General features: G+C 61.4%; 42 protein-coding genes. 12 read left to right on the forward strand and 30 right to left on the reverse strand.

The genetic code is table 11. The features are described from left to right. On the reverse strand, positions 1 to 233 hold a 233-nt coding region (locus EOB80_RS34810), incomplete at its 3' end, for a hypothetical protein (protein WP_206516825.1). A gap of 141 nt (positions 234 to 374) precedes the next feature. On the opposite strand from EOB80_RS34810, the gene EOB80_RS19555 reads away from it, so the two are divergent. Beyond that, positions 375 to 1862, forward strand: coding sequence for an ATPase domain-containing protein (locus tag EOB80_RS19555; RefSeq protein WP_127329067.1), 1488 nt, complete (start codon positions 375 to 377; stop codon positions 1860 to 1862). Next, the gene (locus EOB80_RS19560) at positions 1859 to 2899 is read left to right on the forward strand and encodes a sensor histidine kinase (protein ID WP_127329069.1); all 1041 of its coding nucleotides are present in this window, start codon (positions 1859 to 1861) and stop codon (positions 2897 to 2899) included. Before EOB80_RS19555 ends, EOB80_RS19560 begins: the two co-directional genes overlap by 4 nt. An 86-nt stretch (positions 2900 to 2985) precedes the next feature. Here EOB80_RS19560 and EOB80_RS19565 read toward each other — a convergent pair whose 3' ends face one another. Further along, complete coding sequence (locus EOB80_RS19565; RefSeq protein WP_245466392.1) at positions 2986 to 4377, reverse strand: phospholipase D-like domain-containing protein; 1392 nt, start codon at positions 4375 to 4377, stop codon at positions 2986 to 2988. 1139 nt (positions 4378 to 5516) lie between these two features. Between EOB80_RS19565 and EOB80_RS19575 the strand changes: the two genes are divergently transcribed. The 4 genes from EOB80_RS19575 (at position 5517) to EOB80_RS19590 (ending at position 10928) form a co-directional block, all read left to right on the forward strand. Further along, complete coding sequence (locus tag EOB80_RS19575) at positions 5517 to 8066, forward strand: caspase family protein (RefSeq protein WP_127329073.1); 2550 nt, start codon at positions 5517 to 5519, stop codon at positions 8064 to 8066. 17 nt (positions 8067 to 8083) lie between these two features. Next, complete coding sequence (locus EOB80_RS19580) at positions 8084 to 8383, forward strand: hypothetical protein (RefSeq protein ID WP_245273064.1); 300 nt, start codon at positions 8084 to 8086, stop codon at positions 8381 to 8383. 186 nt (positions 8384 to 8569) lie between these two features. Beyond that, positions 8570 to 9676 (forward strand): OmpA family protein, encoded by a 1107-nt coding sequence (locus tag EOB80_RS19585; protein ID WP_127329075.1) that lies wholly within the window; start codon positions 8570 to 8572, stop codon positions 9674 to 9676. 7 nt (positions 9677 to 9683) lie between these two features. Continuing rightward, entirely contained in the window at positions 9684 to 10928 is a 1245-nt protein-coding gene (locus EOB80_RS19590) for a caspase domain-containing protein (protein WP_127329077.1), read from the forward strand. Here the strand turns inward: EOB80_RS19590 and EOB80_RS19595 are convergent. Continuing rightward, positions 10910 to 11542, reverse strand: coding sequence for a hypothetical protein (locus EOB80_RS19595; RefSeq protein WP_245466393.1), 633 nt, complete (start codon positions 11540 to 11542; stop codon positions 10910 to 10912). The genes EOB80_RS19590 and EOB80_RS19595 overlap by 19 nt on opposite strands. Positions 11543 to 11703: 161 nt before the next feature. On the opposite strand from EOB80_RS19595, the gene EOB80_RS19600 reads away from it, so the two are divergent. Further along, a complete protein-coding gene (locus EOB80_RS19600) occupies positions 11704 to 12240 on the forward strand; it encodes an OmpA family protein (protein ID WP_127321072.1) in 537 nt (178 codons plus the stop codon). A gap of 37 nt (positions 12241 to 12277) precedes the next feature. Here EOB80_RS19600 and EOB80_RS19605 read toward each other — a convergent pair whose 3' ends face one another. From EOB80_RS19605 to tagH (EOB80_RS19640), 8 genes are all read right to left on the reverse strand, one after another. Further along, positions 12278 to 13891 carry a caspase family protein gene (locus tag EOB80_RS19605; RefSeq protein ID WP_127329079.1) on the reverse strand — a complete coding sequence of 538 codons (1614 nt, stop codon included), beginning with the start codon at positions 13889 to 13891 and terminating at the stop codon, positions 12278 to 12280. Positions 13892 to 14104: 213 nt separating this feature from the next. Further along, positions 14105 to 16462 carry a M23 family metallopeptidase gene (locus tag EOB80_RS19610; RefSeq protein WP_127329081.1) on the reverse strand — a complete coding sequence of 786 codons (2358 nt, stop codon included), beginning with the start codon at positions 16460 to 16462 and terminating at the stop codon, positions 14105 to 14107. Next, a complete protein-coding gene (locus EOB80_RS19615) occupies positions 16459 to 16869 on the reverse strand; it encodes a DUF1036 domain-containing protein (protein ID WP_164762667.1) in 411 nt (136 codons plus the stop codon). Before EOB80_RS19615 ends, EOB80_RS19610 begins: the two co-directional genes overlap by 4 nt. Before the next feature lie 106 nt (positions 16870 to 16975). Further along, entirely contained in the window at positions 16976 to 19444 is a 2469-nt protein-coding gene (locus EOB80_RS19620; RefSeq protein ID WP_127329083.1) for a serine/threonine-protein kinase, read from the reverse strand. After that, entirely contained in the window at positions 19444 to 20223 is a 780-nt protein-coding gene (locus tag EOB80_RS19625; protein WP_127329085.1) for a protein phosphatase 2C domain-containing protein, read from the reverse strand. Before EOB80_RS19625 ends, EOB80_RS19620 begins: the two co-directional genes overlap by 1 nt. Positions 20224 to 20388: 165 nt before the next feature. Then, positions 20389 to 23946, reverse strand: coding sequence for a type VI secretion system membrane subunit TssM (gene tssM / locus EOB80_RS19630; protein WP_127329087.1), 3558 nt, complete (start codon positions 23944 to 23946; stop codon positions 20389 to 20391). A 22-nt stretch (positions 23947 to 23968) separates the two neighbouring features. Continuing rightward, a complete protein-coding gene (gene tssL, locus EOB80_RS19635; protein ID WP_127329089.1) occupies positions 23969 to 25468 on the reverse strand; it encodes a type VI secretion system protein TssL, long form in 1500 nt (499 codons plus the stop codon). Positions 25469 to 25771: 303 nt separating this feature from the next. Then, positions 25772 to 26818, reverse strand: a complete 1047-nt coding sequence (tagH, locus tag EOB80_RS19640; protein WP_027035533.1) for a type VI secretion system-associated FHA domain protein TagH — start codon at positions 26816 to 26818, stop codon at positions 25772 to 25774. A 240-nt stretch (positions 26819 to 27058) separates the two neighbouring features. On the opposite strand from tagH (EOB80_RS19640), the gene tssI reads away from it, so the two are divergent. Genes tssI through EOB80_RS19655 form a run of 3 tightly spaced genes read left to right on the forward strand, consistent with a single transcriptional unit; the run spans position 27059 to position 30163 of the window. Continuing rightward, positions 27059 to 29386: a type VI secretion system tip protein TssI/VgrG gene (tssI, locus tag EOB80_RS19645; protein WP_127329091.1), complete on the forward strand. Its 2328-nt coding sequence runs from the start codon at positions 27059 to 27061 to the stop codon at positions 29384 to 29386. Positions 29387 to 29396: 10 nt separating this feature from the next. Further along, a complete protein-coding gene (locus EOB80_RS19650) occupies positions 29397 to 29819 on the forward strand; it encodes a DUF6484 domain-containing protein (protein WP_127318109.1) in 423 nt (140 codons plus the stop codon). Continuing rightward, positions 29816 to 30163 carry a hypothetical protein gene (locus EOB80_RS19655; protein WP_127318107.1) on the forward strand — a complete coding sequence of 116 codons (348 nt, stop codon included), beginning with the start codon at positions 29816 to 29818 and terminating at the stop codon, positions 30161 to 30163. Before EOB80_RS19650 ends, EOB80_RS19655 begins: the two co-directional genes overlap by 4 nt. Positions 30164 to 30171: 8 nt before the next feature. Here EOB80_RS19655 and EOB80_RS19660 read toward each other — a convergent pair whose 3' ends face one another. The 17 genes from EOB80_RS19660 to tssA are packed head-to-tail and all read right to left on the reverse strand — an operon-like array spanning position 30172 to position 50237. Beyond that, complete coding sequence (locus tag EOB80_RS19660; protein WP_127329093.1) at positions 30172 to 31095, reverse strand: hypothetical protein; 924 nt, start codon at positions 31093 to 31095, stop codon at positions 30172 to 30174. Then, positions 31095 to 32042, reverse strand: a complete 948-nt coding sequence (locus EOB80_RS19665) for a DUF4150 domain-containing protein (protein ID WP_027035528.1) — start codon at positions 32040 to 32042, stop codon at positions 31095 to 31097. Before EOB80_RS19665 ends, EOB80_RS19660 begins: the two co-directional genes overlap by 1 nt. Continuing rightward, on the reverse strand, positions 32042 to 33064 hold the full coding sequence (locus EOB80_RS19670; RefSeq protein WP_127329095.1) for a 3-oxoacyl-ACP synthase: 1023 nt from the start codon (positions 33062 to 33064) through the stop codon (positions 32042 to 32044). Before EOB80_RS19670 ends, EOB80_RS19665 begins: the two co-directional genes overlap by 1 nt. Then, entirely contained in the window at positions 33061 to 34164 is a 1104-nt protein-coding gene (locus tag EOB80_RS19675) for a DUF2169 domain-containing protein (protein ID WP_127329097.1), read from the reverse strand. Before EOB80_RS19675 ends, EOB80_RS19670 begins: the two co-directional genes overlap by 4 nt. After that, positions 34164 to 34691, reverse strand: a complete 528-nt coding sequence (gene tagF, locus EOB80_RS19680; protein WP_127318099.1) for a type VI secretion system-associated protein TagF — start codon at positions 34689 to 34691, stop codon at positions 34164 to 34166. The genes EOB80_RS19675 and tagF overlap by 1 nt, the downstream gene beginning before the upstream one ends. After that, entirely contained in the window at positions 34688 to 38224 is a 3537-nt protein-coding gene (tssM, locus tag EOB80_RS19685; RefSeq protein ID WP_127329099.1) for a type VI secretion system membrane subunit TssM, read from the reverse strand. Before tssM (EOB80_RS19685) ends, tagF begins: the two co-directional genes overlap by 4 nt. A 1-nt stretch (position 38225) precedes the next feature. Then, a complete protein-coding gene (gene icmH / locus EOB80_RS19690; RefSeq protein ID WP_127318095.1) occupies positions 38226 to 39548 on the reverse strand; it encodes a type IVB secretion system protein IcmH/DotU in 1323 nt (440 codons plus the stop codon). Between the two features lie 4 nt (positions 39549 to 39552). Further along, positions 39553 to 40887, reverse strand: a complete 1335-nt coding sequence (gene tssK, locus EOB80_RS19695; protein ID WP_127329101.1) for a type VI secretion system baseplate subunit TssK — start codon at positions 40885 to 40887, stop codon at positions 39553 to 39555. Between the two features lie 39 nt (positions 40888 to 40926). Next, a complete protein-coding gene (gene tssJ / locus EOB80_RS19700) occupies positions 40927 to 41379 on the reverse strand; it encodes a type VI secretion system lipoprotein TssJ (RefSeq protein WP_023809147.1) in 453 nt (150 codons plus the stop codon). Between the two features lie 3 nt (positions 41380 to 41382). Next, positions 41383 to 42855 carry a type VI secretion system-associated FHA domain protein TagH gene (gene tagH, locus EOB80_RS19705; protein ID WP_127329103.1) on the reverse strand — a complete coding sequence of 491 codons (1473 nt, stop codon included), beginning with the start codon at positions 42853 to 42855 and terminating at the stop codon, positions 41383 to 41385. Next, positions 42852 to 43919, reverse strand: a complete 1068-nt coding sequence (gene tssG / locus EOB80_RS19710; protein WP_127329105.1) for a type VI secretion system baseplate subunit TssG — start codon at positions 43917 to 43919, stop codon at positions 42852 to 42854. The genes tagH (EOB80_RS19705) and tssG overlap by 4 nt, the downstream gene beginning before the upstream one ends. Further along, the gene (gene tssF / locus EOB80_RS19715; RefSeq protein WP_127329107.1) at positions 43883 to 45757 is read right to left on the reverse strand and encodes a type VI secretion system baseplate subunit TssF; all 1875 of its coding nucleotides are present in this window, start codon (positions 45755 to 45757) and stop codon (positions 43883 to 43885) included. Before tssF ends, tssG begins: the two co-directional genes overlap by 37 nt. A 1-nt stretch (position 45758) precedes the next feature. Continuing rightward, complete coding sequence (gene tssE / locus EOB80_RS19720; RefSeq protein ID WP_127329109.1) at positions 45759 to 46514, reverse strand: type VI secretion system baseplate subunit TssE; 756 nt, start codon at positions 46512 to 46514, stop codon at positions 45759 to 45761. Then, positions 46501 to 46962: a type VI secretion system tube protein TssD gene (gene tssD / locus EOB80_RS19725; RefSeq protein WP_027035516.1), complete on the reverse strand. Its 462-nt coding sequence runs from the start codon at positions 46960 to 46962 to the stop codon at positions 46501 to 46503. Before tssD ends, tssE begins: the two co-directional genes overlap by 14 nt. Positions 46963 to 47009: 47 nt before the next feature. Next, on the reverse strand, positions 47010 to 48515 hold the full coding sequence (tssC, locus tag EOB80_RS19730) for a type VI secretion system contractile sheath large subunit (RefSeq protein ID WP_027035515.1): 1506 nt from the start codon (positions 48513 to 48515) through the stop codon (positions 47010 to 47012). A gap of 3 nt (positions 48516 to 48518) precedes the next feature. Further along, on the reverse strand, positions 48519 to 49058 hold the full coding sequence (tssB, locus tag EOB80_RS19735) for a type VI secretion system contractile sheath small subunit (RefSeq protein ID WP_027035514.1): 540 nt from the start codon (positions 49056 to 49058) through the stop codon (positions 48519 to 48521). 6 nt (positions 49059 to 49064) lie between these two features. Then, complete coding sequence (gene tssA / locus EOB80_RS19740; protein ID WP_127329111.1) at positions 49065 to 50237, reverse strand: type VI secretion system protein TssA; 1173 nt, start codon at positions 50235 to 50237, stop codon at positions 49065 to 49067. 308 nt (positions 50238 to 50545) lie between these two features. Between tssA and tssH the strand changes: the two genes are divergently transcribed. Further along, positions 50546 to 53326 (forward strand): type VI secretion system ATPase TssH, encoded by a 2781-nt coding sequence (gene tssH, locus EOB80_RS19745; RefSeq protein WP_127329113.1) that lies wholly within the window; start codon positions 50546 to 50548, stop codon positions 53324 to 53326. 653 nt (positions 53327 to 53979) lie between these two features. Continuing rightward, entirely contained in the window at positions 53980 to 55326 is a 1347-nt protein-coding gene (locus EOB80_RS19750) for an FAD-binding oxidoreductase (RefSeq protein WP_127329115.1), read from the forward strand. Between the two features lie 57 nt (positions 55327 to 55383). On the opposite strand, the gene EOB80_RS19755 is transcribed toward EOB80_RS19750, so the two are convergent. Together EOB80_RS19755 and EOB80_RS19760 are read right to left on the reverse strand one after the other, a co-directional pair. Continuing rightward, the gene (locus tag EOB80_RS19755; RefSeq protein WP_127329117.1) at positions 55384 to 56652 is read right to left on the reverse strand and encodes a D-tagatose-bisphosphate aldolase, class II, non-catalytic subunit; all 1269 of its coding nucleotides are present in this window, start codon (positions 56650 to 56652) and stop codon (positions 55384 to 55386) included. Continuing rightward, the gene (locus EOB80_RS19760; protein ID WP_127329119.1) at positions 56652 to 57638 is read right to left on the reverse strand and encodes a sugar kinase; all 987 of its coding nucleotides are present in this window, start codon (positions 57636 to 57638) and stop codon (positions 56652 to 56654) included. The genes EOB80_RS19755 and EOB80_RS19760 overlap by 1 nt, the downstream gene beginning before the upstream one ends. Positions 57639 to 57671: the final 33 nt, after the last annotated feature.

A 57671-nucleotide genomic window follows, 5' to 3' on the forward strand; every position in this document is an offset into this window, starting at 1 on the left:
TGGGTTTTGCGCGTGCGGTTGCCGACCGGGTGATCTTCATGGACGCTGGGCAGATTGTCGAGGAGGCAGCCAGATACTGAAGCATTAAACTTCCAGAAAAAAGCTGCGTGGATGCGCTGGACGAACGGCCCGTGCCTTTCCTCAACCAGCAGCGCGCGGGTGCCGCCGATCCTTGCGGATCGTGTCTGCCAGCGCGACGCTGACGTCGGACGCTTTGCTAGCCTCAATGCCAATCACCAAGCTGCTCAACAATATCGATGCGGTAGGCGCCGGATTTTGCGTACCCACAGTGTTGCCGATGCCTTGCAAGTCAGCCGGGGAACCATTGAAAATCCTGGCCGTTACGGTGGTCCTGGTCCGCGCGAGAGGGCACTTTGGAAACAGATGATGCATCACCGATCACTTCTGGCGTCGAGGGTCTCGATTACATCCTGAGAGGTGGTTATGCCAAATACCGGTCACACCTGATCGAGGGCAGGCCTGGATCCGGCAAGACGACGCTCGGGCTGCAGTTTCTGATCAACGGCGCACAGAACGGAGACAGGTGCCTTTACATCACACTTTCCGAGAGCAAGCGTGAACTTCTGTCGGTCGCCAATCGTCATGGGATGTCACTAGACGGCGTAGACATTCTGGAACTGGTACCCCCGGAGCTCAGCCTCGATCCGTCTCAACGCCAGACACTGGTGCACTCCTCCGACCTTGAACTGGGTGAAACGGTCCAATCCGCACTGGATGAAATAGGCCGTCTTAAGCCGGATCGTGTCGTTTTCGACTCCCTGTCGGAGATACGCCTCCTATCCCAGGGCTCCTTGCGCTACCGGCGGCAGGTGCTGGCGTTGAAGAGCTTCTTCCTTCTTAACGACGCAACGGTTCTGCTCCTTGACGACCTGACCGCCGAATTTGACGATTTGAACCTGCATTCTATCAGCCATGGGGTCATTCGCATGGAGCAGCTGTCACCCGTGTATGGGGGGGAACGCCGCCGCTTGCGGGTCATCAAGATGAGAGGTGTGGAAATTCGTGGCGGATACCATGACTTTGTCATCCGGCCAGGTGGGGTATCGGTCTTCCCCCGGCTCGTGGCCGGCGAACACGACGAAGGGAAGCAGGGCCCGCCAGCCCTAAGTGGCACTTCCCTCGACAATCTATTGGGCGGCGGGCTGTCACGAGGCACCAGCACCTTGTTGATCGGGCCATCAGGTGTAGGCAAGTCTACGATTGCTTCAACATTCTGCCACGCCGCGCTTTTGCGCGGCGAGACGGTGCTGGTGCTTCTTTTCGATGAAACGAAGCGTATCTTCCTGGCGCGCGCAGCCGGGCTTGGATTGGACCTGGAACCGTTCATCAAGAGTGACATGCTTCTCCTGGAGAAAGTCGAGCCTGCTGAACTGTCACCCGGAGAGCTGTCGTCTCGGATCCAAGCCGCCGTGGACCATTCGAATGCGCGGCTTGTGGTGATCGACAGCCTGACCGGCTACTTGAATGCGATGTCCGAGGAACAGCATCTGGTGTTGCAAATGCACGAGATCCTTACCTACCTCAATCAAAAAGGCGTCGTCACAATCCTTCTGCTCGCCAACCACGGATTGCTCGGGCAAATGGTGGCGCCGGTAGACATGACATACCTCTGCGATTCGGTCATGTTGTTGCGCTTCTTTGAGAATGACGGGAGGTTGAGGCGCGCGATCTCAGTAGTGAAAAAGCGCGTCGGCGCCCATGAAGACACCATTCGCGAATTCAAGATCAGCCCCGCCGGACTCGCCGTGGGGGAACCTCTTGAACAGTTCCGAGGCATCCTGACGGGGGTGCCCTCCTATCAGGGCAAGCAGGGCGATCTTCTCAAAGATAAATCATCATGATGGCAACGGATCCCGGAGTGCTCATCCTCTCACCGACCGGCCGTGATGCAAAAATCGCGGCATCAATCCTCGCGTCGAAGGGCATTGTAACGCATATCTGCAGCACTCTTGCTGAGACGTTGCCGCTGCTGGATATGGCACAGTGCCTAGTCGTTGCAGAAGAAGCATTGCTCACTTCGGATCGCAATCCATTCGCCGCCTGGCTTGAAAGCCAGCCGGCCTGGTCTGATTTTCCGATCGTTCTGCTCACGATGCGTGGCGCTGAGTTCGACGAGCGGCTGAGATTTCTCGACCGCTATCTCATCGTTCTGGAGCGGCCGTTTCTGGCATCAAGTCTAGCCAACTCCGTGCGTTCCGCGCTGCGCGCCCGCACGCGGCAGCTCGAAGTCAAATCCTTGCTCGAGCACAAAGAGGAAGTGGCGCATCGTCAGAAGCTGTTGATCCGGGAGCTTCATCACCGCGTCAAGAATACTCTCGCTAATGTGAGAGCGATGATGGGGGCAACAGCCCGCTCAAGCAGCAATGTGGATGATTTCGTGCGCAATTTCTCGGCCAGGCTGGTATCTCTGGCTGACACCCATTCGATGCTGACAGATGATTATTGGCAGACCGCATTTCTGCACAAATTGCTGGAAACCGAGCTTCGGCATTACGACACGACGGACAGGTCACGCATTCTCTTGGAAGGGCCTGATGTCGCGCTTGTCGCGGATCTCGCAATACCCGTGGGCATGGCTTTCCATGAGCTGGCGTCGAATTCGTCGAAATTCGGAGCGTTGTCCTGGCCTCGGGGACGGCTTGAGGTACGCTGGTCGGTGGCGCAATTCAAAAATGCTCAAGTGGTTCATCTTGACTGGCGTGAACGCGATGGCCCTGAGGTGCACCCGCCCCAGCGAAGTGGTTTTGGCACAACCTTGCTAGAGAGGGTTGTCGCCGTGCAGTGCGACGCAAAGGTTGAGCTGCAATACCACCCCAAGGGGTTAAGATTTGCAATGGACTTGCCCCTTCGGGACACCAGGCTTGTCCCTGCCTACTAGTCTGCGCGGGCCGTTTCGGGGGCGCCCTATTGGCGGCAAAAGGCCTATCTGGCGAGCAATCGCGGGGACTTTGCATCTCCACACTATTAGAGCTGGGAGCGTAGCCTGCTGGCAAAGTAGTCGGTGACCTTTTCGCTCACCGGACGTGCTTGCCACTCTTCCAGCCTGACTTGCCTTGATCGTTTCAGGTCCTCGTTGAAGATGTCTATTTGCGTTCGCGCGAATTCCATGTCGTAGACGTTCAGACTGGCCTCATCGTTGAGGCGCAAGGAACGCTCATCCAGATTGGCCGAGCCAACGCTCACCCAGACATCGTCGACGATCAACAGCTTGGGGTGGTACATTGTGGGTTGAAACTCAAAAATGCGCACACCGGCTTTGAGCAATTCGCCCCAGAAATAACGTGAACCCTTTCGCACTATGGGCACATCCGTCAGCCAATTGGGAACGATGACATCGACCGAGACGCCTCGCTTCCTTGCATCAAGAATCTGCTGCAGGGCTATGTCGTCGGGCACGAAGTAGGCCATGCCGATGCGCAGATGATCCTTGGCCGCGGCTATTGCTGCCAACATCATCAACTCCATGTTCTCCGAGCCGTTTGGCTGCGAAGAAAGTATCAACTGGGCATCGAGCCCACCAGCGGGCGCAACTGCAGGGTAGAACTTTCCGCCCTGCAATGTCTCGCCGGTCGTCTCAAGCCAGTTTTCCGCGAACGCCGCTTGGAATGCGGACACGGCGGGTCCTTCGATCCGGTAGTGCGTGTCGCGCCATTCATTTGAGTTGCGTGCGTTCCCGCGCCAATTATCGGCAATGCCGGCGCCGCCAGTGAATGCTATCCGGCCATCGACGATCAGCAGCTTGCGATGAGTTCGGTTGTTTACACGGTCCAACGTATACCAGCGTAAAGGCCGATAGCGTTCGAACCTCACACCGGCAGTGGTCATGATGTGGATCAAGTCCTCGTCGAAGGGAAGGCTGCCAACCCAGTCGACGTTCACACGGACTTCGACGCCTTCGCTGGCTTTCGCCGCCAATGCGATCGCGAACTCGTAGCCGATGGCTCCTGACCAATAAATATATGTCTCCATGTCGACGCTGGATCGAGCCGCCCCGATTGCTTGCAGCATTGAGGGAAATATTTCGTCTCCGTTGATGAGAGTTTGGACCGCGTTGGAATCGAACATCTGCCCTTGCGAATAGCTGCTCATCGTCTCGGAAAATTGGGGATCCGTAGCGTCGAACCGATGGGGGACGATTGATCGTAGAACGCGCGGCTCTGGAGTAAGAGTTATGATCAACACCGTGAGCAGGCTGGCCATGGTGGCGATGGCCAGATAGACGAGCACCTTTCGCCAAAGCTCAATGCCGGAGGTCTTCTTGCGGGCGCCTGACGCGACGGAACCGAAAGGCTGCACGTCAATCGCCCCGCTGCTGGCGATGGCGATGCTTTTCGATCTCCTCGGGCTCTTCATCATCGATCCGCGTGATTGCGGCTCCGTGCCAATCCAAGCTCTGTCGCTCGAAGATCATCCAAAGAATTGCGTAAGCCAACAAGATCAGGAACGCAGCGGGACGAGAGGTCAATGTGCCAATTGAGGTAAGCACGCTTGTGACCGTATGGTTTGCCATTCCAAAGAACTCGCGGCAGTGCCCCTGGTTCCCATGAGGCATCATACCGCCCCGCCGTGCCTACAGTGGCTTATGGGTAGGCCACTTGAGTACATCGCCTCTGGCCAGTCGTTACTTTCGATCGAGCACCTTTCGGACCTTCTCGGCCAACTAGTCGATCGTGTAGGGTTTCGTCAAAAGCTCCGTTCCAAAATCGAGCGTGCCATTGTGACAGCGATACATTGTCCTGCCCATTCGTTCGAGCATGAAAAATCCCGGAGCATTCTGGCAGCCTGGAAAGAAAATGAATTCGTGGTCCAATGCCGTCGGTATTTAACTTGGGCGATGCAGCTATGTTCCTGCTTTTGCAAAAATTGCGCAGCCTCGTACGCCGATGCAAGGTGCGTCTGTCCGTGTCGCCGGCGGAATATCCGCGGCCGAGATCGTGTTACGTATTGTGATACCTATTGTGATACAAATCGGACCTTGGAGCAGAAAAAACATAATAAAAACATAGCTTGATCCGGGGATAGTTCCCGCCAACGGTAGTATCACAGTAGGTCTCACAATATGTATCACAAATAGGAACTGGGTGCGCTCGGAAGCGACGCGAAGTGATTGATACCAAAAAGCTTTTTTGCGACACGCGATGGTCATTGTCGGAAACCGCCAGGATTCTTGGTGAAGAAAATCGCACCGGAAAGGCTTCGATGGGCCGCTTCCCGTCTACCGTGGGAGCCGATGGATGGCATCAGGCGCACCCGTCGCTGGATTGGGACTTGGCGGGTGCGTCCCATCCAGACAGCCATGCCGGTGCCGTTTGACACTCATTGCGGATGGCTCGGCTCTGAGGTAATTTAGATCCTGATCGGATGGGAAAGTGCCTGCTGCCGCGACGGTTTTTTGTTTTCTGTTCCTGTCTCGGCTGATTGTGAGCTCTTTAACAGCCTTGATACCGCAACCTTGGGGGCTTGTGGTCATCAGGTAGCGACGGTGGAAACAGGCCATGCTCCGACTTTGCGGATTCATCGCGGTCTTCTTCGTAGCGGCCCTTACGACCTTCGATGCGTCGGCCGATCGACGGGTCGCCCTGGTGATCGGCAATTCCGACTACCGGCAATTCCCGGCGCTGAAGAACCCGGTCAAGGATGCCGAGGACGTCTCCAAGACGTTTCGACTGGCAGGGTTCGAAGTTTTCGTTGCAAGCAATCTCACCAAGCTGCAGTTCGAAGAGCAGTTCCGCAATTATCTTGCCGCGATCGATGGCGCCGACCTCGCCGTCGTCTACTATTCCGGTCACGGTTTCCAGATCGGCGGCGAAAACTTCCTGATTCCCGTCGATGCCTCGTTGAAGCAGGCGGCGGACATCGAGGTCCAGGCCATCAAGCTCAACGATGTCCTGGAACAGATGCGTTCGAAATCGAAGATCCAGGTGATCGTCCTCGATGCCTGCCGCAACAATCCGTTCCCGCGCAAGAATTACTGGCTGAGAGACCAGCTTATCACCTCCGGCAACGCCGGGCTCGCGCAGGTCAGAAGCTCGCTGAACACGCTCATTGCCTTTGCCACCGAGCCTGGGGCGGCGGCCTATGACGGCAGCGGCGACCTCAGTCCGTTTTCGGCGGCGTTTTCCCGTCGCGCGCTGGCCCCGAACCAGGAGATCCGCACGGTCATGGCGGCGGTGCGCCGGGATGTGGTGGAGGCAACAAAAGGCCTGCAGGTTCCCTGGGAGAACTCGTCGCTGATCGACGAAGTGGTGCTGATGCGCCGCAGCAACCGCCCCTCGCTGCCGCCGGTGCTGGAGAAAATCGTGTTGTCGGGAGTGGGCCCAGTCGATCTCGGCCTGCCGGAACCGGTCGATGTCGACGGCGGAACGATCACCGTGAGCATCGAGAGACCACCTGCTCTCGGCCGCCTCATGCTGGACGGCGAACCTGTCGAGGTTGGCGAACCGATCCAGGGCAAGGACATGCCGCGTTTGCAGATGGATGTGCCCAAGGGGGTCGACGCGCAGGACGAGGTGGATATGCTGGCCTACGCCACGCATGACAATTGGGGCGGTCAAAGCCAGGGCATCCTGGTGTTCCGGGTCAAAAGCGGCGAAGGCGCCCATGGCGAACAGGTCATGGCCTCGCTCGCGGCCGAGCAAAAGCAACAGGTGGTGGAGCGCGGCATTCATATCACAGGTGCCGCCGAGGCGATCGAAAACCGCGACATTGATGTTGCCGTTGGCGTGGGCCCGGTTGCGCTTAACCTGGATTTCCCGACCGACGATCCCGCGGTCAGTCTCAAAGTTTCGGCATATCCCGCGACAGGAACCCTTTCGCTCCCCGACAGAACCCTGTCACCTCAGTCCAGCCTGATGGCCGCTGAAGTCGACCGCCTGCGCTACGAACCTCAGATCGGCGTATACGCGCCGGTCGAGGTCGGCTTCGAAATCCGTGCGGACAGCAGTTCGTCCAAGCCCGCCACGATGAAACTGTCGCCAACCGTCGATCCGTGCGACTCCGCCGCCGGCGAGCCTCTGGACCTGCAAGGCGTCGTTCCCGGCCTGCTGCCGAACGAAATCGGCGCCGGCGCCGTGGAGGTTTGCGAAGCCGCTGTGAAGGCTTATCCCGATGTCCCACGCTTCCGCTACGAACTGGGGCGCGCGCTGCTCGCAACTGGCAAGGTCGAGGAAGCGAAGACAGCCATCGAGGAGGCCGCCAAGAAGGGACATGTGCGTGCTGTGTTCGAACTCGGCTACATGTATGCGACGGGAACCGGTCTGGTCATCGACCGCACGCAGGCCAACGCGCTTTACGAAGCGGCATCCGACAAGGGCGATCCCTACGGCATGACGTCGTGGGGCCGCGCCTTGTTCAATGGCTATGGCGTCAAGCCCGATACCGCCAAAGGTCTGGACCTGCTGCTCAAGGCGGCCGCGATGGGGCACACCTATGCCATGAACGATCTCGCCGCGATCTTCACGGAAGGCCGCAACGGCGTGACCGCCGACCCGGCCCGTGCAGTTGCCTTCCTGGAGGCCGGCGTCCAGCGACAGGACATGTATTCTATGAACCTTCTCGGCCGTAACTACCTGGCCGGAGTGGGTGTCGAAAAGGACCCCAAGCAGGCGCAGGGGCTATTCCAGAAGGCTATGGATCTAGGCCAGCCCTACGCTCCGGCCAGCCTTGCGCGCATGTACCGGGATGGCGTTGGTGTCGAGCAAAACCTCGACGAAGCGCAAAGACTGTTCGAGTTGGCCACGGCACGCGGCGATCAGTCCGGCGCATATGATCGCGCAGCGCTCGAAATGCAGAAGGGCGCCAATGCCGACCAGACGATAGCGGTGCGCTATCTGGCCTTTGCGGTCGCGCTTGATCTTCGCAAGGAATTGCCGGGTGCCCAGACGACGCTGACGAAATTCGAAGTGAAGACGAAAACGGCCGCGCTCAAGCAATTGCGTGGCGAACTCAAGTCGAAGATCCCGGCGAAGGGCTCGCTTGACGACCAACTGGTCAATGCGGCCAGAGCGGTCTGGGAGCAAGCCAATCCGCGTCGGGACTTGTTTTGATCAGTGAGGAGGCAATCGTGGGCAGGGCAGTGAAGCAGGCATTGATCGCCACAGTTCTATCCGGCGCTCTGGTGGCAGTAGCGGGCTGCATGTCCGTTGCGCCCGCGCCCAAGGCCGAACCGACGGTGACGACGACAAAGCACAGGCCGAAGCTCATTCGCACGACGACCACGCCAAAGATCACCAGGCAGAAGAAGGCTATCGCCAAGAAACTCGTCGAACCGACTGAGGAAACCGCACCTGTCGTCGTTCCACCTTTGGGCGGCGGCAATGGCGGCACCGGTGGCACTGGTGGCGGAGGCGGCGGCTGGGGATAGTGCTAACAGCAGGTCAGGGTTTCGCGGCACCGCTCGCCGAGGCCGCCTGCCACCATTTGACACGCCAACTCTGCAGCCCGGACCTTGACCGGAAGACCGGCTGCAACTGCTCGCCAACCAACCACAAGTGCTCTATGCTCTCGCCAGGTGTCGTGTCGATACGGTGGTCCTGGGCAGGGGCGTTCCATGTTCGAAGTCGTCGCATTCTGGTGGAAGACGAGGCTGAAAGGCCCCGCCACACGAGGTCTTGGCCTGATCGTCGCGCTTTCCGGCTTGCTGCTACTCGCATCGCAAGCCGCCAACGCAGCGCCGAACTGGACGCTTGATCCCACGGCTTCGGTGATCACCTACCAGTCGGTGAAGAAAAACACGATCGTCGAGACAAACAAGATCAGGAACATCACCGGCACGCTCAGCTCGGCGGGTGATGCCAAGGTCACGTTCGACCTCAATTCGGTCGATACCGGCGTCGACCTGCGCAACGTCCGCATGCGCTTCCTGTTTTTCGAGACATTCAAATACCCGACGGCCGAGCTGAGCGCCAAGGTGGACCCCGCCGCTTTCGCCGATCTCGCGACAAAACGCAGGGTGAAGTCGACGCTGCCTTTCCGTCTCAATCTGCACGGCGTCGACAAGGACCTCGAGGCCAGCATCGTCGTCACCATGATCAGTGACGACATGGTCTCCGTTGCTTCGGAAGCTCCCGTCGCGGTTCACGTGGAGGATTTCGGCTTGCTGCCGAATGTCGACAAACTCCAGCAGGCGGCCAACGTCACCAACATCGTGCCCACCGCGTCGGTCTCGTTCGATTTCGTCTTCACCGCTGACGGCAGCAAGCCCGCCGCCGGCCAGACCGTCGCTGCAAGCACAGCCGACGTCGGCCCCGTTGCCACCGATGCCGCGAAGGCGAATTTCAGCGATGAGGAATGCCTGAACAGGTTTGCCGTGCTCTCGCGTACTGGTGCGATCTACTTCCGTCCCGCCAGCGCGCGGCTCGATGCGAAAAGCCGGCCGTTGCTGACGGAGGTCGAAGGTGTCGTTGGCAAATGCCCAAGCCTGAAGGTCGAGGTCTCCGGCTATACCGATTCCGATGGATCGCCGGACGCAAACAAGCAGTTGTCGGAGCGGCGCGCCCACGCGGTTGCCGACGCCCTGATTGCCGAGGGTATTCCGCGCAATCAGATCAGCGCCTCCGGCTATGGCGAGGAGCGGCCGGTTGCCGCCAACGATACGCCGAAGAACAAGGCGCTCAATCGGCGGATCGAGTTTTCCGCCACCAAGCCCGTGAACTGAGGTTCCGGTGAGGTCCGATCTGATCGCCTGTTGCGGTGGCCTCTTTCGTGCCGTCGGGCTTGCCGCGCTTGCCTTGCTTTTGACCGTAACAGCCGCCAGTGCCGAGCGCCGCGTCGCGCTGGTTCTGGGCAATTCCCAGTACCAGCACGCGGCGCCGCTCGCCAATCCGGTGCGCGACGCCCAGGCCATGGCCGAACGCTTGAAGAAACTCGACTTCGAGGTCTTTTCCGGCTTCGACCTGACCAAGCTGCAGACACAGGCGACGATCGAGCAGTTCGCGAAACAGGTGCGCGGTGCCGACATCGCGCTGTTTTTCTATGCCGGCCACGGCCTGCAGGTTTCGGGCAAGAACTATCTGCTTCCAGTCGACGCTGCGCTGGAAGATGAAACCTCCCTCGACTTCGAGGCCGTGTCGGTTGACTTCATTTTGCACCAGATGTCGCGAGAGACCAGCATCAGGCTGGTATTTCTCGACGCTTGCCGCGACAATCCCCTCGCGGAGATGCTGGCCAAGACCGCTGGCGGCAAAGGCGCAAGCAGCGGCCTTGCCGAAATCCCGATAGAGAAGGGCGGCGCCGGCACGCTCGTCGCTTTCGCCGCCAGTCCCAATCAACTCGCCTACGACGGGTCGGGCGAACATTCGCCTTTCACCTCGGCGCTGCTCAAGCATATCGGCGCACCGAACGTCCCCATCACCGAGGCCATGAACGGGGTCACCAGCGACGTCTTGAAGGCGACCACCGGCAAGCAACATCCCTGGATCAGCGTCTCGCTGACCACGGAGGTCGTTCTGCACAAGGTCGATCTCAATACGCCATTGATCGTGGGCGAGGCGAGCGCGCCTCAGGCCGAAGGCGGATCCGACGCGCGCAACACCGGCGCTGCAAGCGCATCAGGCCAAAGCGACGACCAGCTTGCGCTCGATGTGCTGCGTCAGAAGATCCCTAGGCTGGCGTCGGACGCCCCGATCTTTTTCGACCATCCGATCGATTTCGGCGATCCGGCAATCGACGGCAAGAGCATCGCCCAGCTAATCAAGGGCAAACCCCTGTTCAGCCCGGTGGAGGGATTGGACAAGTCGGTATGGGAGGACAAACGCTGCGACGGCTGCCATGAATGGGACGAGGCACGGCTATGCGAACAGGCGAAAAATTTCGCCACCAACGATGCTTCCGTTTTGCGCCTGCAACATCCACTTGGAACGCGCTTCAAGGTGGCGCTTGCCAAATGGGCTCAAGGTGGGTGCAAGTAAGCATCCGCCGATTGGCGCAGCGCCTCGATCTCGGCCATCTGAATGCCCATTTCGACAAACGCGGAAAGAACGGCAAAGCGGTCCACCAGTGCGACACGCGCCAGCCCGGCCAGAACACCGGCATTGACTGCATGGGCGGCAGGAAACGTTAAGGCCGATGGTGCTTCTGCGCCGACAACAGATCCGACAATAAAGGAACCATAGTCACGCCATCCCGCCGCCCGGGCAATCCAGGCTCCCGGGGTTGTTGGCGGCGTTGCCTCTGCCTGGCTCACTGCGGCGCGATGGTGGGGGCTGTCCGGTTCACCAACCCAGTCGCGAACATAGGCGAGCAACTCGTGATCATTCCCATCGAGCAACTCGCTCAGATGGCTCAGGCATTCATGCGCCCACCAGACCGCAGCCCGATCGGGAAGCAGGTAGGCACAGAACGTGATCGCCTCTTCGGGAACGCGCCCGGCGAGCAGGTCGCGGCAAAATTCGATCGATTGCTGTTCGGTTGGAAGGGCTCTCATGTCCCGGGCAATAGCGGGACAAGCCATGAAGAGATCCTGTGCCGTTTTGAATCGGAGCTCATTGGCCATGACCGCCACGCCTTCATCGAGAAGCTCCAACCACTCAAGCCCCAGGCGCGGCGCGGGTCAAGTCTCAACCGGTGACGCTGCAACAACTGCCGGCACCGCCGCATCCCCTGGCGTTTATCGACAGACAATTGCCCCGGAATTTGGTATGATCACCACCATCGAAATCGGATGCTCAAGCAGGAGTAACCGCTATGCAGTGGGGCAGTTCAGCCTTGGTGTTGGCAGTCGTGTTTTTCTCGACTCACGCTTCCGCCGACCCTGTTCAGAAATCAGAAGACATCGTGAAGTTTTTTGCCGGCGCCGCCGACCTCGGTAAGTCGCGAGGAATTTGTGTAGGAACCGAGGAAGAGTGCAAGAGCAAGACCAAGGCAAAAGACGCGCCGGCCGAAAAATCCAGCCTCGATATGCTGATCAATTTCGGGTTGGATTCGGCCGAACTCGACGCGACAGCGCGCAGTGAACTCGACGAGTTCGCCAAGGCCTTGAAGGACAGGCGGCTGAGCACATTCAACTTCGTTGTCGAAGGCTACACCGATGCCACCGGCACGGTCCACTACAACGAAGGCCTGTCGCAACGGCGAGCGCAATCGGTGGCAGCCTTCCTGACGGCCAATGGTGTCGAGGCCGCCCGCATCAACCCGATCGGCATGGGCGAAAAGAATCCGCGCAGCCCCAACCCGTACGATCCGGCTAACCGCCGCGTGGAAATGCGGATAAAGACGCAATAGCACCTACCGCGTGCCACTGTTCCAGGAACGCCGGCGGTCAGTTCTTGAGCACGCCGCCCACAGCCACACCGGTGCCGAAGATCAGCGCCTTGGTGAGGAAGTCGTTGTTATCCCGGGGCGGCGGAAGATCATCATCCTGCCGCACCACTGTGTCCCGGTTGCGCCGCTTCTGAACGACCTGCTGTTGTTTGCGGGGTTTCTGTGCCACCGGTCTCTGCGTGCGGACCTTCTTTACCACCTGTTTTTTCGGCTGCGTCGCACGGGCCTGATCGGCAGCATATCTGGCGCGCACGGTTTCCATCATCGGATCAGTCTGGATCACCAGGAATGCAAGTTGCTCGCGTGTCAGATAGCTGGTCTGCGGCAGGCCGTTCTCCACCTGCCAAATACCGATCGCCTGGCGGGTCTGTGGGCCTATGTTTCCGTCGACGCGGCCAAGCTCGTTGCCCAACGCTTCGATGCGCAATTGCAAGTCGATGCGACCCTGGCGGTCGAGGCCAATGGCATTTTCCGTCAACTCGGTGCCCGGTGTTTGCTTCACCTCGTCGGGGACGCCGACCGAGGTGCGCACTGCGGAGCCGGAACTGGCGTTCGCCTGGTCCGTATCGAGTGCCGCGACCTGCCGGTTCTGGGCTTCCGGGTCGTTCAATTCGTCGATGTTCAGCCGCGCCACCGTGGCGAAGCGGCCGTTTGGGAACTGCTCGAGATAGGCCTCGTAGAACGGCACCGAGTTGCGCTTGGAGGCTTCATCCCAGAGCCGCTGCTCGACTTCCCAGGAAGGCGGGTCACCAACCACCAGCGTGGGGGCGGTTGCCGCCCCGGCATTGGCAGGCTGTGCTTCAGGCGCCGCCACGACAACGGGTTTTCCAATGAAGACCTCGCGCCCCAGCGACGCGTTGTGCCAAGGCCTCTGGCGACCTTGCGTCGTCTCGGTCACTTCGCCGCGCACGCGCGTCAGCGCGCTCTGGATCTCAATGCCGGGTTCGGTCAGGTGCCTGGCGAGCGCCGTGGAGTAAGGGCTGTTGACGCCGTTGCCGTCGAAAGCGATGGCGCCCGGATCGGTTGCATAGGCGATCAGGATGCCGCCCGTGCCTACGCCGTCCGATCGTGCTTCGATCGGTGCCAGACCGGACCCCAACGAACGCGACTTCGGCAGCGAGGCGGCCAGCGTCCTGGCGAGCGGATTGTCGCGGCAGGCATCGAGTATGATCACGCCGACCGCCGGATCGGGCGGCAGCGCCGCCAAGAAGTCGTCGACCTGAATGGTGCGGGTCTTGAGATAGGCCGGCGACGTCAACTCGGCGTCGACCGGTATCACGAAATTCTTGCCGTCGACCTGCATGCCGTGCCCGGCATAAAAGATGACGGCGAGGTCGGCATCGTAAGACTGCTCTGTGAACCGGCTGATGAGGCTGTGCATGCCGGCATTGTCCTGATCCATCCCCTCGATCACCTCGAAGCCGGCATTGCGCAGCGTGGAGGCGATGAGGTGCGCGTCGTTGGCGGGGTTGGGCAAAGCGACAGCATGAATGTATTTGCTGTTGCCGATGACCAGCGCAACGCGCTTGGCGTCGGGCGTGGCTGCCTCGGCGCTGAACGCGGCAAGGACAAAAAGGAAAAATCCCCTCAGAAATATGGTCAACGCTTTCATGGACCAGCCCTCCGCCCACCAGGGCGCACTGTTGATGTCTGCGCATGCTAAATTTCCTCAGCGACAAGGTCGCTTATGCCAAAATGGCTCTTGGGCTTATGTGATCCTGACCACAGTCTTGGTTCACAAAGGACCCGAAAAAGTTTGCTATTGTAACACTTGGCAGCAGGAACACCAATGGTCTGGAGCGAAACGCGCGCCGCGCGGGGCGGGTCAAATCGAGCCTATTAGAGTCGTAATCGCCTGCTTGTATTTTTCGAACTCCGGCGATGTCTGGCGGACTTCCGTCGTGGTCGATACCGGTTGGCCTGCGCCGGTCCCCGCGGGGCTGAGCTTTCGGCCCATTTTCCTTTCGGCCCAGTCCACGACATAGCCGGCGGTCTTGCCGGTGAGGAACGGATTGGCCTGAATGACGGCCGACCCGAGCACGGCGCTCAATTGCGCCGAACCCGACGCCGACAGCACCTGATGCGCGCCTTCCATGCCCAGGAAATGGCAGAGATAGAGCCGGCCGGCTGTGATCTGGTGGCCTCGCGCCCGAAGATAGGCTTCACCCTCGCGCGCAAGATTGCGCACCATCTCGCGCGAGATCGTGTAGTCGTAGCGCAGAGCAAGGAGATCCGCATTTGAAAGTGTGCGCGCCAGTTCGGGACGGTAGGTGTTCATCATCCTGATCCAGGTCTTCGATATGAATTGGCCGGCACCGGTTGCTGAAGAAAGCGGGTTCTTGGCGCGGGCGCTGCCACCACTTTCGACATGAACGATACGGTCGGTCAGTGTTTCGACAGCAGGATCGCTCGTTGCGACCGCGGCGGTCACCGTGCCCAGCGGGTCGATCGCCCCGCCATTCTGATAGAGTTCGAAATGCAGATGCGGCCCGGTCGACAGGCCGGTGGTGCCGATATAGCCAATGATGTCGCCGGCCTTCACCTTTGTGCCGACACCGCTTGCGATCGCGAATTTCTGCATATGCGCGTAGCGCGTCTCGCGTCCGGTGGCATGCGCAATCTTCACCAGGTTGCCGTAACCACCGCCGTCGCCCTGGAAGGCGATCTCGCCGTCGAAGGCGGCTGCGATCGGCGTACCCGAGGGGGCTGCCCAATCGACGCCCTTGTGGATGCGAACCACGCCCAGAATTGGGTGCTTGCGCGGACCGAAGGTGGACGTCATGACCCCGTTGACCGGCGTGACCATGCCGTTGGTGACCGTCAGCGAGCGAACCTGATCGTCGCCGGTAACGCACGCAAACTGACCGTCGCTCTGCTGGAAGACGAAGCATTCGAGGCTCTTTTCAGTACCCTGCACACCGACATACAGCACGCGTCCGTCGGTCTCGCCCTTGCCGCGGGGCGTTTGCGAATAGAGCAGGACAAGGCGCTGGTCCTCGCTGGCGAAGGCGTCCAGATCCTGTCCTCTCGACAGGTACATGATCGCTTCGCCGATCACGCCGGTCGGAACTTTGTTGCGCGCCGCCGTCGAATAGATTGCGTCGAGCAGGCGATATTGCCGCTTGTGCGTGCCTTCTTCCGGTGCACCCGAATAGTTGAACAGATCTTCGCGGACCCAGGGATCGACACCCGATACGAATGCACCCGCGGCGTTGCGCGTCAGCGTGCCGACAAAGACGTTCTTGGCGTAGATCGACACCTGCATGAGCGACATTGTTGTCGTCTCGCGCGTCGGCCTGAAACCACGCATGGCGACGACATAACCCGGTTCCAGGCCTTCCCGGTTGAAAAGCGCCTTCAGCGCTTCGCCCGCCCGCCTGGCGTCCTCGACGGAGAAATGCGCATCGAGCGCAACGCTGTCCAGGCTGCGGTCGTTGAGGATTTTCACGAACGTGTCTTCGGTCGCCTCGAACCGCTGATACTCATTCGTGACGGTTGCGACACTCGTGTTGTTTTCGATCTGTGTCTTCTGGAATGCGGGCAGGGCTGCTTCGCCTGCATCGATTGTTTCACCCCAGCCGGCTTCGGGATCGTCGGTGCCCATCTGCTGCCCCGAAGCAGCCGGAGCCTCGTTGGGGGCAGGCGAGGGCTGAAGATCGTTCTGCAGATCCCCCGCCGGCGGCTGAAGATCGTCCTGCAGATCGTTGGACGGCGGCGGGGCGGTCTGCCGTTGCGCCTGGAAGAATGCGAAGTCTTCCTGCGTCGACGGTATCGTCGTCATGAATTTTTCGCTGGCGCTGAGCATCACATCCGACAGGATTTCGATCTGCGGAGAAATCCCGGCCTGATCGAGATCCGCCGGCTTCGCGATCGAACGGCCCCTCGACGTGGCGTCGGCGTCGGGGGCAGGGGTGATCCACATCGGGTCCCCGGCAAGGTCGATAATGGCAGGCACATAGACCGATGCATCGGCCGGCACGTCGTCCACCCCTTCGACCGCGTGAAGCTCTTCGTCTTCGTCGCCGAACGACCAATAATCGGCGGTGAGGTAGAAGCCCACGGCGATCGACAGCATGATGATCGCGGCAAGACCGGCAAGCAGCCGGCGCCAGAGCCTGCGTCTGCGAAGCGCAAGGCGCGCCTGCTTCTTCTGCCTGAAGCTCGTGTCGATAGTGTGCGTCACGGGCTGTTTCCGGTCAGGAAGAACGTCCACCGCGCCTGTTCGAGCGTATCGACTTCGAGAAATTGCGCCGCGATATGGCCGCGTTGCCAGCATTCCTCGATGCCGCGGGTCGAGAAACGCCTTCGCTCGATGCACATTTCGGTCGATCCCGTCAGGATCGCGTGGCCGAAGACGTCCGTTGCGTAGATGTAGATGTAGCGGTTGGTCAGTTCCTCGCGAATGACCTTCACGCACTGATTGGCGCCGATGGTCCACCAGCCGTCTGTCTGATCGGCATTGTCGACCTTCTGGCCGACTGCGAGATTGACGACGTCGAGTGTCTGATTGCAGACCGTGAATTCGGCTCGCGCTTCGCCGGATGACAGCACAGCCAGCAGCGCGGCGCCCGCGATGACCACAAGCTTCATGTGGCCCGCCAAGGCGAGCAGGGCGCGAACCGGTTCACACTGCTTTATGGGCAGGTCGGCAGACGAGTGGGGCAAACACGGGCAGCGTTCCATCGGGCGCCCATGACTATCCGCCGAGCCGGAAATACTTGGCAGTGGCTGAGAACTGAGATCCGTTGGTCTCGATTTCCTCGAGAATTTTGGGTAGCAGCGCCGAGGCTGGCGTCGGCGCCGAGAATGCGGCCGCCTCAATATCCTGGGGTCCCGTGATCACCATTATGATCTGCGGCACGGCCTTTCCAGCGGCCTTGTCGGCGGCGCCGAGGCCAATCGGGATGCTGAAGGTGGCTTTGTCCGACTGTGCGACGATGCGATCGTCGAGATTAAACACCATGCCCTTGTGATCGATCAGCAACACGCTGGAAATGAGCCCGCCACGCGTCACCAGCGTGCCGCTGATCGGCGTACCGTTCGGCACCGACGTCCGGTCGAGAACAAGCTGCGGCTTGTCGGCCGCGGTCTGTCCCAGAAAGCGCAGAAAATTGGTGACTTCGCACTGGCTCGGCTCAATGAGGCGGACGCTGATGTCGGGCTCCACATGGAATTTCGCCTGGAAATCGCCCAGCATGCGTTCGAATGGCTGGACCGCTGTTCCAAATCCTTCGATCGCGGCTGCGGTGTCGGTTGACGAATTCATGGTCGCATAGAAACAGTCGCCGCCGCCGAAGTCGCGAATCCAGGAGACTCGTTGCGCGATGTCGTCCACGGCCGGAGGAATCGCCGGTTTGGGCACGTTCAACGCGACGACAGGTTGGTCCGGCTGCTTGGCCGCCGGTGGCACTGTCTTTTGGCTCTCGGCGTTCGCGGCATCCGTCTGGCTTGCAGTGGGTTTGGGCGCCGGCCCGGCAACCTTGGGTTCTGCCGGCTGGCTGATCTGCGGCTCCGGTTTGGGCTTTGGGCTCTCCACAAACTCTGGCTGGGCCGGCGGTGTCTTTTCGGATGGCTGCTGCGCGTCCGTTGCCGGTGACTCCGGGGGGCCCTCGGTTTGCGCGGGGACAGTGGGCTTGGCCGGCTCCGGCGTTTGCACTGCCTTAGCATCTGCCTGGCTTCCAGCCGGCGGCACGCCCGCCTCTGTTTGCGGTTGCGCTTCCATTGCCGGCGGTTTCTCGGATTCCTCGGTCTGCGAAGGGAGTTCGGCGGGCTTGGCCGGCTGCGGCTTTTGAGCCGCCGAGGCATCTGGCTGGTTTTCAGCCGGCGGTACGCTGGCCTCCGGCTGCACGGACGGAACTGGCTTTGCCGGCTCAGGGGCGTTCGCGACTTTGTCGGCGAGGGTCGGCGCCGAAGTTTCCGGTGTAGGCTTTGACGGTTCGGGCGCGGAAAGCGATGTCTTGCCGGCAATCGGCGTTGCCGGCGTCATGAAGCCGCTCAGATACAGGCCCGCGCCTGAGGCGACAGCCAGTGTCGCCAGGGCAGCGATCGCGATAGTTCGGGTCTTTGTGGATTTCTTGGGCATATCCGCAGTGACCGCGCGCGGAGGGCCGGCGACCCGCGAAGGCAGCGGTTCGGACAAATGAGCGGGCCGGACATGCGGGACGAAGCGCTGCTCGCCCGGGCCCGTTGCCGTCGGCGCGTTGCGTCCCGCGACATTGGATGCCTGGGCGCCCTTGGGATCAGGAGCAAGGGTTTGCCCGGCTGACCGGTTGCGGGGTGTGATGGACGTCGGCGGCGTTGTTCCTTCGTCTTCGCCACGCGTCATCCTGGCGATATCAGCCATGCTGACCGGCCGGTCTCGCGGATCCGGTTGCAGCATGGCTTCGACAATGTCACGAAAATCGTCGTCGATATCAGAGAGGTCAGGCACGGCCCGGCGCTTTTCGATGATCTCGAACTGCGATCCGCTCATGTCGATCGGTTTCCCGCGCAGAGCGGCAGCCAGCACCAGCCCAAGGCTGTAAATGTCGGACTGTTCACTGACGTCGCCGCTGTACAGCCCGAGCTGTTCGGGCGAAACGTAGTTGTACTTTCCCGCGAACTTCCCGCCGATCAGTGTCTCCCCGCCCACGGTCGCCGATCGCGCTATACCGAAATCGATGATCTTTGCGCGGTCGACCCGGCACCCCGGCAGGATGATATTGTCCGGCGAGAGGTCGCGATGGATTGCTCCCGCTTGATGCACGGCGCTCAGGCCGGATGCGAGGCGATGGCAGAGCTTGCGCACCTCATCCGTCGGCATCGGACCACGTCGCATGATGTCGTACAGCGACTCGCCGTCGACGAATTCCATGGCAAGGTAGGGACGGCCGATCCCGGGATCGATGGTGAAGACGTGGTATCGCACGACCGCATCATGCGACAGGTGGTTGAGGATCGAGGCCTCCTTGCGGAACAAGGACAAGATCGTCTGGTCACGGGCAAATTCGGGCAGCACGATCTTGATCGCGACATGGTCGCCGGTCTGGATGTTGTGGCCGCGATAGACCTCGCCCATGCCGCCGAATGCGATCCGTTCGTCAAGTTCGTAGATGCCGCTGAGCTGCGTACCGACAGCGGTGTTGGCCACTTGCGGCGATATTCGCGTCTTGTCATCGGCGCTCATCAGCCTCGGCCCTCCGCTCTGGACAGATCAGGGTGGAACGATTGTCCATTGCGCCCGTTCCCAATCTTAACCAGCACAATGGTGACATTGTCCGTTCCGCCTCGCGCCAGAACCGTTTCCAGCAGGTTTTCTCCGGCCGCCTGAGGTGTAGCCGACACGACAGCGGCCTCGATCTCGGGGTCGGTGACATGTGCCGTCAGCCCATCGGTGGCCAGCACGAAAATGTCTCCCGGCATCAGTTCGCCCTGCTGGAAATCGATGACGAAGTCGTCACTGACCCCGATCGCATGTGTGATGACATTGCGGCGTGGCCAGGTGAGCGCCTCGGCCGCGCTGATCATGCCTCGATCCAAGAGTTCCTGCACTTCGGTGTGGTCTTTCGAAATCTGCGAGATCGCGGCGTTGCGGATCAGATAAACCCGGCTGTCGCCCGCCCACAGGCAGGCAAATCGTCCGTCCATCGCCAACAGGGCGGCGACCGTGGAGCCGATGGTGATGCCGCGCGATTCCGATATGCTGCGGATTTCGGCATTGGCCCGGCTCAGCCTGTCCTCGAAGCGGGCCCGAAGATCGGGTGCCGAGCTCGCAATGCCGATTGTTGACAGATGATCGACGATACTGGCGGAAGCGACCTCTCCGGCGTCATGTCCACCCATTCCGTCGGCTACCACCCAGAGGCCAGTTTGTGGCTCGACTAGATAGCTGTCTTCATTGAGCTCACGGACACAGCCTTTGTGGCTCACGCCGAAGCTTTCGATGGAAAGGGCGACAGTATTCAAATTGCCACCAAGCGCTTTTCAAGCGTCCTTCTGCGGCGCACCTTTGGACGCTCGCTGGCGCCACTTTGCCACAGGCTCGAACATTAAAGTACCGAAAACTAAGGAAAACCGGGGTTTGAACTCTGGTCAGCGGATCGGCGCCAGGATCAGCAGATCAAACCCATCTCAAAACGCCTTGGGACAGCTGAATCCGGAAAGGGCCGGGAGGAAGAAGTGGTTGGAGCCTGAACCTGTCTGGAGCGTATAAGTAACGTCGCGTCCGCCAATCACGAAGCGTGCTTGCATGTTGCTGTCGTGGCCGGTGACGGCAGCCTTGTCCAGAAGTCGCTTCAGGGCCCACGGCCCTTCGAACTTGATGGCGGATTCGCGGCCTGGCATCTCCGGCGTCAGGCTCAGACTGGCGGATCCGGAAGCCGCGCCGCTCGGCCAGGTCACTATGCTCGGCATGTTGCCCGCTTGGTTGCTCTCGAGGGTCTGGCCGTCGACATCGAGCACCGCCGCATCGGCATCGCCATGCAGTGAGAACGGCGTGAAGGTCACGCTGACCGAGGGCACCGAACCGCCCTGGGGAAAGAAGGCGCTACGGATTTCGGCCGCCAGCTGGAAGTTCTTCAGCGTCGACTTCGACAGGTCGCGGCCGAAGCGAGCATCCTGTTTCCAGCTCCAGTCCTGACCGGTCATATCGATCAGCGATGCGAGGTTCTGTGCGAAGAACCGGTCCATCAGCCCGCCCGGAGCGAACAGTTTGGCGAAATCCGCCATCGCGATGTCCTCGGTGCCATTGCGGGCGAAAGGATAACGGCCGTTGACCGCCGCCTCGCAGGGCTGTGTGACCGTCTGGTCGAGCATCTGGTTCAAATTTGCCACCGAGGTCTCGGTGACGTTGCCTTCAAACTCGTCTGCCGTCGCATTGACCATCCGGCCGAGTTGCTTGGGCACTCGCGAGACATTGGCGCGAAGGGTGGCTATCTGGAGCTGCAGGTTTGCGTTGACGCGTTCCGTCTGGGAGGGGACGTCGGTTGCCAGTTGCAGGCTCTGGTAGATATCGCGGAAATTCTGGGTCAAGGCATCGATCGGGCGGTGTCCGGCAGCACCGCTCACCAGGGCCTGGAACGGCCTGAATTGCGCTTCGATGTTGGCCCCGGGATTCTGGTTTTGCGCGCTTAAGGATCCTGTGCCGGCACGGGTGTGCGATTTTCCGATGGCGATTTGTATGCCGATGCGAGCCAGACCCTTGGCCGTGCTTGCTGCGTCCTGTAACTGGCCCGCGCCGCCTTCAACCGCGGTGGCTGAGTCCTTGCCGGAAGCAGCGTCCTGCGTCAGAGCGGTTTCGTCGGCGATCGCCGTAAACAGCAGTTCGATCGGCGAGGCTGGCGAGGCGACGGCGGAAAGCGCGATATAGCGCGGCTTGTCCTTCAGCATCGCTTTGAATTTCAACCCGTCGAGAACGCTGTTCCACGCCGTTGCGAACTCCTTGCCATAGCGGTCGAGAAGTTCGGGACCGAGCTTGGGCAACTCCTGATCGATGCCGCCTTGCTCGCCGCCGCCACCGAGGACCCACTGGTCGTCGACGAGCGTCTGGGCAATGCGCGAGAGTTGCACGAGATAGAAGCTGTTGAAGCCGGCATAAGTATAGAGGCCGGGAACACGAAGGCCTGACAGATCGCCGCCATCGACCCGCTCGAACAGTAACGGGGCTTCCGGGCCGCTTTTCAGGGAAACAGAAAAATCATCCAGAGCTGCCGCGTATACTGCGGATTTGACCAAAGCCGAGGCACGGTCGGCAAGGCTCATGCGCCCGAGCGACCGTTGAGCGGCTTCGACCAGCGGCTGGTTGAGTTCGAAAACCGGATCGTAGGCGTCGTCCAAGGCAAGCATGGCACCCAGGTGCTTTTCGAGATGCTCGCGTCCTTCGCGGTTGTTTTCACCTGGATACCGGTTCTGCTCCCAATCCTGCTTCATCCAGGAAATGATCAACGCGTCGTCGACCTTCGGCGCCTTGCCGCCAAGCATCAGGTAGATTTTCAACGGCTCGTAGAGCGCGGCGGGATCGGCCATCCTGGCCTGGATCGTCCGCTCGGCCTGGATCAGCAGGCGCGATCGGAACATTCGTTCCAGCGCTTCCCGGTAAGCCGTCTTGGATGCCGAAAGAAGTCTCTCCCGCTGGCTGAGGCCGAACGTCTCCTCGATCGGTGTCGGCACGTCGCCGGTTTCGAACCCAGCCGGCAGATTGCGCAACTGGTCGAGCGGGCCAATGACGTTTTCGAGGTCGACATCGGTGACCTCGGTGCTTTTGAGCAACGCGTCCGCCGTCTGGCGATACTGGCTCATGGCCTGCGTGGTGGAGGCGATCAGCGACCTGTTGGCTGTGAAGCTCAGGGCCAGGGTGCCGAGGGCCGCCGCAGCGATCAACGCGATGGCGCCAAGGCCGGCGAACCTGGCGATCGTTGCACGTCTTACAGCTGATTTGTCATACGAAACCCATCCGGATTCGGCAAAAATGACGCCCGTCAGCAGATCGTGCAAAAAGAAGCTTTTGCCGGTTCCGGAAAGATGGGCGCGGGGGCTGCTGCCGAAATTGCGGCCGATCGCGCCCAACACCTGATCGATTGGGGTTCCCTCCTGCGTGCCTGAAGAGAAGTAGAGTCCACGCAAGCTGACATTCACCTGGCTGCGGATCGGATCGAACAGGCTGGCGATGAAATTGGTAATTTGCTCCTTCAGAGCGCCAAACTGCGCCGGAAAGCCAAAGATGGATATACGCGCGACCGGATCGGCCTCTTCCTGGAGGCGGTCAGGCATCTCCTCCACCAAGCGTCTTGCCAGTGCATCGAATTCGGCCGGAGCCTCGGCGGCCATATTCTTGTTGCGATCCGTGGTCTGGAATGTCGCGCCCCAGACCTTGCGCCGGCGCGGCTCGTCGAAGCCGCCGAAGTAATCCATGAACCCTGAAACCAGGTCGGCCTTGGTGAACAGCAGGTACACCGGAAACTGGATTTTCAGCGTCTCGTGGATTTCCCGCAGACGACTGCGTATCTCGACGACGTGAGCGTCAAGCTGCTGATCGTCGAGGCTGACGAGGTCGGCGAGGCTGATGGCCAGGATGACGCCGTTTATCGGTTGCCGTGCGCGGGCTCTCTTGAGCAGTGACAAGAAGGCAAGCCAGCTCTTCTTGTCGGTCTCGGCATTGGAATCCTGCGTCGTGTAGCGTCCGGCTGTGTCGATCAGGACGGCCTGGTCGGTAAACCACCAGTCGCAGGAGCGTGTTCCGCCAACGCCGGCAACTGGCTGGGCATCACCCGAACCGGCCAGCGGAAAATTCAGACCCGAATTGACCAGCGCCGTTGTCTTGCCGGCGCCGGGCGGGCCGATGACGATGTACCAGGGGATCTCATAAAGGAAATTGCGTTTGCCGCTCGACCGCTTGAGCGCCGCCACGGCCTCATTCATGCGGGCCTCGAGCACCCGCGAGTCGTCATCGCGGTCGTCATTGTGTGTGACCACGGTTTCGAGTGCTTTTTGCGCTTTTCTCGCTTGCCAGAAACGCAGGCCGTAGAAAAGCGTGAGCGCTGCCACGATCATCCCGATGATAGTCGCGCGCAGCCAGGCAGGCCCGAGAGGACGGGTATCGGCGAAGCGGATCAAGGGTCCGGCAAACCACACTGCCGCCGCAAAGCCGGCCAGCGCGATCATGCTGAATATCCGCAGCAGCCAACGCGTCATGGCCGCTCCCGACTGGCCGTGCTCACAATGTTTCCTCCTTGGCGATCATCACATCGACACGGCGGTTCTTGGTGCGGCCTTCCGGCGTCGCATTGTCGGCGATTGGCTCGTCCTCGCCCTTGCCGTCGACCGTCAATCGCGAAGGATCGCTGAACTTCGGTGCCATCATTGTCTTGACAGCTTTCGCTCTGGCGACGGAGAGATCGAAGTTGGACTTGAATGGGCTCGATTTCCGCAGCTTCACATTGTCCGTATGGCCGACAATCCTGATCGGTCCGCGCTCGGGTTCCAGGGCCGCGGCGATATCTGCGGCAACGGGCTGGAACTCCGGCTTCGCCTCGGCCCTGCCGGACTGGAACAGCAGGAGATTGTTGATTTCCACAACGATGAAGTCGCCCTTCGTGCCGATGGTCAGCCCGCCGCCTTCGACTTCCTTGGCCAGTGCCGAACGGATGCGATCGATCTGCGTGGTTGTGGCGACGGGTGGGACGACTTTCGCCGGCTCCGCCAACGGCGCCACGCTGGCCCGTTCGATGGTAATCGGCGTCGATGGGTTGAGTGCCAGCAATTCACCGGCGGCAGCTTCGCCTTCGTTGGTGATGAAGACCCGCAGTGCGAAGAATGCAGCAGTCAGCAGCGCTGACGCAGCTGCCGCGACGACCCAGAGCGGCAGGCGTGTCGACGACTGCGTCATGGTCGACGCCAAGCCTTGCCAGCGGGGCGAGATGTCCGCGTCCGTGCGTGCCCTGAAATAGCGAAGCGTTTCGTAGACGTCGCGCCGAACGCGTTCGAGATTGCTGTCTTCGCGCGCCAGGCCCCGGTACTGGCCCTCGAACCCCAGCGACAGGCAGACATGCATCAGTTCGAGCAGATCGTAGTGTGCCTCGGGATTGGCCAGGACCTTGTTCAGCGCTTCGAAGAAGCCTGTGCCGCTGGGCTCGACGTGAAAGAACTGCGACAGCATGCTGTGCTGCGCCCAAGTGTCTTTCTGTGGCCAAGGCAGGTTGCCGACGAGATCGTCGGCGGTTTCGCAGAGGATGAATTTCGCAATCCGCGCATCCTCTTCGGCAACACCTGAGTTCTCGACTGTCCTATCGAACCTATCGATCGCCTCAGTGACATGTTCGGCCAACGGCTCGGCTTGTTTCTCGACGGGGATAAGCCTGAACTGGCCGAACAGCATCAGCAATGGTGCGGCCGCAGCAAGGATCGGGTTTGCCGCGGAATATCTGACACTGTCCGTGACATTGAGCAGGGTCTCCTGCCGCAGAGCTGCCTCGGAAGCGCCGCTTCCTGCCGAAGCGGAAGGGGCTCCTTGATAAATCACTGTCCCGGATGCCCAGCCCGGCGGTGTATGCCGGCCGATGCCGGGATCGAATACGGTCGAATTCTTAATCAGCGAGGTTTGCCCGTCATCCGCGACGGGCACTTGAGGGACCGGCGCCGGTTTTCGCTCACGCCGTGGAGGGGCGCGAATGACGGTCTTGCCCGCCGGGCCGAAAGGATCGTCCTTCGAACTCATGGACGATCGTCCGTGCAGGCGGTGTGCCCGCGACTGGGTGAGACAGGCGCAAAACGGTTTCTCGTCAGGTGAAGGAAACGCAAACCCTGCCGACCCTGACAGTGTCCGGAGGAAGGTAGGCTATATCTTACTATCCCGCCGAAAGATGACATTTGCCGCAGACCCCCAGGTCGATCAGCCTTAGCCGCTTAGCGAATTGTCGTATACGATCGTAATCTCACAAACTCTCGATTGGAACCGGATGCCGCGCACCAAAGAGGTTTTCTTCGTCGACTTCAGCCTCGCATCCCCCTTTGGGCCTGTCTATTTCTGCTTGTCGGCCTTGGCATAGGCCTCGCTGAAATAGGCCAGGAATATGTCGAGCATGCCGTTCTCGTGGGCTTCCTCCATGGTTCGCCAGGTCGCGACAAAAGCGTCCCAGGCCTGGCTTTTCTTCGACGAGAACGATGTCGGGGGGAGTTTCTTTCCGATCGCCTCGGGCGACAGATCGTCGAGCAGCCGCGACAGCGCAGCTTGCATGGCGGCATAGGTGGCGAATTCGTGCGTCTTGAGATCGCGGAATGCATCTTCGATGCTGCGCCTGGCATCCAGATAGCCGGCCCTGCGGCGGGCGAACATGATTTCGAGGATGTCGTCGGTTCCCGGGACGAACTTCAGGGGGTTGTTGTCGGCGGCGCTAATCATCGTCCGTTGTGTGCTCTTGGCCAGTATTTTCGCGGCCGCGCGCGCTTTCAAAAGCATGGTCAGTTCCTCGACCACAGTCCGCAGGACCGTGCCGATTTCGGCGGCAACTTCATGCGGATCGCGCGATTGAAGCAATTCCGGCGAGATGCCGGCCGCGATCGCGATTTCCCGCAGCACTTCGTCTCTGGTCGAGGGGAGAGGCGGTTGCGACGAGAACGCCGGAGCCGGAACCCGCTGCCCGGACTGTTGCTCCGAAGGAGTGAAGAACGGCTCGGCGGCGAATTCGAGCGGCCGGCCTGTCGCGGCCGGCATTTCTCGTTGTGTCGAACTGATATGGCCTGTCGTGGCGCGCTCGTCGTCGATCGATACGAAGATGACATATCGGCCGATCAGCACCCGGTCGCCATGGCTCAGCCGATGCGGGCCGGTCATGCGCTGGCTCGATCCGTTGATGTAGGTTCCGTTGCGCGAGACATCGTGCAGCCAGAAAGCGCCTGCCTCGTAGCGAACCTCGCAATGCCGGCCGGAGATGAACTTGTCGGGGTCCGGCAAGGTCCAATCACAAGCCTCGCGTCCGATTTCGAAGCCGCGATCACGCGCCGCGTAACTGGTCGAGATGCCCGCAGGCAAGGCGTCGACATTGTTGATTTGCAGACTGATATACATCGAGGATCGCCGTCGAACGCTGATCGATACTCCACATTCTAGCAGTTTGCACATCCAACAGGACAGCGGCGTTTCGAGCCAATGCATCGGCAGGGTAAGTTTTTTCCGCTGTGCATCTCTTTGGTCGGCCGGACAACATGTGGTAGGCTCAACATAGCCTGGTGCGGCGGGCCAAAAAGTTCCTGGATGCGGGAACTTCAAACCCACTGCCGGCGGCCGCGTCCAGGAGGGGCACGACCCATGCCGAACGAACGTGCCACGGTTGTGCAAACACCGGTTGGCGCCGAGTTGTTGACCTTCACGCATCTTGTCGGTCGCGATGAGATCAGCCGTTGTTTGGCCTATACGGTAGGGTTCGTCAGCCCCAGCCCCGATATCGATCCGCTGAAGATGCTGGGGGGGGTCGTTTCGGTGGAAGGCGAATCCGATCCGAAACGTTGGTTCAGCGGCCTTGTGTCCGAGTTTCGCCTGACCCGCATAGAAGACCGGCTGGCCTACTACGAAGCGGTCGTCAGGCCGTGGCTCTGGTTCCTCGGCAACACCACCGATTGCCGTATTTTCCAGAACAAGAGCGTCGTCGACATCGTCAAGGACGTCTTTAAGAAATACAGCACGGCCGAGTTCGATCTGCGTCTGCAGGGTTCCTACCCTCCGCGCGAATACTGCGTGCAATATGACGAGACCGATCTGGATTTCGTCCAGCGGCTGCTCGAGCATGAAGGCATCCTGTATTTTTTCGAGCATGACGAGGGCAAACACACGCTTGTCCTGACCGATGCGATGAGCAAGCTGAAGCCGGCGCCGGGCTACGAGAAAGTACCTTATCATTTTGAAGGGCAGGGCTCCCGGCGCGATGTCGAATACATCACCGAATGGATACCTGGCAGTTCGGTGCGTCCGGGCGCCTATGCCCACACCGACTATGATTTCAAGAAGCCGGGCGCCGACCTTATGGCCAAGTCGGCCCAGCCTTTCAGTCACAAGCTGGCCGCCGGCGAAAACTACCGCCAGCCCGGCGCGCATCTCGAAGTCGGCCGGGGCGACAACCTGGCCGCGATCCGACGCGAGGAAATCCAGGCCGTCCACCAGCGTATCGCCGCGGTCGGCACCGTGCGCGGCCTGTTTTCGGGCTGTACGTTCAAGCTCGATGGCTTTCCGCGCGAGGACCAGAACCAGGAGTATCTGGTGGTCAGCGCCGAATACAGGCTGTTCGATCCGGGATACAGAAGCCATGCCGACGTCGACAGCGAGAACTTCAAGGTGATCCTGGGCGTGGCGCCGACCGCCTTGCCCTATCGTCCGCCACGGATCACGCCCCGACCGATCATGCGTGGGCCGCAGACGGCGACCGTGGTCGGTCCGTCAGGCCAGGAAATATTCACCGACAAATACGCCAGGGTGAAGGTGCAATTCCACTGGGATCGCCTGGGCAAGAAGGACGAGAACAGCTCCTGTTTCGTGCGGGTCTCACAGACCTGGGCCGGCAGCGGCTGGGGCTTCATCCAGATACCGCGCATCGGCCAGGAGGTGATCGTCGACTTTATCGAAGGCGACCCTGACCTGCCGATCATCACCGGCCGGGTCTATAATGCCTCGCAGATGCCGCCCTATGGCCTGCCGGCGAGTGCCACGCAATCCGGCTGGAAGTCGGACTCCTCGCTCGGCGGCGGCGGCTACAACGAGCTGATGTTCGAGGACAAGGCCGGCTCCGAGCTGGTCAATTTCCAGGCGCAGAAGGATCACCACCTTCTGATCAAGCATGACCGAACCAAGCTGGTGCAGCACGATCAGTCGGACCGCATCGACCACGACGCCAAGCATTCCGTCGGCCACAACCTCGACGAGGACGTCGGCAACAACAAGACGGTCAAGGTCGGCGTCGACCAGACCACCGATATCGGCAACAACGACACCGAGACGGTGGGCGTCAATCGCTCGCTTACGGTAGGGTCGAACGAGACGATCAATATCGGGTCGAACTCGACGGAGACGATCGGGTCCAATCACACGCAGACCGTCGCGATCGTCCAGACCATTACGGTCGGCGCCGCCCGTGTCGACAGCGTCGGAGCATCCGAGACCAGGACCGTGGGTGGCCCGCAGGCCAATACAATCGGCGCGACACGGTCGGTTACGGTGGGTGCGGCGCAGAGCCATAGCATTGGTGCCGACGACAACTGGTCGGTGGGCGCGAACCAGAGCGTGCAGGTGGCGGCGGATCAAAGTTTCAAGGTCGGCGGAGCCCATTCCTCGCAGATCGGCAAAGGGCGAAACGCCAAAATCGCCGAGGACGACGCGACCAATGTCGGCGGCGCGCGCTCCCTGAAGATAGCCAAGGGAAGCCTTGTCGAGATTGGCGAGGACGGTGCCATCAAGATCGGCAAAGATTTGTTGATCGAGGCTGGCGACTCCATCGTGATCAAGTGTGGCTCGGCCGCGATTTCGATGAAGAAGGACGGCACCATCAATATTGAAGGCAAGGACATTTCCGTCAAAGGCTCGGGCAAGATCAACGTGAAGGCTTCAAGCGACATCACGATGAAAGGTTCGGAGATCAAGCAGAATTGAGGGCGGCTGGATGACCAAGACTCGGAAGCGGATCGAAGGGGTGATAATCGGAGTTTTTCTCGGCTTCGATGACGAAGCACCGCTCGTCGTATTCCCGGGCAATACAAGGGAGACCGCGGTAAGAGCCCGAAGCCTGGCCGAAATGAGTTCGGATATGATCGGCTCCGAGGTCGCGCTCCTGTTTGAAGACGGAGATGTTGGTCGACCACTGATTGTGGGGCGCATTGTAGAGCCAAGCCGCAAGCCGCGGGCGCAAGTCAAACGCGACGGCGAACAGGTAAGGATAGTGGGTGAAGAACGAATAGAATTGCGCTGTGGTAAGGCCACGATCATCATGGAAAAAGACGGCCATATCATTATCCGCGGCACATACGTTACGAGCCACGCAAGCGCCACCAACCGTATCCGTGGCGGCTCGGTGAACCTGAACTGATGGCAGCGCCGATCTTGCGCGAGATCGTCCGCCAGCATGCCGAAATGGCGGCGTTTCTATGGACGATCTACGACCATCACCTGCTCCACCCCGAGGAAAATCCGGAGATGGACGAAGTGCGTCTTGCCCGCTTGATTGAAAGGTTGGAGGCTCATCTGGACGGTTTGCGGGTAGCCGGAGATCAAGGTCGAAAAATTGCGCAGGAGCGCTTTGAGGAGTTCTCGGAAGCGGGTGAACTCTTCGTGTTGCGGATGCTGGCCGCACCAAAACCGATCCAGATTGTGGATCTGGACCTTCCCAAAGTTAGAGAATATCTGGCGGTGACCCTGAAACAGAACCGATGACCCCCATCCTATCGGTAGTTGTTGATGTCGACCGTTCGAAGGAAGATATTGCCGTCATAGCCCATTTCGAAACCGGACCAGTCAGTGCCGTCGAACAGAAAGAATTCGTGCCAGCCTGCAACAACAAGAAATTCCTCGGTCGCGTTCATGGTAAAACCTTGTTCCGTTTCGAGCAGAGGCACGAGTTCGCGTCCCTTCTGCACCGAAACGCCGTAGCTCATGTCCGACCAGTAGCGTTTGCCGCGGAACTCGCAGATATCGTAATAGTCGACCTCGTCGGCCTTCAACGCAATCAGCTGGCTGTCACGCAATTCGTAGGCTGCCCCGTTCGCCCCGCCGAGATAGACCTCACCCTGAGGTCCGGCCAGGACGGTATTGAAATTCTCCTCGACGCCCACATCGATACGATTCCAGCGCCGTCCGTCGAGTCTCAGCAGAAGCCCGCGGTCGCCGGCGCAATACACCGGACTTCCGTCACGACCGTGGATATCGTTGAGCACGGCTTCGTCGAAGGTCTCCAACTGCCCCCATTGGCCCCGCTCACGCAGATAGCTTACGCCAAGATCTCCGATCGCAAAGATCCGGTCGCGCGATGGGGCCCACAGGCGCGTCAGTGCGCCTTCGCGCAGTTCCGTGCGTGATGCCGAACCAGGCGGAAGGTCGTGGATGATCCCTCCAAGCTCAAGCGCAACATGGTCTTGCGGCCCAAAACTGACATGGGACCGGATCGCGTCCTCGATCTGAAGCCGTGCATTGAAACGAATGGTCGCCCCAAGCTCAATTTCCAGGAGATAGGACCGGCTGAATTCGTCATCGGGATCGCTCAGTTCGAAACTGGCGCTGAAGCGATTGCCGCCGTGATGATATCCGTCCACGGCCTGGACATCGATTTCTTCTGGGTCAAAGTCGGCGATCGTTTCGGGCTCACGCATCACTTCTTCCTTATCGGTTTTGCCAGTATCTGGGCGGGGGTCGGTTTCGGGGCTCTGGCGCAATCGATGAGGTAGTCGATGAGCACGAGCTTCAGGCATTCGAGCGCGTCGTCCTTCTCCTTTTTGGTGCAGCTCTGCAGCTTCTCGTGATGGTCGCCGACAGCCTGCTGCACCTCCTTGATCGCATCGCCTAAGGTCGGACTGCGCTTCTTCTTCAGGAAATCGCGGACTTTCTTTGTCTTTTTGTTGTGCGGCGAGCCGCGTTTCGACCCAGAACCGGATTTGCGGTATCCGGTCTTGGTTTTCTTGTAGGACTCCATGCAAATGCAGGGCGCGGTGTTGACGTCGTAATTTCCCCAGCCGGAATAGTTATCGCCGCCGCGACTCCTCTGGAACATCTGATTTTCAAAGCAGTGCTCGGATTCCGTCGGGTGCGCACAATCGGAATCCTTGTGTTGATGCACATATATACCCACGTTATTTAAAATCGTTGCACAGTCCTGCCCACTGACAGTTATGGCGGCCGTGTGCGGCCATGTAACCGTATTGCCAGTCGGCGATGCATGGTTGTTTGTGGCAAGATCTGTCATACGTATGACAGGCTCGCCATCAAACTTCACATCGTTAGACCATGAGTTGAAATACCCCTTTCCCGTATTTTTCGATGTGATGACACCTTTCTTTGCGGCACAGCCAGCCTCCGTCCCAGACGTTCTGGACAGGTCGGATTTGTTCTTGATGTTGACGGTCTTGCCGCCGATCTTGACGGTGCCGGTCCCTTGCTCTGTGTCGCTGCCCAATCCGAAACTAGGGTAGGGGATGGGCACGCCGGGCGGCGTTGCGGGGTTTTCCGGAGGTGTAAAGCAAACATCCGGGAATGCGGCGATGGTCTGGGCGTTCACGGCTTTGCCGGAAATTTCCAGGCCGTTGGCAAACACCCCGCCCATTACGCGGCCCTCGATGCCACGATAGCTGCGCCGCAGGCGCCGGCATCGTTCGATGCCTCGATCAAAACCGGATTTCCGGCAGCGTAGCCCTTGCGTGCCGCGGTGAAAGCCATGCCAAGCATGAGTGGCACCACGGCAGCTCCGACATTGCCGAGGGACTCGCCTGGCGACCAGATGTCTTGAAACTCATGCCTTCCTCGCAGTAAGCGCAGGCTGGCAAGAGCGCTTTGCTTGAACCAGTACTGTTCTCCTACGAGGTCAGCGATCCGGTACCCGAGCCGGTTCATTTCGATACCGGTTTCTTCGAATGCCGCGCGATAAGCAGCCGTCATGCCGTCACCGCGCAAAGGCAAATCTTCAGTGTTGTAGATCGATGCATTTTCGCGAGAGAGCCCAAGCCCAAATAGCCGAAGACCGCCCTGTCGACCCTGGGTGCAAATGATCGCCGCCGCCGCCTCCCCAGGTATGAACCCGTTCGGATTTTGCGGCGTAAGGAGACGATTGCAGGAGATATAGTGCGTGACTGTCTGGCTTTTCAGATAACTATCGACGCCGGCAATCATCACAAAGGGCACCTCGCCTGATGCCAGCAACCGGCGAGCATGTTCCAATGCGACAACGCCTGCAGGTCGTCCGTGCGCTATTATTCTGGAGCGTGCATGCGGTTCGACCTCAACAATTTCTGCAACGCTCCTAAGCAAAGCGGAATTGTCGCTGACAGGCCGGCCGGGCCGCTCTTCCTCGGGAAGGCATAAGATCAGTGCCGTTTGGCCGCGTGCTTCCGGCAAGCTTTCGAACGCTTCGCAAATAGCACCAGCCGCCAGATGCGCCATGCGCCTGTCACCAATCCAATTGCGCGGTAACGCGATTGGCGCACCGGTTAGCCACTCGCCGGCGGAGCCCCGAAGTCGCGTTTGCTGGAAACCGTCGAGTCTTGCACGCATTGCCGCGCAAGCTGACGGCGCGTCGAGGCCGACAGCCGTAACCATGCCTATCGAGACGATGTCGAGTTGCGCACTCATGCGTCTTCATTCTCTCGTGCGGGCGTGATGTGGCCAACACGAACATATTGTTTTCCCTTGAGCCTCGCTCTCAGCATGGCCGGCGTTGGCGGACCTACCCAGCACTCCGAGAAATCGAGGATGGTCTTGTGAATGCGCTGCGAGAGGCGCCAGACGAGCGAGAAGCGGCGTCTTTCTGGGTCGAGCAGAACGGTGTCTGGAAATATGTCGGCCTCATAGGCCTTTTTCCTGCCTTTGAACAACGTCATCGGCAATGCTGCCGACGGTAGGCGAAAGCTCACTCGCCCTTCGGGAGCCAGGTTCACAAGCACCACCTCTTCGCCGCCTCGCGGATTGTCGATCTGCTGGTCAGGCGGCGCCATCTGGAAATAGCGCTCGTCGAAATCCGGCGGCAGGAACGGAAAGATGTTCTTGGCCCAATTGTCGTCGTAAGTGCCGCCATACTCGATCCGGCCCGGCCATCCGCGGCCCATCGGGCCAAAGCTCATCGGTTTGTAATCACCGAAGGGAGAGCGGATGTCTTCGTCGACAGCTTGCGTGTTCGGTAGCCGCAGCCCGGGTACGAGGCGCTGGTTCCTGGTTCGGGACCAGCCGGTTCCGACCGGGTTGTATTTGTAGCTGGCGGGAAGTTTGTCCTCCGGGTCCAACCTGTCGACGCCGCCCCAGGCAACGTCGTAGGAAATGGGCAGTTTCAGGAAGGGTTGCGGCGATGTGGCGGTAAAAACCGGCCCGATCGAGCGCCATTCGCGGTGGCCGACAACCTCGAACAGTTTTGACCAATTACCAACCTTGATGCCGACCGGCACGCGCTCTGCCGGGCGCCCGCCCGGCGCATAGGCGCAGCCATTGGCGATCACGTCGCAGCGTGGTTTGCGGAAGGCGAAGTCGGTCTCCCAGAGCGTGGCCGAGTAGCCGGCCACGCCGGTCTGTGTGTCGGCCATCACCAGGGGCACCTGTTCCGCTGATTTTCGCACCAGTCCGCCCGGCTCGGCGGGGAAGTCGAACGTGCCTTTGGCGACCACGACAATCCACTCATGGCCGGCCTTGTCCATGCCCATGGTGAATTGGTGCGGATACCCCATCTGGTTCAAGATCCGCATCAGTTGGTCTCCCAGCTGGCGGCGAGAATCTGCTTCAGCGTCGCTTGCGGCGATTGCGGATCGATGTCGAAAATGTCCGAACGGGCGGTCCACATCACCATACCGCTGATGACCTCGTCGTCGGCCTCGACAGGAGGCACCGGCAGTCCGCTCAATACTGTATCCAGTTCGTCCGGCGTCAGCTCGCCGTGCTGGGCGGCGATGGCCGCTTCTTCGATCTCGGCAAACCACGCCTCGGCGTCAGCCAGCCGAACCGGAGCTTCAGCAAGCTGCGCGACGACGCTCAAAGGGAATTGCCTGCCGACCCTGTCGGCGCTCTGCACAATGATGCCCGCCGATGCGCCGAAGCAAGCCGGGCCAGCCAGGAAGCGCAGCGCGGTTGTGCTCGGCCAAAATTCCGAGCCGAACAGCGGGACGAGATGCTGCGCCAGCCAACGGTCCCAGCCGCGAACAAAGTCGCCCGGCAGCCGCCGTGTCACGAAATCCCCGGTGGCGGGCATTTTGCCGTAAAAGCCAGGCAGCTTCATATCTGCGGCGGACATGAGAATTTCTTGAACATTTGCAGGTTGTAGGGATTTTCGACGCTGGCGGCCTTGAGCTCGAAATCGGCGTACATGCCTTTCGTCCCCAGGCGCAGGCTGTAGACATCCGACAGCGAAGTGCCGGTGAATCGGCCGCTGCGCAGCATCCTCAGCCACGCCCAGCTGCCGGTCTCGTTGAGCATGATTTCGGGCGAACCATCGATGGGCTGGAAGGCGAGCGAGATCACCCCGGTGCCGTCCTTGCCGGGCCAGGTCATCGGTTGCGGCCGCGTCGCGTTGTTGAAGTAGACGAGGGTCTGGCCATCGAGATTGAGCGTTACGCGCGTGACGTTCGGAGACAGGTCCTTGGGTTCCAGCGTGAAGCTCATCACCGGTCCTGTACCGCCGGGAAAGAGATCGTCGCGTATCCGCCTGGCCTGCTCGAAAGCCGCCAGCGCCGAAGGGTCGAGGCCGAAATCGGCACGCCATTTCCACGGCTGGCTGGCGGTGTCGACATAGCTGATCAAATGGTCGTTGGTGAACGCGTCGATCAGGCCCGCCGGTCCGAACAGGCGGGCGAAGTCGCGGACATTGACGTCCACCGCGCTTTCGGGACTGAACGGATAGCGGTCGTTGAGCGCCGCCTGGCAGAAGGGCAGGATGTCGGCGCGCCAGATGGCGTTGAGCTCCGAGGTGACCGCCTTTTGCGTCAACCCGCTGGTGTCGCCGGCGACACCGCCGAGCCAGTCGTCGACCGGGTCGGGCAGGATTTGCGCTTGCCTTGCGACCGCCCCCGTCAGTTCGGCGAGGCCGCCTTGCTTCTTGATGGCATCCTGGGGATCGGGATTGGCCGTGACCGTCTGCAAAACGTTGGACAGCGCCGTCAGAGCCACCACCGCGGCGTCGAGTGCTGGCGGCTGGCCGTCGACCTCGGCAATAGCACCTTTGAGCGGCTTGAAGTGTTCGGCCACCAGGTTGCCGGTAAGATCCACCTCGTCAGCTGAGCCCGCGCGTGGAAGCAGCTTTGCCCCCGTTTTGACGATCTTGCCGAGCTTGCCGAGTTTGCCGAGCAGTTTCGAGCCGCCCTTGGCCGCCGCCTTGTCGTCGGCCGGCGCTTCATCGGACCGGGTAAGCTCGGTCTCCTGAACGACCGCCGTGAGCAGGCGTTTCAGCGCTGAATCGGCGCTGGAAAGATCCTTCAGATTCTCACTGGCGACATTGAGGTCGCTCAACGGCGCCAGCCTCATATCGCGCAGGAAGCTGTCCCACTGTGCGATATAGTCGTCGTAGTAGAGCTTCAGGATGTCTTCGGACAGCGCCGACACGGACGTTTCGGAGTTCTCGGAGCAGCCCCCGGCGAAGACCGCCCGATCCAGCGCCGCTTGTGCTGCCACATCCTCGATCCGGTCGAGAACGGCGTCATGGAAGCCTGCATAGGTGAATGCTCCCGAAATACCGACGCGAAGCGTCTTGTCGGAGCGACGCGCAAAAACCTTGGCGCCGTTGGGACCGGCGAAATTCGCCGGAATCCATTCTTTGAGCCCGGCCACTACCGGATCGGCCAGCAATTGCTTGTAGGCACGCGCCGGCAATGAAATCGTGCATACCGTTTTCAGCGCTTCGGCAACCAGCGCCTGGTCGGGCCCGATATAGCTTTCGTCGACCGTCATCCGGCGGATGGCCGCAAGCTGATGCTCTTCGGCATCGGCGGTTGGAAATGGTGCTGCGGCCGCGAATTCGGGAAGGCTGTTGACCCACCAGTTCTGGGTGTAGTCGGGATCCATCTGCGACAGACCCGTCATCATACGATAGGTCTTGAGAGCGCCGAGCATGAAATCCGGATCGCGGATCTGCCGCCACATGGTGGCCTCGAGAAGGGCCACCATGTGCGGCTCTAGCACGTTGCGCAAGGCGTGATCGTAGGTGTCGGTCTGAGCCCGCACCAGTTCCGCCGAGGCCGATGGCCCTAGCAGATCCTGGACAGCGGCAGGCGGTGCTGTCCGGGCATTTGAGACCGCGTCCATTGCCTCGAGCGCGCCGTCGATGGCAGGCTGCTGCACCGATGCCGGGTTTGCGGCAGCCGAGGTCAACGGCGTCTGCAGCGCTTCGAACTGGCTTGCCTGGGCCGAGATCGCATTGCGGTTGTCGTAGTAGGACCAGGCAAACACCGCACTGGCCAGCAAGCCCGCTGTGGCACAGGCAGCCGCCGCGCCCCGCCAGATCCAGGCGCGGCGGCGTTGCGCTAGCGGGTCGAACGTACCCAGGCCTGCTTCCTTGAAGATGACTTCGGTGAGCAGGTTCTTCAGGAAGAAGCTGCGTTTCTCGACCCTTGGTGCGGGCAGGACCCGCCGTGGCGGAAGACCGAAAGACGACGACAGCGCCGCGGTCAGTCGGTCGATAGGCGCCCCTTCCTGAGTCGCCGATGTCAGATAGAGGCCGCGCAGCCATGCAGCCTCTTCATACCGGCTTTCGCCGAACATCGCCTCGACCAGCACCTGGATCGGTTCGGACAGGCTTGCGAGTTGGGCAGGAAACCGGAAGATCTCTGCACGGGCGGCGAGTTTTTCCTCATCCTCCAGGCGCGGCACCAGCCGCCGCTCGAGTTCCGTCGCCAGCGTCGAAATTTCGCGTTCGATGGTCTTGGCATCCACGCGCGCATCCAGCGCGAAGGTCGTTCCCCACACCTGCTCGCGCGAGGCGGTGGACAGACCGCCGAAGAAGGCTTCGAAACCCTTGATCAGATCGGCCTTGGTCAGCATCAGATAGACCGGAAGGCGGATTTCGAGCCGGTCGTTGAGCTCGGCCAACCGGCGGCGGATCTTGCGGCCGTGCGCCTTGATGGCTTCGTCGCCCTCCGAAAGCACGTCGATCGAAAGCGCCACGATGACGCCGTTGAGCGCGCGGCGCCCGCGATGCTTCTTCAAAAGGTCGAGGAAGCCCAGCCATTCCGCCGCGTCCACATCGGGCTGGCTCTCCTGCTGCACATAGCGGCCGGCGGTATCGATCAGAACCGCGTTTTCGGAAAAGAACCAGTCGCAGTTGCGGGTGCCGCCGACCCCTTGCAGGTCGTCGGTGAGGTCGATCGGAAAATTCAGTCCGGACTGCCGCAGAGCCGTGGTCTTGCCGGTGGCCGGCGGCCCGACGATCACATACCACGGCATGTCGCGCAGAAACTTGCGGCCGCCCAGCTTGCGGCGCTTCAGTTCGGCCATCACCTCGGCGAACTTGGCACCCACGGCAGCGACGTTCTCTTCGCCGGGGCTCAGCGGCTTTTCCACCGCGGGCGCGGCAATCTCGGCGACGAACATGCGGTTGGCGCGGATCGCCCGGCGCTGGGCGACGATCAGCCAGATCAGCCAGAAGATGACCAGCAGCGCGATGATGACGATGCGCACATTTTCAGAGGCGAACGGTTCGTAGGGACCGACCCTGACGATCGGACCGAACACCCAGATGACCAGGGAAAGCAGCGTGATGCCGATCAGCGTCCACAGCCAGCGCGATGTCAGAACCGCCCAGAGGAAGCGCAGGATGAACATCTCACAGCCTCTTTTCGACAAGCACCTCGGCGCGGCGGTTCAAGGCTCGCCCCTGGCGCGTGCTGTCGCTGGCCACTGGATCGGTGGCCGCGCGGCCCTCGGAATGGACGCGGTCCCGTGGCACTCCGTTCTGGACCAGCATGTCGGCAATCGTCTGGGCGCGAGCCTCGGACAGCCGCTGGTTGGTCGACAGCGGATTGGTCTTTTGCAGAGGAACGCCGTCCGTATGGCCGATCACCGTGATGTTTCCGATCAGCTCCTGATTGGCGAGGATCACCTTGGCGATCGAACCGATCAGGGGCTCGAAACCTTCGGTCAGTTGTGGCCGCGACGACTGGAACAGTTCGGGGTTGGAGGCCTGGATGATCAGCTTGGCCAGCGAAACGCTCTCGGTGCCGCTGAGGGCGGATCTGAGGTCGGCCGGCGCTCCGGCCTGAAATTCCGGCAACAGCGCAAAATCCACCTTCTCCGGCGGCGGGGCATCGACCTTGGGCGACGTACGGCTGATGTCGCCGCGTGCAGGCGGCGGCAACGTGCGCACAAGTGCGGAAAGCTCGACCGCCTGGCTGCTCAGTCCCATCGAGAGTCCGATATGGATGGCAGTGGCAACAACCGCCGCACCGAGCGCCATAACCCAGATCGGAACGATGAAGCGCTGCGGTTCGTCGGATGCGATCACGCCCTTCCAGTTTGGTGACAGTGGCGCGCCTTCAGCGTCGGCATCGCGCAGGAAGCGTGCCGCCGCCACGCGAACGGCATTGAGCGAACGGTCGCCTGATCGCCCAGGCACGCGATATTTGCCGCGGAAACCGAGCGCCATGCAATCATACTGCAGTTCCAGCAATTCGCGATCGCGGTTGGGATGGCGCTCCAGTTCGTCGAGACGCGTGAAGAACTGCGTGCCGGCATCGACATCGCCACGCAGCATGACCACAAGCGGCTGCCGAGGCCAGGCGCTGGCCCCACCCCAGGGCGTGTTCAGAGCCAGATCATCGAGCAACGCCGCCACGATCCAGGCTGCCTGATCGGCCCTCTCCATAGAGGATCCCGTCGACATTGCCATGTCGCGTGCCCGAACCAGTTCTTCGAGCAATCGGGTGCGCAACGTTTCCGGATTCTCCGGCGGCAGCGCGCTTTCAAGCTCGGGAGCGAACTCGAGCAAGGGTGCGAATGCGTTGACAAGCGCGTTCGGGTGGGTGCGAGACCGCTTTACCACCGCCCCCGGCAACAGCGGCGCCATGGGTCGCGGCATCGGCGCTCCGGTCAATCGTATGCGGGTGCGTTCGCGATCCTCCGACAGTCCGAAAGGATCATCGCGGCTCATGATCTCACCTGTTCACCGAATAGCAGTCCACCTGCGGCTCGCTCGGCAACACACCCGAAACGCCAATGACGAAGCCGGGAGCATCGAGCAGTGACGCCCAATGCTCGCTTTTCTGGTCCAGTTCGAGGCACAGCCGATCGCCATCGTAAGGGATCTCGCGCGGCTGGGAATGGAGCGGTTTCAGCGGAATGCCGGGCAAACGCGATTTCCACAGGCCCTCGAACTGATCGGCCGAGCCGACAGTCGCCTGATTGACGAAGATCTTGCGCAGCGCGTCCTCCGACAGCTCCGAACCGACCCGGATGACGATCCGGCTGGCCACCAGCAGCTTCGGGTTGTCGATGCGGATTTTCCAGACATTGGTCGAATGCCGCATGACAGGCAGCGCACGCGATTTAGGCTCGATGTAACGCAGGCTGAGGATGAGCGAGCGCAGCGCATCCGCCAGCGCCGAATAGGCGGGGCCTGGCGCCATGTGATCGTAAGCGGGTAATTCGCCCAGGCGCCGCGCGCTCGATCCGTATGTCGCCATCGAACCAGCGAGCCCGGCAAGTTCCAGGTAAAGCGCGGCCGGATGGAAGACATCTTGCGCCAGCATGTGGGCGAGCCGCGGACGCGCCGCATTGGCGAGATTGAGCATCAGCAGATCTTCGACGCTGCGCCCAGGCCCGCCCATGACCATCTTGCCATGCGCCTCGGCGATCTGGTCGAGGCCTGTGACAACTTCCAGAAGCAATTGCCGATACCAGGCCACCGCGCCGGTAATCAGTGTCGGCGGCAGGAAGGTCTCGTCCACAGAGACGCCACCATCGGCCCGAACCCCCTTGAGGTCGGCTATCGGCAAGGCCGTGTAGCCACCGACCGGCTTGCCGGGTGCAAGCAGCAGCGCCTGCGGACGGGCGATCTCGATTTCTTCAGGATCTGAACCGCCCTGGACGGCGTCACGCACCGAGACGATCCGCCCGTGATATCGTGCTCCCGAGGCGGCCGCGTGTGCCGGATCGAAGCCGACACCGCCGGGAGGCTCCAGCGGCAAGGCGACCAGCACCGGCCCGGCGCCCGTGTCTGGGGTGACCAGCAGTGGTCGCGGCGCGTCCATCATGTCTGGAATGGAGAAAGGTGTCCCGTCCGGAAAGATGCCCCGTGCGGACAGGATCGAGATCTGGCCGGCCTCCAGCAATGCCTGATCCAGCGTCAGTTGCTGAAAGCCGAACGTATGCAACTGCCCGGCCTGCAACGCGCCGCGCACCGTCGCCTCGATAAAGCGATCCTGCTGCTGGAAATGCTGGGTCCGGAGAAACAGACCTTCGGACCACAACACTCTGTTTGCATCGCTCATGCCGCTACTCTCTGCATCGAGCTCCCCTTGCCCTGGCCGCTAAGCGGAAATGCCGCCGCTGCCAAGCGAGACGTTGACCGTAAATTGTGATCCCGCCGACACTGATTTGGTTGTGCGCCAGTTTCGGCCGCCGGGCTCGCGGATCAGTGCAACAAAGCCCAGCGCCGTCGCGTCCGGCTCGACCGTGATGGTCTTGGACGCGGTCTTTCCCGGCCCGACGGCGATCTGGTCGGATCCGATGAGGTCGCCTGCGAGTGCCGAACCGGCATCCCCCTGCAAGGCAAAGTAGTCGGCGGAATTGAATTTGCCGGTGCTGCGCAGCCGCATGACGAGGACCGTCACCGGCCGGTCGCCGCCGCCCGGTCCCGGGTTCATACCGGCCCCGCCGGTCAGTTTGACGGTGATCACCGATGGTTTCGGCGGCCCGCTCTGGCAAGCCGTAAGCAGCCCGGTTGCGCCCAGGGCGACAATGAATTCGCGTCGATCGATCATGTCTCACTCCTCCTCATATGCATCCCGAAAATCAGCGCCGATTTCGCCCAGAAAGCTTTTTTCCGCGCTCTCGGCGATTTCACGGTGGCGTTTCTGGTAAAGCTCCCACAGCTTGGCGCTGCGCCCGCCCGAAAGCAGCGTGCCGATCGCGGAATTCGATTTCAGCTCTTCCTCGATCGCTGTCGGGTCAAAACGGTCAATCATCCGCCGCAAGGCGCCCTGTACGCCGCGCCAGGCGCGCACGTGATGTTGGGCGAGGTCGCGAACCGCGTCGGCGATTGCCGCTTCGCCGGCGAGAAATCCGGGGCTGCGCTCGGCGAGAAGCGTGACGATGGCGTCGTCGACCGTCGGCAGAAACTTGAGCGGATTGACTTCGGAAGCCCCAACCATGGTCTGGGCGACGCGAGCGTTTCCTTTTTCCTCGGCCCGTTTGCGCAGAAGCTGCATCAGGCCTTCCATCATCAACCGATATTCGCGGCCAAACTTCTCCATTTCCGCAATGCTGTCGCGCTCGGGGAAATCGGCTTCCTCGACACCCATGCCATGCAGGAATGCGGAGCGGAGCGCCATGTCCCCCAGTTGCGGCGCTGCCGGCAGGCGGGCGGGTTTGGCAGCAGCACCTGCCCGCGCCGGAGGCGGGACGTCAGCCGCTTGCGCGGGCAAATCCCAGGGATTGGCGGATTGTGGTCGTTGGGCGATGCGCTCGCGCTGTCCGGCCGAGCCGGTGCCGTTTGCCGAACCGGGCGCCGCGGCCGATCCGAAACCAAAATCATCCTTGAAATCGGACGGCTTTCCATGAGCGGGTTCGGCTCCCCGGTTGGGAGACGGCACGGGGTCGAGGCCGAAGGGGTCCGCCTGGTTCGCCGCGCCGCCCGGTTCGCGGTAAGAGGCGGCATTTTTCGACACAGGCGTTGAAACCGGATCGAGGCTGAACGGGTCATCGAAACCAGGCGAACTGCGCTGGCCGGAGGTGGCACGCTCGAACGCGCCTGGAACCGGCCGTTCGAACGGGTCCGGCAAATCCGCCGGACGTGGCCGTCGCGGCTCTTCTTCGACCGTGGCGGAAAAGAAGTCGTCGTGGCCGATGCTCACCGGCGCCCGGGATGCCGGCGGCAGGCGTTCCGGAGCCGGCTGGCCGGCTGTGGGTGCTTGGGCGGTTGGCGTCTGCAGATCGACATAGACGACGTAGTCGCCCAGTCTTAGCCGCATACCGCTTTGAAGACGCGTCGACTTGCCGGCGCCGAGCGGGCTGTCAGAATCGTTTATGAACAATCCGCTGCTTGACGTATCGGTGACGAAATATCCATCTCGCCCGCCCGAGATCCTGCAATGAGCTCGCGAAACGAACATGTCGGGATCGTCAATCTGCCAGCCTGCGTCCGCGCTGCGGCCGATCACCAGCTCGCCTTCGTCCAGCCGGGTGTGCCGTACGGCCTGGGCGCGTGGCCCTTGCTCCAGCGTCAGCAGCAGGCTCATGCCGCGACCCCCGCCATTTCCGGCTGCCATCCGACGATTGTGCGCAGCCGCAGATCGTCAGCATCGCCCCTTTCAACAGGCCGCGCAAGCCAGGCAGTTCGGCCAAGCTGTACCGCTCCGAGACGGGGCGGCGGCACGGCTTCCCGCGCAAGCACGATGCGCAGATCGACGTCGAGCGATTCCCCGACCATGTCGCGAACGGCTTCCTCGAACAGTTTGAACCGCTGGCCACCGGGCAGGAACGCCTTGAAATCCTCGTACCCCAGCGGGCCGACACGGAGCTCGACTCGGCTTTGGCGGTTGAAAACGCGCGGGCCGATCGTCGCTCCTCGGCCAAGCCCTGCATAGGCTTTTGCAAGACGGGTCTGGAGCCCGGTTGGGATGGTTATCCAGGCGGCGATGAACTCCTTGATCTGAACCGGCACCTTGAACGCTTCCGCCAGGAACAGCGTCAGCCGTTCCGGACCGTCGACCTGGCTGGCGAGCGAAGCCGCCTGGCGAAGCTTCACCGTATCGAGATCGGTGTTCTGGGTGCCCGGAAGTCCTATTCCCGCCATGGCTTCGAGCATGGCGCGAACGCGCCCGCCGACCGCGCGTTCGACCTGTACGGCCGGATGCGCATCCGCCCATGCCCGATAATACAGGGCGATCATGCGGTGCTGAAGAATGTTGACGAAGTCCACGAATGTCGTGTCGCTGGTTTGCTGGGCATCGGCGCCGGTGAACCAGCGCTGCGACAGACGATCGAGCACCCAGCGTGTCAGATGCAGCGGCAGGGGTCCTTCGGGTCCCATCAGGCCGAGATTTGCGACGGTGACCCTGGCCGGAGCCTTGTCCTTCGCGTCGTGGAATTCAACCACGTCCCTGGCCGAAAAGCTAAGACGCACATGCTGTCCGAGCCTTGCAGGCTCGCGCTCTGGCGAGCCGGAATAGCCGAACAGCCCGCCCCTCCGTTCGAGTCGGCGCAACAGTTCGAAGAAGTCGAACGTCCCGGACAGCGCCTCGGCATGGTTCGGGTCGACTGTGTCTAGATCAGGTAGCGATTGCCGGGCGTCATCGGCCATGGCACATCCTCCTGCTTCTGCAGCAGCCGCGTACGGGTTCGCACGAAGCCGTTTATTCCGGCATGCCGGGCAAACAGCCGTGCCAGCAGGGCCGAAAGCAGCAATGTGCTTTGCCCTGCCAGGACCGACTGGTCGACATGCAATGTTACTTCCGTGCCACGTCCAAAGCACATCGGGCCGTCGATCTGCAGCCGTTCGATGACCGACCGCGAGTCGATGCGAACGATCGAATGCACGTTGCGGGCAAGGCTCGGATCTCCCCGGTCGGCGTAAAGATTAAGCAGCGCATGCAGCGGATCGACGCCGCGGCCTTCCTTGGCAAGGCTGAGAAAATTGAGCGCCAGTTGCGCCACCAGCCGCCAGGCGAGATTGTCGGCGCGCGATTCGCCCGCCGCGCCCGAAGGCAGCGCCGCGGGGATGGCCGGGCGAGGCGGACGCAACGCGCCGAGAAGCTGCACCATTTCGACCGGGTCGCCGGCCTCCAGCGTCAAAGTGGGATTGTCATCGAGGATCGGCAGATCGCGGTTGGTGCAAAGCGCCACGATGTCGACACGCTTCAGCGACCGGTTCGCCTGGCTTTCCACCGGGCGTGAAACTGCCAGGAAAACATCGTCTCCTGCGTAGGAGGTGCGGGTCAGCCCGTCGCGCCGCTCGTCTTCCGTCGCGCGACGAGGACGCCGCTCGGTCGAGTAGACCCAGCCACTGCCACGATTCTGACCCAGGCTGAAGAGCTCCGGAATTTCGGCATCGCTGCCCCCGGTGTCGGCGTCCTCCACGCGGATGACCCGATAGATTTCGAAGTCACGCGCCCGCGTTCGGTCGGCATGCAGCACCTGGCGCGTCCTGCGCGGATCAAGCTCGATGACGTTGCACTCACGCTCGAAGAGATTGATGATCGGCGTTGCGAAAAGTTCGAAATCGGCCGGGGTCAAGTCGGCAAGCTCGGGCACTGGACGCCTGAACATGAAGATGATCTCGAGCCCGGCGGCGCATCGGCGCACGACGGGCTGCAGTCCGGAAATCCGCGCATAGTGAAAGCGCTCGGGCATCATGAAATATTCGCGCAGCAGACGGTACCCCTCGAATGTCGGACGGGTCCGAGGCATCAGGGCTTCGTCGTCGCTGATGCCGATCATTTCGGGTTCCGGCAAGGGCGATGCGAGGTTGGTCTTGCCTTCCGCGCGTGCGCCAACGGCCGAACAAGCGCCGAAAATCGCGTCGAAAATTAACGGTGCCTTGGTGCGCCCGGAAAAATAGAGATCAAGCTTGTCGAGCGACAATTCGTCGAGCCTGCCTTTTCCGGTTCGGGCCAGCACGATGCGGAGCGCCGCCTCGCCGGCCACACCGCCGATCGGCCCTATGCCGGCCGCCGCCAGCGCGCTGCGATCTTGAAAGTAGCTTACCGAAGTCACCGCTATCGGCCACAGCGTGACGTCCTGGGCGGTGGTGAAGGTGCAGCGCGTCGAAAGGCCGGGCTGCAGGCCGGAGACCAGCCGGGTGTTGCGCTTGACGACATGGCCGGCAACCATCGTCTGGACCTGCTGGCCGGGTTTCAGCACCACCATAGCCGTTGCCGGCGCCGGCGTGACCAGATCGGGATAGAGGACATCCAGCACGCTGCGTGAAAACCGCGAGCGCTCGGCATCGACTTTCAGCCGGGTGCGCGCCGCGAGAAAAGCGACGCCGTCAAGCAACCGCTCGACATACGGATCTGGACACGGCACCGTGTCGAGCGAGAGATTGCGCGCCACCGCCGGATGCAGGTCGGCAAATTCCGCCGCCAGCGCACGGATATGGGTCAGTTCCTCCTCGTAATATTCTACGAAGACCCGATCCATCTCAGGCCTCCCTAAATTCGGTCCGCGCCAAGCCGTTGTCGAGATTGATCGTGGTGCGCAGGCGCATGCGTTCCGGCGTCGGCGTCATGATCAGCACCGCGTCAATCTCGATCTTCAAACCCACGCTCTTGTCGCCAAGCGTCACGGTGACCTTCGTCGTACTTTCCTTGAGGCGTGGCTCGAAGGTAGCAAGCACCGAGCGGATCTCGCGGGCGAGCGCCTCGCGATCAAAATCGCGGGAGGAACGGCCCGAAAAGGAGGGCACGCCGTAGTTGATCACGCTTCGGCGCACCTCCGGGAAATCAGCGAGCGACGGCGGGTTGTCCGCTGCCTGCTCGCTTTCGACATCGGAAAGAAGCGGAACAGCCTCGAAACGCTCGGTGTTGAACAGGGCCTCGATATCGCGCCGCACGGCCTCCCGGAGCACGCGGGCGGACACGACCACGCCGCGGCTTTCCATCTCCACGCGATGCTGGATCTGAAAGGCCAGGCGGTGCAGGCGCCGCTTCTGATCGGCCGTCAGCTCCGCATCGGCATCGATGAGCCGCGCGCTGCCCGCAACCAGACCCTCCAGCCGGTCCGCGCCGAGTTCGTCCTGCAAGGCCTGGCGCAGCCCGTCTATCTCGGAGGTCATGCCCGGCAGGTCGTTTACGAGGCGGTCCCAGAGAGAGGGCTGGACCGCTTCGCGTTTTGCTCGCGAACCAGCGGTAACCTGCAGCTTGTCCGCGTCGGGCCGCCGGCCCTCACTTGCCGACATAGACATCCATTTCGATTTCGTCATTGCCGTCATAGACGAACTTGATCTTCTTGTAGGCGAAGCTGACCTCTTCCTCGATCAGGTCTTCCTCATCCTCCGCCTGCGACAGGTCGTATTCCATGATCGAGGCGTCGGTGAGGGTGACGACCAGGTAATCATTCGTCTCGCCATCGATGGTCCGGCGAGCCGAGAACACCACTTCGTCCAGCGCCTTGTTTTCGAACAGTGCCTTCTTCAGATAGGGCGAGGACTTGTCGTAGTGCTTGGTGAACTTGATCATTCCCAAGGAGACACGGCCGCGGCGCGAGAGCGAATTCGGATCGTATGGCGCGACTATCTTGTAATCGACCCCATGGATCTCGATTTCGTCCTCGTGGCCATCACGAACGCTTGGGCCTTTGATATCCGGAACTTTTAGAAAGCCATCAATCTTCGTACCTGTGGGCATTGTCTTTCTCCACCGCTTTTAAAAAACCAAGATGGTGTTGCTGCAATTCAAGTCTTCACGGACGGTAGTTCCGAGACCAGTCGGAGCGAGGCATTGATGCCCTCGAGCTGGTAATGCGGACGCAAATAGAAGCGGGCGTTGTAATAGCCCGGCCGCCCCTCAACGCTGTCCACCTGAACCTCGGCCGCGGCAAGCGGGCGCTTGGCGCGCGCCTTGTCGTCGGCGAAGGCCGGGTTGGCCAGCACATATCGGTTGATCCATTCGGTCAGCCAGATCTGCATGTCGGAGCGCTCTTTGAACGAGCCGACCTTGTCGCGCGCAATGGCCTTGAGGTAATGCGCAAAGCGCGAGACCGGGAAGAGATAGGGCAGGTTGGCGCTCAGCCGCTCATTGGACTGCGCGTCGGGGTCGACCAGCCGCCCCGCCCGCGTCTCGTCGTCCTGCAGTGAGTGTGCGCCGATGAAGGCCGCGAGATCGGTGTTCTTTCGATGCAGGATCGGCATCAGGCCTAGCTTGGCCAGTTCCGCTTCGCGCCGGTCGTCGATGGCGACTTCGGTCGGACATTTCATCGCGATCGACCCGTCATCGGTCGGGAAGCTGTGCACCGGCAGGTTGAGCACCGTGCCGCCATTCTCGACGCCGCGGATCTGCGTGCCCCAGCCATAGAGCTTGTGGCTGCGGTTTATGTTCACGCCCATAGGGAAGGCGGCGTTCATCCAGACATATTTGTTGTGATCGCCCTGCACCTCTTCCTCGAAGGTGAAGCCCTTTACCGGAACGGTATCCGTGCCGTATGGCAGCCGCGCCAGAACACGCGGCATGGTCAGGCCGATATAGCGAGCGTCCTCGCTCTCGCGCAGCGACTGCCACGAGGCATAGGCCGGGTTGGAGACGATCTGCTGGAGATCTTGCGGGTTCGGCAATTCCTGCCAGCTGTCCATGCGGAACAGGCGCGGCGAGGCGGCTGCGATAAACGGCGTGTGTGCTGAAGCACAGATGCCGGAGATGTTACGCAACAAACCGACGTCGCGCGGGTGGTTCGAGAATTCGTAGGCGCCAATCACACAGCCGATCGGCTCGCCGCCAAGCATCGAATACTCGTCCGTATAGACTTTCTTGAAGATCGGGCTCTGATCCCACATCTGGCCTTCGTAGTCTTCGAGCGTGTCGGCCAGTTGCTCCTTGGAGATGTTCATCACCCGGATCTTCAGCTTCTGATCCGTCTCGGTGTTGTTGATGAGATACCAGAGGCCGCGCCATGTGCCTTCCATCTCACGCACTTCGGGCGCGTGCAGGATCTCGTTGACCTGTGTCGTCAGCATCTTGTCGATGCCCGCAATCAGCGACTTGATCGACTTGATCGCATTGGAGGAGATGGTGGTGGTATCGGAACGGGACTGCGCCGCGAGTGCGAGATTGCGCACGAGTTGCTGCAGTTTCTCGCTGTCGTCCTTCTTGACCTTGAAATCCTTCTCGAGGAGCCCGCTGAATTCTCCAAGATCTATGGCTTCCGCCTCGGCGGCGACGGCGGCGGTCTTTTGCTGTTCGGCCATGATTTACTCCCCAACCTTGTCGTCGTCGGCCAGCGCCTGGCTGGCGATCTTGCCAAGAAGTGGTTCGTTGTTCAGAAGTTGCGCGATGCGTTTTTCGGCGTCGACGCGGCCATCCATGAAGCCAAGCAGCTCCTCGAGCTGGCGCCGCATCTTGAGGATCTCGGCCAGTTGCGGAACTTGCTCGGCAATCTTGTCCGGGGCGAAATCGCCCATTCTGGAAAATGTAAGGTCGAGCGCCAGTTCCTCGTCCCGCTCGGCGCCCTCAGCCTGAGGCAGCGTATTCTTCACGCGGGCTTTCACTCGTGGTCCGAGCGCCTCCATGAATTTGGGGAAGCGGTTCGCGTCGGTCTCGACAAAGGAACGGTCCAGCACCGACTTTGACGCTTCCTTGGTCTGCGAAGCACCGGAAAGGTCGGCCATCACGCCCATGACAAACGGCAATTCGATCGTCGTCGGGCTACCGTAGGTTTCCACGTCGTAGGCGATCTGCACCCGCGGTGCGCGATTTCGTTCGATGACCTTCGCTTTGCTTTCGGCTGGCATGTGCTGTTACCTTTCATCCTTCTGAGCCGTCTTCTTGACATCGGGAACGCCGGCAAGGAGCCGGAATTCCTTCAGCCCCGACGGCGCGAGATCTTCCATCAGTTCAACGAAATCCATGTGCACCATCCGGCGCACGCGCCGCGCTAGGTGCGGAATCGGGCTCGACGGTTCAGTGCGGTCATAAAAGGCGACGACGAGGTCGAGGCATTTCACCACGTCGTCGCGCGAGGAAATCCGGTCGGGAAGCCCCGTGCTCGAGTCCGCGTAGCTTGCCGCCCTTGCCATAGTATCGGCTCCGTGACCGTTTCGAGCAGGCGTTGCCGGTTCTGCCGGCGTGGGCGGCTCGGCCGCGCCATTCGCCAAGGCGCCGGCTGCCGAATTCCGTTCGAGGGTCGTCAGCAGACGCTGCAGAAACCGCTTCAATTCCGGAACAGGAGCGCCGCCGCCCTCGAGACGGGCGTTGAGAGCGGTCTCGACCGCATCAAGGGCTGCGATCGCTGCCCGGGCGTTGGCGACGAGCAAGACCATTTCTGCGTTGGCTTGATCCATCTGTGCCGCACATCCAGCACGCACCCGGTTCAACAATTGTCCGTGCGCACTGACCAGTGCGGCCTTTTCTGCCACGTTCAATCCCGAGGCGGCTTCCTGGAGCATGACACGGTCGTCGAGCGCACACCTTTCCAGATCCTTGCCCTGGATCGGGCCGATCGCACGTGGCGCAAAGAACGTCATTTGCCGCAGGTTCGCCAACAACCCCTCCTGACCATTCTGGAGGTCGAGCAGCGCGTTGATACGGCGCAAGGCGGCATCGCGTGGCAAAGCGTTGGGCCGCAGTGCCGGATGCATTGTTTCCCAATGCTGGTCGAAGGTCTGCGCAATAAGGGCCAGCCCCTGCGCGAGCCCGGCCAGTCCTTCTTCATTGGCCAGCGCGCGCGTGACGACGACGAGCAGGCGCAGGTCCCGGCCATGCGCACGCAATTCCTCCGCCTTGGCGAGCACCGCGGGCCAGTCGACCGGAATGGTGCTTTGCGAGGCGGGTTTGTTCTGGCCGTCGTGGACGACCTTGATCTCGGGTTCCGTCAGGCGCTCCAGCTCATGAAAAGCCGGGTCGTTGCGCAAATCCTCCCCTGACGGATTTTCACCGTCGAGCGGAGCAAGCCAGAGTGCGACATCAATCACACCAACCCCCAGCGATCGGCCCTCAAACCGTACGTGACCCTACGGTATCACACGGTTGCACTTTACCACAATTCAAGCACTGCTCAAAAAATTAACGAAAGCTGACCAAGCCGCGTCTTGGGTTGCTGGAACCCTTGGCCAGATTGCTGACCCTTATGTGAAATTACACCGAGGCGGACAATTGCGTGGTTGTTTGCATCTGATGGTGCGGCACTCTCCACAAGCGGAAGGGGCGCTGTTCATCACGCTTTGTCAAGTGACGGCTTATGTGGCAGGTTATCGACTGGCAGATTGCAGGAGCACGTTCGATGGAACAGCGCCGGTCATCGCAGACCTTCAAACGCAAGGAACTGGTCGGCAAGCTCAATCCTGTCGGTGTGCGCGCCTTCAAGGCTGCGGCCGACACCGCCAAACTGCGCGGCAATCCTTACGTCGAGCTCGTCCACTTCATCGAGCAACTGGTACTTTCCGACCGTTCGGATGTGCAAATGATAATCGCCGATGCGGGCCTTGATGCGAGCCGGCTCACCGCCGATATGACCCGCGCCGTCGACAAGCTGCCTTACGGCGCAACGTCGATCGAGGAATTTTCGGACCATATCTTCCATGCCATTCAGGAAGCCTGGAACCTGGCCACGCTGGAGTTCAGCGTCGAGGAAGTCCGCAGCGCCCACATTCTCCTTGCCTGCCTGAAGACGCCGGTCCTGGAAGGCCTGCTGTCGAAGATCAGCGGCGAGTTTGACAAGATCGACGCCGCCGCGGTCATCGCACGGTTTGCCGAGGTCATGGAGGGCTCGCTCGAAGCCGGCGCCTCGACCACGGTCTCCACCGCAGAGGCGCCGCGGCGGCCTCCGGGTGGGGATTCGGCGCTGGCGAAATACGCCACCGACCTGACCCAGCGCGCCCGCGACGGCAAGATAGATCCGGTTGTCGGCCGCGATCCAGAGATCAGGCAGATCGTCGATATCCTGATGCGACGCCGGCAAAACAACCCGATCCTGACCGGTGAGGCCGGGGTCGGCAAGACCGCGGTCGTCGAGGGCTTTGCCTTGCGTATCGCTGCGGACGACGTGCCGCCGACACTGCGAGGGGTCAGTGTGCGCATGCTCGATGTCGGATTGATGCAGGCGGGTGCAAGCGTAAAGGGGGAGTTCGAAAAGCGGCTGAAGGCAGTCATCGATGAGGTGCAGTCTTCCGAAACGCCGGTCATCCTGTTCATCGATGAGGCTCACACCTTGATTGGCGCTGGCGGCGCGGCTGGAACAGGCGACGCGGCCAATCTGCTGAAGCCGGCGCTGGCGCGCGGCGAACTGCGCACGATCGCGGCAACGACCTGGGCCGAGTACAAGCAGCACATCGAGAAGGATCCGGCGCTGACCCGCCGTTTCCAGGTAGTCAAGATCGACGAGCCGTCCGAGGCGGTGGCCGTTCTCATGTTGCGCGGTATCGCCGGCGTTCTTGAACAGCACCACAAGGTGCAGATATTGGATGAGGCGATCGAGGCGGCGGTTGGTCTCTCGCATCGCTATATCCCGGCGCGGCAACTGCCTGACAAGGCGGTGAGCCTTCTCGACACCGCTTGCGCCCGTGTCGCCATATCGCAGCACGCCACGCCGGCGGAGGTCGAGGACATCATGCGCCGACGCCAGGCGCTGGAGGTCGAGCGCGGCATCATCGGTCGCGAGGCCGCGATCGGCATCGAGGTGAGCGACCGGCAGGCACGGGTCGACACCGGGTTAGCCGAAACCGAAGTCATGCTCGCCGCCGCACAGGAGCGTTGGGACGGGGAAAAGGCACTCGTTGCCGAAATACTCGAACTGCGCGCCAGGCTGCGCGGCGAAGGTGTGCCGCTCGATGCAGTGGAGACACCGGAGACCAATAGCGAAACAGCAGGCACGGACTCGGTTGAGACTCCGCTGCCCAAGGTCGAAACGCCCAAGACCAAAACGGCCAAAATCAATGTGGAGGCACCGGCGGCTGCCAATGCCCCTCCACCCGATCCGGCCGCCGATCTCACCCGGTTGCGCGAACTGATGGTCGAACTGGCCGAGGCGCAAGGCGAGACGCCGCTGATCCTGCCGTCGGTCGACCGCAACGCCGTGGCGGCGGTCGTTCAGGACTGGACCGGCATCCCGACGGGGCGGATGCTGTCGAGCCAGACCGAAAAAGCGCTGCGGCTGGCCAGCACTCTGTCCGAACGCGTGGTCGGCCAGGATCACGCCATGGAGATGATTGCCAAGCGTGTGCAGACCAGCCGCGCCGGGCTCGGCGCGCCGGAGAAGCCGGTGGGCGTGTTCCTGCTCTGCGGCCCCTCGGGCGTTGGCAAGACCGAAACCGCATTGGCCTTGGCCGAGACGCTCTACGGCGGCGAGCAGAACCTGATCTCGATCAACATGTCCGAGTTCCAGGAGGCGCACACGGTCTCTACCTTGAAGGGGGCGCCGCCCGGATATGTCGGCTACGGCAAGGGCGGCATCCTGACCGAGGCGGTCCGCCGCAAACCCTATTCGGTGATCCTGCTCGACGAGGTCGAGAAGGCGCATCCTGACGTGCACGAAATCTTCTTCCAGGTCTTCGACAAGGGGATGATGGACGACAGCGAGGGCCGGCGCATCGATTTCAAGAACACGCTGATCCTGCTCACCTCGAATGTCGGCTCCGAAGTCATCATGGATCGGACCAGGAATGGCACGCTGCGGGCAGGGCTCGACGATCTGGACACCGCGCTGCGCAGCCCGTTGCTGAAGGTCTTCCCTGCGGCCTTTCTTGGCCGGGTGGTGACCATTCCTTACTATCCGCTCTCGGATTCGATGATCGAAGCGATCACCCGTCACCAGTTTGCCAAGATCGCTCGCCGGCTGCGTGCGACCAACGACGCAGAATTGGTGATCGGCGATGGCGTCATGGACCTGGTCAAGGCCCGCTGCACCGAGATCGAATCCGGCGGGCGGATGATCGATGCCATCCTGACAAACACGCTGCTGCCGGAATTGAGCCGCGGCGTGCTGAACCGCTCGCTCGAGGGCGAAAGGATGACAAGGGTAACCGTCGGCGCCTCCAAGGAGGGCTTCACCTATTCCTTCGAGTAAGGAAAGTTGATGACGGTTTGCTTCGGCTTCTTCGTGCATAGGCAAGCTGAGCCGACTAGCCTGGGAGCGGCCGGTGGCGGTGAATTCGTATGACGCTATCGGTTAGAGAATGACGGTATTCTTTAACCTGCCACGACACCGGATCTGCGAGTGGCTTTAGTCAAACGCGCTGCGACCGCTGTGGGCGAAGCATCCAAGGGTCGCGGAGAAGGTGCTACAGATTGTGATACCTATTGTGATACAAATCGGACGTCGGAGCAGAAAAAACGTAATAAAAACAATATGTTGATCCGGGGATAGATCCCAGCCAACGGTACCATCGGATTTTTCCTGTAAGTAATTGATTGGTTGGACGATTTTGCGGAATTGCTCTGGCCCTTGAGCCATTTTGGCGGTTTTGTGATACCTATTGCATTCTGGCCTTCGCGCTCAAGGTTCAGACTAGTTGGGCCGGCCTGCCGGCGGTTTCAGGACTCATTGGCCAGGGCTCTTCCAGACCCGCGATCTGTCGCCGTTCTTGTCTGCAAGCACTAGCTGACGATCAATCTCCTCGCGTGGTATCGACATTTCACGGCGGCCAGATATCGCTGCCCAGATCTCGCTGCCAGCGTGGACCGGACGCCGCCGCGGAATACCAGGAAGGATAATGCTCTTTGACAATCTTCCCCTTCACGGAAGCCACCCCGATCCAGTTCCAGCAGCCCCAGCCGAAGACCTCGGACGTGGTGATCATCGGCGGCGGGGTCATTGGCGTGAGCACGGCACTGTTCCTGGCGCGACGGAACGTCTCGGTGACGCTGCTGGAAAAGGGCCGCATCGCCGCCGAGCAATCCTCGCGCAATTGGGGCTGGATCCGACAGCAGGGCCGCGATGCCGACGAACTGCCGATCGTCATCGAAGCGCAGCGCCTCTGGCGGCAACTGGCGCAGGAATGTGGCGAGGACATAGGACTGAAGCAGACGGGCGTTACCTATCTTGCGCGGACAGACAAGGAGATGGCCGGTTTCGCGAAGTTTCTCGAGGTTGCCCAGGCTCATGGCGTCGACACGCGTCTCCTCGACCAAGGTGAGTTGGCAAGCCTGATCCCTGCCATGTCGCGACCGTTCAAAGGGGCAATGATCACCCCATCGGACATGCGGGCGGAACCTTGGGTCGCGGTGCCCGCGCTTGCTCGCCTGGCGGCCCGCGAAGGTGTGACGATCATCGAGAATTGCGCGGCACGTATGCTCGACATCTCCGCGGGACGCATCAGTGGCGTCTGGACCGAGAAAGGGCACATCGCGACCTCGAGCGTCGTCGTCGCCAGCGGCGCGTGGACGTCGCTCTTTCTGCGCGCCCACGGCATCTCGATTCCGCAGCTCAGCGTCAGGGCGACCGTCGCCGCGACAGCACCGATGCCGGAAATCCACACCGGTGCCGCCGCGGATGAATGCATCGCTTTCCGGCGCAGGCAGGATGGCGGGTATACGCTCGCATCGGGAGGCAGTAGCCAACTCTACATAGGGCCGGACGCATTTCGCCATGCGGGCAAATATTTCAGCGCCCTGATGGCCAATCCCTTCGGCACGCGCTACCTGCCGGCCGCGCCGCGAGGATACCCGGATGGCTGGTCGACGCCGCGCAGATGGAACGCGGATGAAGAAAGCCCTTTCGAACGGATGCGGGTCCTCAATCCCGCTCCCGAGACGTCGGCGCTTCGCGCCATCGACCGCGGGTTCAGGGAGCTTTTCCCTCAGTTCACGACTGTGCCGATCAAGGCGAGCTGGGCGGGCATGATCGATGCGATGCCTGATGTCGTGCCCATCGTCGATCGCGCCGCTGCGATCCCAGGTCTCGTCATAGCGACCGGGATGAGTGGCCACGGCTTCGGCATCGGACCCGGCATTGGCCGTGTGCTGTCCGACCTCGTCCAAGGCAACGAGACCGGGCACAATCTCTACAGGTTCCGTCAATCCCGTTTCAGCGACGGCAGTCCGATCCGATTGGGGCCATCGCTGTAAGCGTTCCTGCCGCCCGCCAGCCCATCCGCTCTGGCCTTGAACAACCGGACGAAGGGTTCAGGTGCCGCATGCCCCGGCGTAGGCCTCGATGCTCCGCCGGACGTGACCGATCGCGATCTCCTCGACGTCGCAGGCGCGGTCAGCCCATGTGACTGCAGAAGGCAGGTGCTGGAGAAACAGCGTCACCGGCACCTTGCGGCCGTTCAAGGTATCGAAGAGACGGTTGCAGGCGGCACGGGCTTGCGGGATCGCCCAATAATATCGGATGCGATCGGAATAGGAGTAGTGGCGCAGCGTCCGCTTGTCGGCATCGCTTCCATGATAGTGGCTTGCCCAATTCTTGGGGGTGCCTTGCATCAGCTCTTCCATTGCGTGGTAAAGCGGCCGCTCGCCATAGCCAGGCACCAGGTCGGAAGCGATCAGGTCGAGCGCGTACAGCGCCTCGCGCAGCTTGAAGGTCAGCTCGGGTCCGACCTTGAGGACGGCGAAGCCGTCCTCGACGAGTTCACGCAACGGCCTCTCACCTTGATAGTCCGTCGAATGGGCTTCGAAAATGAGCGACGGCAATCTGTCGAGGGTTGCCGCCAGGTCGCGGGCCTTTGGCCGATCGTAGAAAATCACATTCTGGTTGCCGAACTCCACGCCCGGCTGCACCACAAGCCCGATGACGCGGGAAAATGCGCTTTCAAGCCCGGCGGTGTGGAATGCCTGGGCATGAATGGCATGTGTCTGGCGAGCGGCCTCCGGACTGGTCGGGGTGATCGCATCCAATGTGTGATTGGCGCCGCCGGGCGGCGGCACTTCCGTGCCGATGATGTAAACCGGGCTTGCCCCGCCGCTCTGCGCTGCCGCCTGCTCCGCGACGCCTGCCAGCCTGGCCGCGCGCCCGGCCACCGTGTGGTCGTCTAGCGCCGCCGGTTCACCCGCGCAGCCCATCGAGGCATCGAGGTGGATCTTGCGGAAGCCGGCGCGGACATAGGCATCGATCATCGTCCCAGCCTGCGCCATCGCCTCCTCGGCGGGCCGGTCTCTCCAGGGATTGGGGCCGAGATGATCCCCGCCAAGCACGATCAGCTCTTGCGGGCACTGCTCGGCTGCCGCGAGCGCTTCCACCATCGCCGCGAAATCGGCCGGCGTCATGCCCGTATAACCACCCAGATGATTGACCTGATTACACGTCGCCTCGATCAGGACGGTGGTGCCGGTTTCCCGCCCGTGGCGCAGTGCGGCTTTCAGCACCAGCGGGTGCGCCGAACACACCGAGGTCACTCCGATTTTCTTGCCTTCCCTGTGCAGGGCCGGCACATCTTCGATCCCCACACGCATCAGCTTCTTCTCGCCGTTCTTGCCATGAAATCTTCCAGTTCGGCGCGTGTGCCGGCTCCCTCCATGGGGCCGAGGCGTGTGACGTTGCGCGCCCCCGCCGCGTTGGCGAATTCGAGCGAAGTCCGCAGCGGCATGCCCAACCGCCGGCATGCGACATAGGCTCCGCCGAAACAGTCGCCGGCGCCGGTGGGGTCCGTTTCCTCGACGATCAGGCCGGGGCAATCGGCGCGGGCTCCGGTGCTTTGACGGGCTGACGCGCCATGTTCGCCGCGCTTCACGGCGATCTCCTTGACCCCTCGTCTGAACAGCGCCTCGATCGCGCGTTCCTCCCCGTCCGTGCCGGCGGCCAGGAACAATTCATTGCCCGACGGCAGCAGCAGGTCCGCTTCGTCCACCAGACCGGCGAATTTCTCCTCGGTCTGGCCGTGCGCCAGCAATTCCTTGCGCAGGTTCGGATCGAGCGACATCGTGCCGCCGCGTGCCTTGATCAGCGGGATCGCGCGTTCGGTGATCGCCCAGGCTGCGGGACTTGCGAACACCGTTCCCATGACATGGATATGCCCGCAACGCGCGATCAGCGCCTCGACCTGCGGGCTCCATTCCAGTCGGGCGGCGGCGGATCTGGCGATGTTGTAGACGAAATCGCGGCTTCCGTCCGTGCGGTAGCGAACAAAGGCGCTGCCCGTCGGATAATCCGGGGAAACAGCGATGGCTGAAGTGTCTACGCCGTCCCGCTTCAGGCGCTCCATGTTGACGACGCCGAAATCGTCGTCGCCGACCACGCCCACCATTGCGGCCGCTCCGCCCATACGTGCGCATTGATCGATGAAGATGGCGGGCGCGCCGCTCGGAAAGGGACCAATGAGGTCGATAGGTTCCCGGAAGCCGGTGCCCGTCTGCCTCGCGACGATCTCTACCAGGATTTCTCCAATCGTCACGGTTGGCCCGAGCGAGTCCGCTGCAAGTGTTTGGGGGAGGTCGTTCATCAAGCGTCCAATCCTGGGTGTGGTGTCGTTCGC

Origin of the sequence: Mesorhizobium sp. M7A.F.Ca.MR.245.00.0.0, from assembly GCF_003997415.1 — a bacterium.
In the GTDB taxonomy this organism is placed as follows: Bacteria; Pseudomonadota; Alphaproteobacteria; order Rhizobiales; family Rhizobiaceae; genus Mesorhizobium.

Excerpts from the sequence above, each read along its gene's own strand:
- tagH (WP_027035533.1), bottom strand. The coding sequence starts at position 26,818 with ATGTATATCAGTCTGCAAATCAACAATGTCGACGCCTTGCCTGCGGGC.
- EOB80_RS19755 (WP_127329117.1), bottom strand. The coding sequence starts at position 56,652 with ATGCGTGTGGGGATCGAAGATGTGCCGGCCCTGCACAGGGAAGGCAAG.
- EOB80_RS19665 (WP_027035528.1), bottom strand. The coding sequence starts at position 32,042 with ATGGGCGGGGTGTTTGCCAACGGCCTGGAAATTTCCGGCAAAGCCGTG.
- EOB80_RS19620 (WP_127329083.1), bottom strand. The coding sequence starts at position 19,444 with ATGAGCGCCGATGACAAGACGCGAATATCGCCGCAAGTGGCCAACACC.
- tssM (WP_127329099.1), bottom strand. The coding sequence starts at position 38,224 with ATGTTCATCCTGCGCTTCCTCTGGGCGGTTCTGACATCGCGCTGGCTG.
- tssF (WP_127329107.1), bottom strand. The coding sequence starts at position 45,757 with ATGGATCGGGTCTTCGTAGAATATTACGAGGAGGAACTGACCCATATC.
- EOB80_RS19585 (WP_127329075.1), top strand. The coding sequence starts at position 8,570 with ATGTTCGAAGTCGTCGCATTCTGGTGGAAGACGAGGCTGAAAGGCCCC.
- tssJ (WP_023809147.1), bottom strand. The coding sequence starts at position 41,379 with ATGATCGATCGACGCGAATTCATTGTCGCCCTGGGCGCAACCGGGCTG.
- tssC (WP_027035515.1), bottom strand. The coding sequence starts at position 48,515 with ATGGCCGAACAGCAAAAGACCGCCGCCGTCGCCGCCGAGGCGGAAGCC.
- EOB80_RS19675 (WP_127329097.1), bottom strand. The coding sequence starts at position 34,164 with ATGCGGATCTTGAACCAGATGGGGTATCCGCACCAATTCACCATGGGC.
- tssG (WP_127329105.1), bottom strand. The coding sequence starts at position 43,919 with ATGGCCGATGACGCCCGGCAATCGCTACCTGATCTAGACACAGTCGAC.
- tssB (WP_027035514.1), bottom strand. The coding sequence starts at position 49,058 with ATGCCAGCCGAAAGCAAAGCGAAGGTCATCGAACGAAATCGCGCACCG.
- EOB80_RS19565 (WP_245466392.1), bottom strand. The coding sequence starts at position 4,377 with ATGATGAAGAGCCCGAGGAGATCGAAAAGCATCGCCATCGCCAGCAGC.
- EOB80_RS19600 (WP_127321072.1), top strand. The coding sequence starts at position 11,704 with ATGCAGTGGGGCAGTTCAGCCTTGGTGTTGGCAGTCGTGTTTTTCTCG.
- EOB80_RS19605 (WP_127329079.1), bottom strand. The coding sequence starts at position 13,891 with ATGAAAGCGTTGACCATATTTCTGAGGGGATTTTTCCTTTTTGTCCTT.
- tssH (WP_127329113.1), top strand. The coding sequence starts at position 50,546 with ATGGAACAGCGCCGGTCATCGCAGACCTTCAAACGCAAGGAACTGGTC.
- tssL (WP_127329089.1), bottom strand. The coding sequence starts at position 25,468 with ATGAGTTCGAAGGACGATCCTTTCGGCCCGGCGGGCAAGACCGTCATT.
- tagF (WP_127318099.1), bottom strand. The coding sequence starts at position 34,691 with ATGAAGCTGCCTGGCTTTTACGGCAAAATGCCCGCCACCGGGGATTTC.
- EOB80_RS19660 (WP_127329093.1), bottom strand. The coding sequence starts at position 31,095 with ATGCGTGAGCCCGAAACGATCGCCGACTTTGACCCAGAAGAAATCGAT.
- tssK (WP_127329101.1), bottom strand. The coding sequence starts at position 40,887 with ATGAGCGATGCAAACAGAGTGTTGTGGTCCGAAGGTCTGTTTCTCCGG.
- EOB80_RS19670 (WP_127329095.1), bottom strand. The coding sequence starts at position 33,064 with ATGAGTGCGCAACTCGACATCGTCTCGATAGGCATGGTTACGGCTGTC.
- EOB80_RS19615 (WP_164762667.1), bottom strand. The coding sequence starts at position 16,869 with ATGAAGCTTGTGGTCATCGCGGGCGCCGCGCTGCTGGCTGTGCTGTCA.
- tssI (WP_127329091.1), top strand. The coding sequence starts at position 27,059 with ATGCCGAACGAACGTGCCACGGTTGTGCAAACACCGGTTGGCGCCGAG.
- tssM (WP_127329087.1), bottom strand. The coding sequence starts at position 23,946 with ATGACGCGTTGGCTGCTGCGGATATTCAGCATGATCGCGCTGGCCGGC.
- EOB80_RS19760 (WP_127329119.1), bottom strand. The coding sequence starts at position 57,638 with ATGAACGACCTCCCCCAAACACTTGCAGCGGACTCGCTCGGGCCAACC.
- icmH (WP_127318095.1), bottom strand. The coding sequence starts at position 39,548 with ATGAGCCGCGATGATCCTTTCGGACTGTCGGAGGATCGCGAACGCACC.
- EOB80_RS19650 (WP_127318109.1), top strand. The coding sequence starts at position 29,397 with ATGACCAAGACTCGGAAGCGGATCGAAGGGGTGATAATCGGAGTTTTT.
- tssE (WP_127329109.1), bottom strand. The coding sequence starts at position 46,514 with ATGTCGGCAAGTGAGGGCCGGCGGCCCGACGCGGACAAGCTGCAGGTT.
- EOB80_RS19575 (WP_127329073.1), top strand. The coding sequence starts at position 5,517 with ATGCTCCGACTTTGCGGATTCATCGCGGTCTTCTTCGTAGCGGCCCTT.
- EOB80_RS19560 (WP_127329069.1), top strand. The coding sequence starts at position 1,859 with ATGATGGCAACGGATCCCGGAGTGCTCATCCTCTCACCGACCGGCCGT.
- tssD (WP_027035516.1), bottom strand. The coding sequence starts at position 46,962 with ATGCCCACAGGTACGAAGATTGATGGCTTTCTAAAAGTTCCGGATATC.
- tagH (WP_127329103.1), bottom strand. The coding sequence starts at position 42,855 with ATGAGCCTGCTGCTGACGCTGGAGCAAGGGCCACGCGCCCAGGCCGTA.